The 54990-nt window shown below is 63.9% G+C and carries 57 protein-coding genes and 3 pseudogenes (1 of these 60 cut by a window edge); 31 read left to right on the top strand and 29 right to left on the bottom strand.

Annotated elements, in window-relative coordinates; translation table 11 throughout:
• Positions 1 to 8: 8 nt before the first annotated feature.
• The 3 genes from HU729_RS00575 to HU729_RS00565 all read right to left on the bottom strand — a co-directional run bounded on the left by HU729_RS00575 (position 9) and on the right by HU729_RS00565 (position 1766).
• Complete coding sequence (locus HU729_RS00575) at positions 9 to 650, bottom strand: DUF2589 domain-containing protein (protein ID WP_186663997.1); 642 nt, start codon at positions 648 to 650, stop codon at positions 9 to 11.
• Positions 651 to 692: 42 nt separating this feature from the next.
• Positions 693 to 1073, bottom strand: a complete 381-nt coding sequence (locus HU729_RS00570) for a Mor transcription activator family protein (protein WP_186707825.1) — start codon at positions 1071 to 1073, stop codon at positions 693 to 695.
• Between the two features lie 231 nt (positions 1074 to 1304).
• Entirely contained in the window at positions 1305 to 1766 is a 462-nt protein-coding gene (locus HU729_RS00565; RefSeq protein WP_186664001.1) for a hypothetical protein, read from the bottom strand.
• Positions 1767 to 1915: 149 nt separating this feature from the next.
• Between HU729_RS00565 and HU729_RS00560 the strand changes: the two genes are divergently transcribed.
• Positions 1916 to 2104, top strand: coding sequence for a hypothetical protein (locus HU729_RS00560; RefSeq protein ID WP_186665399.1), 189 nt, complete (start codon positions 1916 to 1918; stop codon positions 2102 to 2104).
• Between the two features lie 35 nt (positions 2105 to 2139).
• Here the strand turns inward: HU729_RS00560 and HU729_RS00555 are convergent, their stop codons facing one another.
• Complete coding sequence (locus HU729_RS00555) at positions 2140 to 2514, bottom strand: fe2+ zn2+ uptake regulation protein (protein ID WP_238348266.1); 375 nt, start codon at positions 2512 to 2514, stop codon at positions 2140 to 2142.
• A 198-nt stretch (positions 2515 to 2712) separates the two neighbouring features.
• Between HU729_RS00555 and HU729_RS00550 the strand changes: the two genes are divergently transcribed.
• Complete coding sequence (locus HU729_RS00550) at positions 2713 to 5028, top strand: acylase (protein ID WP_346655277.1); 2316 nt, start codon at positions 2713 to 2715, stop codon at positions 5026 to 5028.
• A 51-nt stretch (positions 5029 to 5079) separates the two neighbouring features.
• Here the strand turns inward: HU729_RS00550 and HU729_RS00545 are convergent, their stop codons facing one another.
• A complete protein-coding gene (locus HU729_RS00545; protein ID WP_186664007.1) occupies positions 5080 to 5802 on the bottom strand; it encodes a UDP-2,3-diacylglucosamine diphosphatase in 723 nt (240 codons plus the stop codon).
• Complete coding sequence (locus tag HU729_RS00540) at positions 5799 to 6299, bottom strand: peptidylprolyl isomerase (protein ID WP_186664009.1); 501 nt, start codon at positions 6297 to 6299, stop codon at positions 5799 to 5801. Before HU729_RS00540 ends, HU729_RS00545 begins: the two co-directional genes overlap by 4 nt.
• Before the next feature lie 246 nt (positions 6300 to 6545).
• Between HU729_RS00540 and HU729_RS00535 the strand changes: the two genes are divergently transcribed.
• Positions 6546 to 8246: a glutamine--tRNA ligase/YqeY domain fusion protein gene (locus tag HU729_RS00535; RefSeq protein WP_186707821.1), complete on the top strand. Its 1701-nt coding sequence runs from the start codon at positions 6546 to 6548 to the stop codon at positions 8244 to 8246.
• Positions 8247 to 8255: 9 nt separating this feature from the next.
• A complete protein-coding gene (gene cysS, locus HU729_RS00530) occupies positions 8256 to 9638 on the top strand; it encodes a cysteine--tRNA ligase (protein WP_186664012.1) in 1383 nt (460 codons plus the stop codon).
• Between the two features lie 84 nt (positions 9639 to 9722).
• Here the strand turns inward: cysS and HU729_RS00525 are convergent, their stop codons facing one another.
• The 8 genes from HU729_RS00525 to HU729_RS00490 form a co-directional block, all read right to left on the bottom strand.
• Positions 9723 to 11102 carry a HAMP domain-containing sensor histidine kinase gene (locus HU729_RS00525; RefSeq protein WP_186707819.1) on the bottom strand — a complete coding sequence of 460 codons (1380 nt, stop codon included), beginning with the start codon at positions 11100 to 11102 and terminating at the stop codon, positions 9723 to 9725.
• Entirely contained in the window at positions 11080 to 11760 is a 681-nt protein-coding gene (locus HU729_RS00520; protein ID WP_186707817.1) for a response regulator transcription factor, read from the bottom strand. Before HU729_RS00520 ends, HU729_RS00525 begins: the two co-directional genes overlap by 23 nt.
• A 189-nt stretch (positions 11761 to 11949) precedes the next feature.
• Positions 11950 to 12966 carry a branched-chain amino acid aminotransferase gene (locus tag HU729_RS00515; protein WP_054891515.1) on the bottom strand — a complete coding sequence of 339 codons (1017 nt, stop codon included), beginning with the start codon at positions 12964 to 12966 and terminating at the stop codon, positions 11950 to 11952.
• Positions 12967 to 13093: 127 nt separating this feature from the next.
• Positions 13094 to 14674, bottom strand: a complete 1581-nt coding sequence (locus HU729_RS00510; protein WP_186707815.1) for an ATP-binding cassette domain-containing protein — start codon at positions 14672 to 14674, stop codon at positions 13094 to 13096.
• Between the two features lie 234 nt (positions 14675 to 14908).
• Positions 14909 to 15157, bottom strand: a complete 249-nt coding sequence (locus tag HU729_RS00505) for a hypothetical protein (protein ID WP_186707813.1) — start codon at positions 15155 to 15157, stop codon at positions 14909 to 14911.
• Positions 15157 to 15549: a hypothetical protein gene (locus tag HU729_RS00500; protein ID WP_186707811.1), complete on the bottom strand. Its 393-nt coding sequence runs from the start codon at positions 15547 to 15549 to the stop codon at positions 15157 to 15159. The genes HU729_RS00505 and HU729_RS00500 overlap by 1 nt, the downstream gene beginning before the upstream one ends.
• A gap of 205 nt (positions 15550 to 15754) precedes the next feature.
• Complete coding sequence (locus HU729_RS00495; protein WP_186707809.1) at positions 15755 to 16123, bottom strand: glyoxalase superfamily protein; 369 nt, start codon at positions 16121 to 16123, stop codon at positions 15755 to 15757.
• A gap of 65 nt (positions 16124 to 16188) precedes the next feature.
• A complete protein-coding gene (locus HU729_RS00490) occupies positions 16189 to 17046 on the bottom strand; it encodes a LysR substrate-binding domain-containing protein (protein WP_186664022.1) in 858 nt (285 codons plus the stop codon).
• 274 nt (positions 17047 to 17320) lie between these two features.
• On the opposite strand from HU729_RS00490, the gene HU729_RS00485 reads away from it, so the two are divergent.
• The 6 genes from HU729_RS00485 (at position 17321) to metC (ending at position 23828) form a co-directional block, all read left to right on the top strand.
• Positions 17321 to 18160, top strand: a complete 840-nt coding sequence (locus HU729_RS00485) for a transporter substrate-binding domain-containing protein (protein WP_186707807.1) — start codon at positions 17321 to 17323, stop codon at positions 18158 to 18160.
• On the top strand, positions 18160 to 18894 hold the full coding sequence (locus tag HU729_RS00480) for an amino acid ABC transporter permease (RefSeq protein ID WP_186707805.1): 735 nt from the start codon (positions 18160 to 18162) through the stop codon (positions 18892 to 18894). Before HU729_RS00485 ends, HU729_RS00480 begins: the two co-directional genes overlap by 1 nt.
• Positions 18884 to 19564, top strand: a complete 681-nt coding sequence (locus HU729_RS00475) for an ABC transporter permease subunit (protein ID WP_186707804.1) — start codon at positions 18884 to 18886, stop codon at positions 19562 to 19564. The genes HU729_RS00480 and HU729_RS00475 overlap by 11 nt, the downstream gene beginning before the upstream one ends.
• Entirely contained in the window at positions 19554 to 20372 is an 819-nt protein-coding gene (locus HU729_RS00470) for an amino acid ABC transporter ATP-binding protein (RefSeq protein WP_186664030.1), read from the top strand. Before HU729_RS00475 ends, HU729_RS00470 begins: the two co-directional genes overlap by 11 nt.
• A 29-nt stretch (positions 20373 to 20401) precedes the next feature.
• The gene (locus tag HU729_RS00465) at positions 20402 to 20992 is read left to right on the top strand and encodes a cysteine dioxygenase family protein (protein ID WP_186707802.1); all 591 of its coding nucleotides are present in this window, start codon (positions 20402 to 20404) and stop codon (positions 20990 to 20992) included.
• A 136-nt stretch (positions 20993 to 21128) separates the two neighbouring features.
• Positions 21129 to 23828, top strand: a complete 2700-nt coding sequence (metC, locus tag HU729_RS00460; protein ID WP_186707800.1) for a cystathionine beta-lyase — start codon at positions 21129 to 21131, stop codon at positions 23826 to 23828.
• A gap of 1 nt (position 23829) precedes the next feature.
• Here metC and HU729_RS00455 read toward each other — a convergent pair whose 3' ends face one another.
• The 5 genes from HU729_RS00455 to argH form a co-directional block, all read right to left on the bottom strand.
• Positions 23830 to 25026 (bottom strand): MFS transporter, encoded by a 1197-nt coding sequence (locus tag HU729_RS00455; RefSeq protein WP_186707798.1) that lies wholly within the window; start codon positions 25024 to 25026, stop codon positions 23830 to 23832.
• An 88-nt stretch (positions 25027 to 25114) separates the two neighbouring features.
• Positions 25115 to 25939 (bottom strand): ABC transporter substrate-binding protein, encoded by an 825-nt coding sequence (locus tag HU729_RS00450; protein WP_186707796.1) that lies wholly within the window; start codon positions 25937 to 25939, stop codon positions 25115 to 25117.
• A 33-nt stretch (positions 25940 to 25972) separates the two neighbouring features.
• The gene (locus HU729_RS00445; protein ID WP_186665400.1) at positions 25973 to 26737 is read right to left on the bottom strand and encodes an amino acid ABC transporter ATP-binding protein; all 765 of its coding nucleotides are present in this window, start codon (positions 26735 to 26737) and stop codon (positions 25973 to 25975) included.
• Between the two features lie 23 nt (positions 26738 to 26760).
• Positions 26761 to 27639 carry an amino acid ABC transporter permease gene (locus tag HU729_RS00440; RefSeq protein ID WP_054891502.1) on the bottom strand — a complete coding sequence of 293 codons (879 nt, stop codon included), beginning with the start codon at positions 27637 to 27639 and terminating at the stop codon, positions 26761 to 26763.
• A gap of 88 nt (positions 27640 to 27727) precedes the next feature.
• Complete coding sequence (argH, locus tag HU729_RS00435) at positions 27728 to 29155, bottom strand: argininosuccinate lyase (RefSeq protein ID WP_186707794.1); 1428 nt, start codon at positions 29153 to 29155, stop codon at positions 27728 to 27730.
• Positions 29156 to 29401: 246 nt separating this feature from the next.
• Between argH and HU729_RS00430 the strand changes: the two genes are divergently transcribed.
• From HU729_RS00430 to HU729_RS00360, 15 genes and pseudogenes are all read left to right on the top strand, one after another.
• Entirely contained in the window at positions 29402 to 30370 is a 969-nt protein-coding gene (locus HU729_RS00430; RefSeq protein ID WP_186707792.1) for a LysR family transcriptional regulator, read from the top strand.
• 70 nt (positions 30371 to 30440) lie between these two features.
• Positions 30441 to 34766: an NEL-type E3 ubiquitin ligase domain-containing protein gene (locus HU729_RS26015; protein ID WP_186707790.1), complete on the top strand. Its 4326-nt coding sequence runs from the start codon at positions 30441 to 30443 to the stop codon at positions 34764 to 34766.
• Positions 34767 to 35179: 413 nt separating this feature from the next.
• Positions 35180 to 36679 (top strand): glycine betaine/L-proline transporter ProP, encoded by a 1500-nt coding sequence (proP, locus tag HU729_RS00420; protein WP_186664046.1) that lies wholly within the window; start codon positions 35180 to 35182, stop codon positions 36677 to 36679.
• A gap of 86 nt (positions 36680 to 36765) precedes the next feature.
• Positions 36766 to 37839 (top strand): helix-turn-helix domain-containing protein, encoded by a 1074-nt coding sequence (locus HU729_RS00415; RefSeq protein WP_186707788.1) that lies wholly within the window; start codon positions 36766 to 36768, stop codon positions 37837 to 37839.
• A gap of 177 nt (positions 37840 to 38016) precedes the next feature.
• On the top strand, positions 38017 to 38502 hold the full coding sequence (locus tag HU729_RS00410; protein ID WP_186707786.1) for a DUF2589 domain-containing protein: 486 nt from the start codon (positions 38017 to 38019) through the stop codon (positions 38500 to 38502).
• A 10-nt stretch (positions 38503 to 38512) separates the two neighbouring features.
• Entirely contained in the window at positions 38513 to 39112 is a 600-nt protein-coding gene (locus HU729_RS00405) for a DUF2589 domain-containing protein (RefSeq protein ID WP_063545193.1), read from the top strand.
• Positions 39113 to 39205: 93 nt separating this feature from the next.
• Entirely contained in the window at positions 39206 to 39478 is a 273-nt protein-coding gene (locus HU729_RS00400) for a hypothetical protein (RefSeq protein WP_063545192.1), read from the top strand.
• Complete coding sequence (locus tag HU729_RS00395; RefSeq protein WP_186707784.1) at positions 39478 to 39777, top strand: hypothetical protein; 300 nt, start codon at positions 39478 to 39480, stop codon at positions 39775 to 39777. Before HU729_RS00400 ends, HU729_RS00395 begins: the two co-directional genes overlap by 1 nt.
• Positions 39761 to 39994: a hypothetical protein gene (locus HU729_RS00390; RefSeq protein ID WP_186707782.1), complete on the top strand. Its 234-nt coding sequence runs from the start codon at positions 39761 to 39763 to the stop codon at positions 39992 to 39994. The genes HU729_RS00395 and HU729_RS00390 overlap by 17 nt, the downstream gene beginning before the upstream one ends.
• A gap of 32 nt (positions 39995 to 40026) precedes the next feature.
• Positions 40027 to 40407: a hypothetical protein gene (locus HU729_RS00385; RefSeq protein WP_186707780.1), complete on the top strand. Its 381-nt coding sequence runs from the start codon at positions 40027 to 40029 to the stop codon at positions 40405 to 40407.
• A gap of 103 nt (positions 40408 to 40510) precedes the next feature.
• Positions 40511 to 41293, top strand: coding sequence for a glycoside hydrolase family 19 protein (locus HU729_RS00380; RefSeq protein WP_186664058.1), 783 nt, complete (start codon positions 40511 to 40513; stop codon positions 41291 to 41293).
• A 66-nt stretch (positions 41294 to 41359) separates the two neighbouring features.
• Positions 41360 to 41887, top strand: coding sequence for an EndoU domain-containing protein (locus HU729_RS00375; RefSeq protein WP_186707778.1), 528 nt, complete (start codon positions 41360 to 41362; stop codon positions 41885 to 41887).
• A 72-nt stretch (positions 41888 to 41959) separates the two neighbouring features.
• Positions 41960 to 42208, top strand: coding sequence for a hypothetical protein (locus HU729_RS00370; protein WP_186664062.1), 249 nt, complete (start codon positions 41960 to 41962; stop codon positions 42206 to 42208).
• Positions 42209 to 42307: 99 nt separating this feature from the next.
• Positions 42308 to 43132: a hypothetical protein gene (locus HU729_RS00365; RefSeq protein ID WP_186707776.1), complete on the top strand. Its 825-nt coding sequence runs from the start codon at positions 42308 to 42310 to the stop codon at positions 43130 to 43132.
• Between the two features lie 165 nt (positions 43133 to 43297).
• A pseudogene (locus HU729_RS00360) lies at positions 43298 to 43486 on the top strand (aliphatic sulfonates ABC transporter substrate-binding protein); the annotation flags it as partial.
• A gap of 151 nt (positions 43487 to 43637) precedes the next feature.
• On the opposite strand, the gene HU729_RS00355 reads toward HU729_RS00360, so the two are convergent.
• A complete protein-coding gene (locus HU729_RS00355; RefSeq protein ID WP_186664066.1) occupies positions 43638 to 44342 on the bottom strand; it encodes an SDR family oxidoreductase in 705 nt (234 codons plus the stop codon).
• 109 nt (positions 44343 to 44451) lie between these two features.
• A complete protein-coding gene (locus HU729_RS00350; RefSeq protein WP_186707774.1) occupies positions 44452 to 45345 on the bottom strand; it encodes a LysR substrate-binding domain-containing protein in 894 nt (297 codons plus the stop codon).
• A 113-nt stretch (positions 45346 to 45458) separates the two neighbouring features.
• Between HU729_RS00350 and HU729_RS00345 the strand changes: the two genes are divergently transcribed.
• A complete protein-coding gene (locus HU729_RS00345) occupies positions 45459 to 45782 on the top strand; it encodes a c-type cytochrome (RefSeq protein ID WP_202883539.1) in 324 nt (107 codons plus the stop codon).
• A 134-nt stretch (positions 45783 to 45916) separates the two neighbouring features.
• Here the strand turns inward: HU729_RS00345 and HU729_RS00340 are convergent, their stop codons facing one another.
• Positions 45917 to 46831: a LysR family transcriptional regulator gene (locus HU729_RS00340; RefSeq protein WP_186707772.1), complete on the bottom strand. Its 915-nt coding sequence runs from the start codon at positions 46829 to 46831 to the stop codon at positions 45917 to 45919.
• A 68-nt stretch (positions 46832 to 46899) separates the two neighbouring features.
• Here HU729_RS00340 and HU729_RS00335 point away from each other — a divergent pair, with 68 nt between their 5' ends.
• A complete protein-coding gene (locus tag HU729_RS00335) occupies positions 46900 to 47682 on the top strand; it encodes an SDR family oxidoreductase (protein WP_186707770.1) in 783 nt (260 codons plus the stop codon).
• 6 nt (positions 47683 to 47688) lie between these two features.
• Here the strand turns inward: HU729_RS00335 and HU729_RS00330 are convergent, their stop codons facing one another.
• Positions 47689 to 48042, bottom strand: coding sequence for a VOC family protein (locus HU729_RS00330; RefSeq protein WP_186707768.1), 354 nt, complete (start codon positions 48040 to 48042; stop codon positions 47689 to 47691).
• A gap of 183 nt (positions 48043 to 48225) precedes the next feature.
• Between HU729_RS00330 and HU729_RS00325 the strand changes: the two genes are divergently transcribed.
• Positions 48226 to 48705, top strand: coding sequence for an isochorismatase family protein (locus tag HU729_RS00325; RefSeq protein ID WP_186707766.1), 480 nt, complete (start codon positions 48226 to 48228; stop codon positions 48703 to 48705).
• A 26-nt stretch (positions 48706 to 48731) separates the two neighbouring features.
• Here the strand turns inward: HU729_RS00325 and HU729_RS00320 are convergent, their stop codons facing one another.
• Together HU729_RS00320 and HU729_RS00315 are read right to left on the bottom strand one after the other, a co-directional pair.
• The gene (locus HU729_RS00320) at positions 48732 to 49199 is read right to left on the bottom strand and encodes a RidA family protein (protein WP_186707765.1); all 468 of its coding nucleotides are present in this window, start codon (positions 49197 to 49199) and stop codon (positions 48732 to 48734) included.
• A 70-nt stretch (positions 49200 to 49269) separates the two neighbouring features.
• Positions 49270 to 50022: pseudogene (locus HU729_RS00315) on the bottom strand (beta-ketoacyl synthase N-terminal-like domain-containing protein); the annotation flags it as partial.
• 186 nt (positions 50023 to 50208) lie between these two features.
• Here HU729_RS00315 and HU729_RS00310 point away from each other — a divergent pair.
• Positions 50209 to 50575: pseudogene (locus HU729_RS00310) on the top strand (helix-turn-helix domain-containing protein); the annotation flags it as partial.
• Here HU729_RS00310 and HU729_RS00305 read toward each other — a convergent pair.
• The 4 genes from HU729_RS00305 to HU729_RS00290 form a co-directional block, all read right to left on the bottom strand.
• Positions 50576 to 50827 (bottom strand): hypothetical protein, encoded by a 252-nt coding sequence (locus HU729_RS00305; RefSeq protein WP_151924876.1) that lies wholly within the window; start codon positions 50825 to 50827, stop codon positions 50576 to 50578.
• 289 nt (positions 50828 to 51116) lie between these two features.
• Positions 51117 to 51530: a GFA family protein gene (locus HU729_RS00300; RefSeq protein WP_186664082.1), complete on the bottom strand. Its 414-nt coding sequence runs from the start codon at positions 51528 to 51530 to the stop codon at positions 51117 to 51119.
• The gene (locus HU729_RS00295; protein ID WP_202883538.1) at positions 51481 to 52104 is read right to left on the bottom strand and encodes a carbon-nitrogen hydrolase family protein; all 624 of its coding nucleotides are present in this window, start codon (positions 52102 to 52104) and stop codon (positions 51481 to 51483) included. Before HU729_RS00295 ends, HU729_RS00300 begins: the two co-directional genes overlap by 50 nt.
• Positions 52105 to 52133: 29 nt before the next feature.
• The gene (locus HU729_RS00290) at positions 52134 to 52997 is read right to left on the bottom strand and encodes a sensor domain-containing diguanylate cyclase (protein ID WP_186707883.1); all 864 of its coding nucleotides are present in this window, start codon (positions 52995 to 52997) and stop codon (positions 52134 to 52136) included.
• 314 nt (positions 52998 to 53311) lie between these two features.
• Here HU729_RS00290 and HU729_RS00285 point away from each other — a divergent pair, with 314 nt between their 5' ends.
• A complete protein-coding gene (locus tag HU729_RS00285) occupies positions 53312 to 54130 on the top strand; it encodes a transporter substrate-binding domain-containing protein (RefSeq protein ID WP_186707762.1) in 819 nt (272 codons plus the stop codon).
• An 85-nt stretch (positions 54131 to 54215) separates the two neighbouring features.
• A protein-coding gene (locus HU729_RS00280) for an OsmC domain/YcaO domain-containing protein (RefSeq protein ID WP_186707760.1) crosses the window boundary here: on the top strand, positions 54216 to 54990 show its 5' portion. The gene runs 1415 nt beyond the window's last position; the window shows 775 of its 2190 coding nt (coding positions 1-775); it begins with the start codon at positions 54216 to 54218; its stop codon lies off the right edge, out of view.

Raw genomic sequence — 54990 nt, 5'->3', positions numbered from 1 at the left:
GCTGGGCATCATGGCGTTGCGGAGGGTTTCTCTGCGCCGGGCAGGGTATCTTCGCTGGAGATGTTGTCGGTACTGCGCAGTTCTGCGCTGGCGAGCACGGTAGGTTTGGTTGCGGCATCGGTGAGGAATTCCATCACGCGCATGAGGGCTTCCGGTGGTTCCTGGCGGCGCACGGTGGTGTTGAAGGCATAGCGCGCTCGGGTATCGGTCTTGCGGGTTTGTTCCGACTTGTGGCTTACACTGCCTTTCACATTCAGCTTGAAAGGTCCCCAACCGAGCGAGGCCTCCATGCTGCCTTCCATATCCTTGGCGGATCGATCCTCGGCCATCTGGTTGATGGTCATCTCGAACTCGATCTTGCCCTCGTCGATGGCAATGTTCGGGTGGGTGATGGCCGCCAGCAGCGGCACCTTCATGCTCTTGGCAACGACGCCTTTGTACTCGCCATCCTCACCGACGACGGTTTCGTCGTAGTCGAACTGGATGGCGACTGCCTTGCCGTCCTGGATGCAGACATTCATGAGGAAGTCGGCGTATGACTTGCTCGCGGTGACCTGCGCCTGGACCATGGCCTGCAAGGGGCCGGCGATCATTCGGTCCATGGGCAGAGAGTTGATGACGGAGCCGATCAGGCTGCTGTCAATGGACATAGGCATTACTCCTTGGTGGGTGGTGACCGTTCAGGTCTGTTTTCAGTGGGGGTGATTGTCTTGGCGCCGGATGTTGCCAATCTGACGCAGGCTCAGTCCGTACTTGTCTGCGAGCAGGCTGCGCGACAGCCCGCTGGCGCTTTCTTTCTGAATTTGCAGATTGCGCAACTGGCGCTGGAAGTGATCGGCCTTGGGGATCTCCAGTGCGACACCAGCGTAGCGCTTGATCAGTGCGTCCAGTGCTTCTGCCGGCAACAGCTCGGCCAGCCGTGTACGGTCCCGATGTTTGGGGATGTACTTGGGGCGGCCACCGTAGGCGCACGTCAGCCGGTAAGCATTTTCAAGGCCGACGCACTCGATCAGTGATTGCCGCGAATGGGGTAATAGAGTGACATCGATTGCAGTCAGATCTGGCAGTTCCATATGCGATTTCCTTTTGTCTTTGAAGCCTGCACGGTTGGTGTGCAGAGATTCTCAGCCACCCCTCCCAGTCATTCCTAGGCGCCAAGTGGCCCATGCTTTGTAGTTTCAGTAGCGCGTCTCTTGCAGGCAGAGGCGAGCTTTTACGTAGGAAGTTGATCCATGATTTCGCTGTAGGTCTTGATCTATCGCGATCGAGTTTTTGGTTGTGCTCCAAGGGTGTGCCCACCCATTTCATTCACAGGGATAGGCTTTACGCAGGCTTACCACGCCCAGATAGTGCTGAGGGTTGTCTACCGCGCCGGCGGGGAGTGCGCGCCAGTCCACGTCCACGCACAGCGCTTCGAGCGCCTGGCCGCCGCGATAGCCTATGACTTGCGGGCTGAATACCCGGCGGTAGCGCGCATGGGTGCTGGCGAACGCCTCCACCTGCTGCGCCTGTGCCAGGGTCAACCTGGCCAGGACCGGCAGTTCCGAGGGTTGGAGGACGAAGTGCAACTGGCCTGGCTGCGCCTGCAGCAAGCCGCTGCCACGCACTTGCTGCCACAGTTGCTGCCACTGGTTGTTACTGCTGGTGGCTTCGAGGCGTGCGCCGAGTTCGAGCAGCTGTTCGCGGGGCAGGGTGCTGGTGTCAATGGCGTGGGCGAAGGTGAGCGGGACAACTATCAGGGTGCAAAGCAGGAAGGGTCTTGTCATGGGTGCTCCAGGGCATGAGCCGGGCGTCCATGTTTTCAATCTTGAGCGGTGAAGCTCAGCAGGAAATGCATCGCACCTGGATTTGGCCATGTATCATGTGGCCGGCTCGTGACGAGCTTTTTTGTCCCCGATGTTCCAAGGAATTGCCGATGACACACATGCAGCGCTTCAAATATTCGATTCTCATCATCGCGGTGATGATGGGGGTGATGTTCGGCCTGAGCTATCTGCAGAAACAGGGCACGATCAGCGAGCAGACCTTCCAGTATTTGGCCATTGGTATCGCCGTGGTCGTCGTGGTGATCAACGGCATCATGCGGCGCAAGGTCAAGTCCTGAGACAGGCGAGCCGGCCGTCCTGGCCGGCCCGGGATTCAGCGCAAGGCGTTCTGTTCCAGCACGGCGCGGGCTGCGGGCTGGAGGCTGTAGCACTTGTCATCGCCCAGGCTGATGACGCCCTCGGTGCAGAGTCGCTTGAGCACTTCGCGCACACTGAGGAATGACAGCGGGATATCCAGTTGCTCCAACTGCGCATGTACCCCGCGCACGCCGATGCTGCGCCCGCTGCGATCGGCCGAATGCAGCGCATCGATGACCTTCAGGCGGATCAGGCTGGTGCGCAGACCGTAGGCGCGCAGCAGCTCGCGGATCTGTTCGTTGCCGATCCGTTCCTGTGCGCCAGCGCTGTCTTGCGGCGTTGCACGGTCAGCGGTGTGCTGGCGCTGCGGCTGCAGTTGCGGGTTGTACATGTGAATGCTCCTTTTCGTGGACTGTCCCGAAATCATGAGTACCTAACTACTAGGACGAATGAGCGCGGGAAAACTGCAGTTCTTGCTGAAAAAAAACTGCCACGTCCTTTTCAAGACGTTCTCGCGCAGCGCAATACGTAAAATTTTCATCCGGCCGCTCGTCTGATCGGGATGACCTCTCATTCCCCAGGAGTGCCCGTGATCACACTATCGCGTCCCTTGTCCTGCCTTGGCCTGGCCATCGTGCTCGCCACCGCTGCCGCCGGCGTGCAGGCGCGGGAAGTTGCCGGCGATGCTTCGGCGCAGATCCGTCGCACCAGCTTCGGTGTGCCGCACATCCTGGCCAGCGACGAGCGTGGCCTGGGTTATGGCATCGGCTACGCCTACGCCCAGGACAACCTGTGCCTGCTGGCTGGCGAAGTGCTTACGGTCAATGGTGAGCGGTCGAAGTATTTCGGTGCCGAAGGCAAGACGGTCGAGCAGCGCGACAACCTCGACAGCGACCTGTTCTTCACCTGGCTGAACGACAATGTGGCGGTCAACGGATTCCTCCAGGCGCAGTCGGCGTCAATTCGCGATCGTCTGGAGGGCTACGCTGCCGGCTACAACCGAGCGCTTGCCGAGCGCAAGGCCCAGGGGCTGCCGGTGGAATGCGGGGCGGGCGACTGGGTCAGGCCAATCACCAGCCTGGACCTGGTGAAGCTGACCCGCCGACTGCTGGCTGAAGGGGGCATCGGCCAGTTCGCCGAAGCGGTGGTCGCGGCGACGCCGCCGAGCCTTGCCATGCACAGGCCCAAGGCCGACTACAGCGTGGCCCTGGCGCGTCAGCAGGCGTTCGCCAGCGAGCGCGGCAGCAACGCCGTGGCCGTCGGTGCACAGCGTTCGGCCAATGGGCGCGGCTTGTTGCTTGCCAACCCGCACTTCCCTTGGGTGGGAGGCCTGCGGTTCTACCAGATGCAGTTGACCATTCCTGGGCAACTCGATGTCATGGGGGCGGCGCTGCCGGGGTTGCCCGTGATCAATATCGGCTTCAACCGCGACCTGGCCTGGACCCACACGGTCGACACCTCCAAGCACTTCACCCTCTACCGCCTGCAGCTCGATCCGAAGGATCCCACCCGCTACCTGCTTGATGGCCAGTCGCTGCCGCTCGAACAGCAGACCATCACTGTTGCGGTGAGGGGGGTAGATGGAACGCTCAGTCAGGTGCAGCGCCAGGTCCATGTCTCGAAGTTCGGACCTGTGGTGCAGTGGCCGGGGCGCCTGGACTGGGATAGCCACTATGCCTACAGCCTGCGCGATGCCAATCTCGATAACACGCGAGTGCTCGAGCAGTGGTACGGGATCAACCGCGCCAAGGACATCGATGGCCTCAAGGCCTCGGTGGCCAAGCTGCAGGGTATTCCCTGGGTCAATACCCTGGCAGTGGATGCCGGTGGCCGTGCGCTGTACCTGAATCAGTCTGTGGTGCCGTATGTCGACAAGGCCCTGCTTGCCCAGTGCAGCGACCCGTCGCTGGCGGGGCCGTTGGTGGTCCTGGATGGTTCGCGCAGCGCATGCCAGTGGAAGATCGACGCCGATGCCGCACAACCTGGAATCTTTCCGGCGCGCCTGCAACCAAGCCTTGAACGCGGGGACTTCGTGCAGAACTCCAACGACTCGGCCTGGCAGGTCAACCCGGCCCAGCCACTGACCGGCTTCTCGCCGCTGGTCAGCCGTGAAGACCAGCCCTTGGGCATGCGCACCCGCTTTGCCTTGCAGCGCCTGCAAGGCCGCGACAAGCTCGGTGTGCCGGAGCTGCAGCGAATGGTGATGGACGACGAGGTGTATCTGGCCAGTCAGGTGCTGCCAGCGCTGCTGGACTGGTGCAAAGGTGCCGAAAGCGAGCTGCAGACGCTGTGCGCGAGCCTCAAGGCCTGGAACGGCAAGGCCGGCACTGATAGCGGCATGGGGCTTGTGCATTTTGCCAACATCATGGAGACGCTGGGCGACCAGCCACACATCTGGCGTGTGGCGTTCGATCCGGCCGATCCGCAGCACACGCCGCGCGGTCTTGCGGTAGAGCAAGCGGCAGTGCGCAAGCTGCTCCGCGAGGCGGCGCTGGCTTCGTTGGCGCAGGTTCAGGAAGGCGGCATGGTGCAAGAACAGCAGTGGGGGCAGGTCCAGCAGGCGCTGGACGGCACGCCGGTGCCTGGTGGCCCGCAGGAGCTGGGGATCTATAACGCCATGGTCAGTGTGCCCCATGGGGCAGGGAAGCGTCTGGTGGTCAGCGGTACCAGCTACCTGCAACTGGTCAGCTTCACCGAACAGGGGCCTCAGGCTCAGGGGCTGCTGGCGTTTTCACTGTCGAGCGAGTCGGCCTCGGTGCATGCCTTCGACCAGACGCGTGCCTTTGCTGCCGGGCAATTGGCGCCGATTCCGTTTACCGAGGCGCAGATCACGTCCGATCCTCAGTATCGCCAGTATGTCGTGCGCGAACGGGATGAGCAGGCGTTGGTCAGCACGGGAAAATAGGCGGAATCAGTGGCCCTGCGGTGGCGCAAACCACCTCAGGGTCGCTGCACATCAGGAAAATTCGAATGGCGCCAGGTGCATGCCCTGGTCGTCCACCTGCAGCGCCCAGCCTCGGCGATCCCAGTCTCCCAGTACGATGCGTCGCGCCGGCTGGCCTTCGACCACCAGCTTGTGCAGGGCAGGGCGGTGGGTATGGCCGTGGATCAGCGTACGCACATTGTGCTCGCTCATCACCTTGGGCACTTCGTCGGGGGTGACATCGACGATTTCGGTGTTCTTCATCCGCGTCTGCGCCTGGCTTTCACTGCGCAGCTTGCGTGCCAGCTTCTGGCGCGTGGACAGCGGCAAGTGACGCAGGATCCAGAGGCTCAGCGGGTTGCGCAGGTAGCGGCGCAGCTTCATGTAGGCGACGTCGCGGGTGCACAAGGTGTCGCCATGCATCAGCAGTACCGGCTCACCGCCCAGCTCAACCACGCTGGGGTCGGCCAGCAGGGTGCAGCCAGCGGCCTTGCAGAAGTCCTGCCCGATGAGAAAGTCGCGGTTGCCGTGCATCAGGTAGATGGCTGTGCCGCTGTCGGACAGCGTGCGCAGTGCCTGACAGATCGATTGCTGGAAGGGCGTCATGGCATCGTCGCCGATCCAGGCTTCGAAGAAGTCGCCAAGGATGTACAGCGCCTTGGCGTGCCGCGCCCGCCCATCGAGCAGATCTAGAAACGCCCGGGTAATGTCCGGGCGTTCTTCTTGCAGGTGCAGATCGGAGATCAGCAGGATCACTCAATGATCTCGGCTTTCTCGATGATCACGTCGTCCTTCGGCACGTCCTGGTGGCCAGCCTTGGAACCGGTGGCGACTTTCTCGATGGCATCGACCACTTCACGGCCTTCGGTCACTTCGCCGAATACCGCGTAGCCCCAGCCCTGCACGTTCTTGCCGCTGTGGTTGAGGAAGTCGTTGTCGGAAGCGTTGATGAAGAACTGCGCCGAGGCCGAGTGCGGCTCCATGGTGCGGGCCATGGCGATGCTGTACTTGGTGTTCTTCAAGCCGTTGTCGGCTTCGTTTTCGATGCTGGCGCGGGTTTTCTTCTGGTTCATGCCAGGCTCGAAGCCGCCGCCCTGGATCATGAAACCCTTGATCACACGGTGGAACACGGTGCCGTCGAAGTGGCCGTCCTTGACGTACTGAACGAAGTTCTCGACGGTTTTCGGGGCTTTTTCGGCGTTCAGTTGCAGAACGATGTCGCCGTGGTTGGTGCTCAGTTTGACTTTGGACATGCTGAAATTCGCTCTTTCAAGGCATTCGAGAATAGGGTGCACAGGTCGCGTACTGTACCTGACGCAGGATCTGGCGGCGGCGACACAAGGCGCGCGGCGGCCATTTTGCCAGCTGGCGACAAAACGCTGCGAGAAATCGCGCCAGTTTGTCGGTGCCCGGCTGTCAGCAGCTTGACTGCTTCGGCTATGATAGGCCCTTTGATTCAATCGGCCTACCCGGACCGGACATCTGCATTCAAGGATCCTATGAGCAAGCCCACCGACAACGCGACCAACGCCGCTGCCAAAGGCGCCCCCGCCGTCCCTGCGAACTTCCTGCGACCGATCGTCCAGGCTGACCTGGACTCGGGCAAGCACAGCAGTATCGTCACCCGCTTCCCGCCGGAACCGAACGGTTATCTGCACATCGGCCACGCCAAGTCGATCTGCGTCAACTTCGGTCTGGCCCAGGAGTTCGGTGGCGTCTGCCACTTGCGTTTCGACGACACCAACCCGGCCAAGGAGGACCAGGAGTACATCGACGCCATCCAGCGTGATGTCAAGTGGCTGGGCTTCGAGTGGACAGGTCCGGTGCGCTTCGCTTCCGACTATTTCGACCAGTTGCACGACTGGGCGGTCGAGCTGATCAAGCGCGGCAAGGCCTACGTGTGCGACCTCACCCCCGAGCAGGCCAAGGAGTATCGCGGCACCCTGACCCAGCCCGGAAAGAACAGCCCGTTCCGCGAGCGCAGCGTCGAGGAGAACCTCGACCTGTTCGCACGCATGAAGGCCGGCGAGTTCAAGGACGGCGAGCGTGTGCTGCGTGCCAAAATCGACATGGCCTCGCCGAACATGAACCTGCGCGACCCGATTCTTTACCGCATCCGCCATGCCCACCACCACCAGACCGGTGACAAGTGGTGCATCTACCCCAACTACGACTTCACCCACGGCCAGTCGGACGCCATCGAGGGCATCACCCACTCGATCTGCACCCTGGAGTTCGAAGGCCATCGTCCGCTGTACGACTGGTTCCTCGACAACCTGCCGGTACCGGCGCATCCACGCCAGTACGAGTTCAGCCGCCTGAACCTGAACTACACCATCACCTCCAAGCGCAAGCTCAAGCAACTGGTGGACGAGCAGCACGTCGAGGGCTGGGACGATCCGCGCATGTCCACGCTCTCGGGCTACCGCCGTCGTGGCTACACCCCGGCCTCGATCCGCAACTTCTGCGACATGGTCGGCACCAACCGCTCCGATGGCGTGGTCGACATGTCGATGCTCGAGTTCAGCATCCGTGACGACCTCGACCGCACCGCGCCGCGCGCCATGTGCGTACTGCGTCCGCTGAAGGTGGTGATCACCAACTATCCAGAAGGCCAGGTCGAGCAACTCGAATTGCCGCGCCACCCGAAGGAAGACATGGGCGTGCGCGTCCTGCCGTTCGCCCGTGAGCTGTACATCGACCGTGATGACTTCATGGAAGAGCCGCCCAAGGGGTACAAGCGCCTGGAGCCAGCCGGCGAGGTGCGCCTGCGCGGCAGCTACGTGATTCGTGCCGACGAGGCGATCAAGGATGCCGAGGGCAATATCGTCGAGTTGCGCTGCTCGTACGATCCGGACACCCTGGGCAAGAACCCCGAGGGCCGCAAGGTCAAGGGCGTGATCCACTGGGTGCCGGCCGCCGCCAGCGTCGAGTGCGAGGTGCGCCTGTACGACCGCCTGTTCCGCTCGCCCAACCCGGAGAAAACCGATGAGGGCGGCAGCTTCCTTGAAAACATCAATCCGCAATCGCTGCAGGTGCTGACGGGTTGTCGTGCCGAGCCTTCGCTGGGCCAGGCCCAGCCAGAAGATCGCTTCCAGTTCGAGCGCGAAGGCTACTTCTGCGCCGACCTGAAAGACAGCCAGCCGGGTCGCCCGGTGTTCAACCGCACCGTGACCCTGCGCGATTCGTGGGGCAGCTAAGGAATCCTCGTGCTTAACATCTACAACACCCTGAGCAAGACCAAGGAAGTTTTCAAACCCCTGGATGGCAACAAGGTGCGCATGTACGTCTGCGGCATGACCGTGTACGACTACTGCCACCTGGGCCATGGTCGCAGCATGGTGGCGTTCGACCTGATTACCCGTTGGCTGCGCAAGAGCGGCTATGAGCTCACGTACGTACGCAACATCACCGACATCGACGACAAGATCATCAACCGCGCCAACGAAAACGGCGAGCGCTTCGATGAGCTGACTGCGCGCATGATCGATGCCATGCACGAGGATGAGCGGCGCCTGAACATCCTCAAGCCGGACCTGGAGCCGCGTGCCACCGATCACATTCCTGGCATGCACGCGATGATCCAGACCCTGATCGACAAGGGCTATGCCTACGCACCGGGCAATGGCGACGTGTACTACCGCGTCGGCAAGTTCGTCGGCTACGGCAAGCTGTCGCGACGCAAGATCGAAGACTTGCGTATCGGCGCGCGCATCGAGGTCGACGAGGCCAAGCAGGATCCGCTGGACTTCGTCCTGTGGAAGGGCGCCAAGCCGGGCGAGCCGAGCTGGGATTCGCCCTGGGGCCCGGGCCGTCCGGGCTGGCACATCGAGTGCTCGGTGATGTCCACCTGCTGCCTGGGCGAGAGCTTCGACATCCACGGTGGTGGCAGCGATCTCGAGTTCCCGCACCACGAGAACGAGATCGCCCAGAGCGAGGCGGCCACCGGCAAGCCTTATGCGGCGGCCTGGATGCACTGCGGCATGATTCGTATCAATGGCGAGAAGATGTCGAAGTCGCTGAACAACTTCTTCACCATTCGTGACGTGCTCGAGAAGTACCACCCGGAGGTGGTGCGTTACCTGCTGGTGGCCAGCCACTACCGCAGCGCCATCAACTACTCAGAAGACAGCTTGCGCGATGCCAAGGGCGCCCTGGAGCGTTTCTATCACGCACTGCGTGGCCTGCCGCGCGTAGCCGCCAAGGGTGGCGAGGCGTTCGTCGAGCGGTTCAGCGTGGCGATGAACGATGACTTCGGCACCCCTGAAGCCTGCGCCGTGCTGTTCGACCTGGTGCGAGAGATCAACCGCCTGCGCGACAGCGACGCTGATGCAGCGGCAGGCCTTGCCGGTCGCCTGCGTGAGCTGGGTGATGTGCTGGGTGTGCTGCAACTGGATGCCGACGACTTTTTGCGTGCCGGTGCCGAAGGCCGTGTCGATGCTGCCGAGGTCGAAGCCTTGATCCAGGCGCGTCTGCAGGCGCGTACGGACAAGAACTGGGCGGAGTCCGATCGCATTCGCGATCAACTGACTGCCATGGGTGTGGTGCTGGAAGACAGCAAAGGCACCACCACCTGGCGTCTGGCTGACTGATACAGCTCGAGGGCTGCCCTGCAGCCCTATCGCGGGACATGTCGTGGCGCCGAACCGCCGCTCCGACTTGTCCCGCGATGCTTTTCAGGTAGTCGAGCAGTGCAGTACCAACTTCGCCCCGCCTAGCTCGCTACTGCCCACTTCCAGTCCGAACCCGTGCAGGTCGACGATCGCTGCGACGATCGACAACCCCAGCCCGAACCCTGGGTGACGATGGCCTTCCTCGCTGCGATAGAAGCGCTTGAGCACCGCCGCCCGCTCCTGTTCCGGAATCCCTGGCCCGCTGTCCTCGATGGCGATATGCACGCCATCGTCGTCCTGCCGTGCCTGGATCCGTACCTGCCCACCCTCTGGGGTGAACTTGATGGCATTGCCGACCAGGTTGGCCAAGGCCTCGAACAGCAGCTCCCGGTCGCCGTGCAGCGCGGGCAGTTGCACAGGCTGCTCCAATTGCAGTCGAATGCTGCCATCCTCTGCAAGCGGCAGGTAGAAGTCGTGCAGCTCCACCAGCAAATTGTGCGGATCAAGCTCGACGAACCCTGCGCGGCGCTGGCGGTCTTCCAGCTCGCTGATGCGCAGCAGGCCGCGGAAGCGTGCCATCAGGGTGTCGGTCTCGCTGATGGCCTGATCCAGCGCTTCGGCTTCCGGCGAGTTCGCTCCACTCTGCTGGCGAATGCGGTAGAGCTGGGCCCGCAGGCGGGTCAGCGGCGTGCGCAGGTCGTGGGCAATGTTGTCGCAGACACCCTTGACCTCGTGCATCAGCCGTTCGATGCGGTCGAGCATGGCGTTGACGATCGCGGCCAGCATGTCCAGCTCGTCACGCCGTGCCGACAGCGGCAAGCGGTGGGTGAGGTCGCCGGCGACGATCAGCTCGGCGCTGGCCTGTACCGCGCGGATACGCTTGAGCGGGCGCCTGCGTAGCAGGTACCAGCCGGCGAAACCGGGAATCAGCGTCAGTGAAATCCCCCAGAGCAGTGCGTGCAGAATGATCCGAGTCACCACGAACAACGAGCCGTTGTCGCGCACCAGCACCAGCCAGCGGCCATCGGGGATATGGATCGCCACGGCATCGCAGCTGTCGCGCGGCAAGTGCGGATCGTCGGCATCCAGGCAACGCTTGAGTTCGTGAACCTTGCCATCCAGGCCCAACTCCGCCGGGATCGAGCGGATACGACCGCCGATGGGGTTGAGTTGCGGGTCGAACAGGCCGTAGGCGTCGAAGCTGCGTTCTTCGAAGGCCTGGCTGGCGATCAGTGCATCGTCCAGCTGCTTGCCGGTCATGTGCGCGAAGAGGTGCTGGCGTTGCAGCATGGAGTGGCGGGTCAGCTTGTTCAGATAGCTGGTGACCTCGAAGTACAGCACCCCCATGAGGATGCTGCTCCAGGCCACGAACAGGAAGCTGTACAGCGCCAGCAGGCGGCTGGTCGAGGAGCTCCAGCCTTTAGACGGGTTCAGCAATGGCATAACCGGAGCCCCGTACGGTTCGGATCAGCGGTGTCTGGCCGGGTGGATCGATCTTCTTGCGCAGACGACCGATGTGGACGTCGATCAGGTTGGTGCCTGGATCGAAGTGATAGCCCCAGACTTCCTCGAAGATCATCATGCGAGTGATGACCTGCCCGGAGTGGCGCATCAGGAATTCGAGCAGTTTGTATTCGGTTGGCAGCAGGTTCAGGCTGCTCTGGCCGCGTCGGGCTTCATGGCTGATCAGGTCCAGCTCCAGGTCGGCGACCTGCAGGCGGGTCTGGGTCATGGGTACGCTGTTGCGCCGCAGCAGCACTTCGACACGGGCCGCCATTTCGTCAGAGGCGAAAGGTTTGGTCAGGTAGTCGTCGCCGCCGGCACGCAGGCCGCGCACGCGTTCGTCGACATCGGACAGGGCGCTGATCATCAGGATTGGCGTGGCGATCTTCAGGCTGCGCAGGGTGGTGACAATGGTCAGGCCGTCGACTTCCGGGAGCATCCGGTCCACGGTGATCAGGTCATAGCCGCCGGCAATAGCCTTGGCCAGGCCTTCGCGGCCATTGTCTGCCCAGTCGACTTCCAGCCCGTGGCTGGAAAGTTCGGCGACGATTTCCTGGGCGGTGACGGCGTCGTCTTCGATGGTCAGTACGCGGGGCATGCTAGTACCTGGGCGGCGATTGGATGACTGATTGTGCCAAAGAATAGACAAACGGCGATTTAAGAAAAATTCATCTATCGGGGGCATGGTGCCAGTATCGGCTTTTCCCGCACAGAGACTGGCCCTGACAGCAATGAAAACGGGGCGTGCCATCGCTGACACGCCCCGTTTTCATTGCAAGGCGACGCCTCAGGCGACCTTGATGATCCAGCCCGCCGGCGCTTCGACGTCACCGCTCTGGATGCCGGTCAGCTCGTTGTAGAGCTTCTGGGTGACCGGGCCGACCTTTTCCAGGTCGTGGAACACGTGCAGTTTGCCGTTGTACTCGATACCACCGATCGGGGTGATCACTGCGGCCGTACCGCAAGCGCCCGCTTCGATGAAGCGATCGAGCTTGCTGATTTCGACATCGCCTTCGATCACGGTCAGGCCCAGGCGCGATTGCGCCAGTTCCATCAGCGACAGGCGAGTGATACCTGGCAGTACCGAGGCCGATTTTGGCGTGACGAACTCGTTGTTGGCGGTAATGCCGAAGAAGTTGGCCGAACCGACCTCCTCGATCTTGGTGTGGGTCAGCGGATCCAGGTAGATGGCGTCGGCGAAGTTGGCTTTCTTCGCTTCGGAACCCGGTTGCAGGCTGGCGGCGTAGTTGCCCCCGACCTTGGCTGCGCCGGTGCCCTGTGGGGCGGCACGGTCGAAGCTGGAGATCTGGAAGTTGTGCGGCTTCATGCCGCCTTTGAAGTACGAGCCTACCGGGATGGCGAACACCGAGAAAATGAACTCCGGCGCGGTACGCACGCCAATGTTGTCACCGGTGCCGATCACGAACGGACGCAGGTACAGGGCACCCTTGCCGTGCGGCGGAACGAACTTCTCGTTGGCCTTGACCACCTGCTTGCACGCCTCGATGAACACATCGGTCGGCACGTGCGGCATGAGCAGGCGGGCACAGCTGCGCTGCATGCGGGCGGCGTTCTGGTCCGGGCGGAACAGGTTGATCGAGCCATCCTTGCAGCGGTAGGCCTTCAGGCCCTCGAAGCATTGCTGGCCGTAGTGCAGGGCAGTCGAGCCTTCGCTGATGTGCAGCACGTTGTCGTCGGTCAGGGTGCCTTTGTCCCACTCGCCGTTGCGCCACACGGACAGGTAGCGCTTGTCGGTCTTGATGTAGTCGAAGCCCAGCTTGTCCCAGTTGATCTCGTTGCTCATGACACCCTCTATTGTCTTGCAGAGGCCCGATCGCTCGGGCTGCTTTTAAATGCGCACCTCGCCACGATAATACATCCGCAGAGGATGGGGAACGGCCAGTCATGAATTGCCCTGGACGCTTCGTCGTTCAGCCCAGGTCGAGGCATCCATCAAGGTGCAGGCATTCAAGGAATAGGCTGTCGTGGGAGGCGACCAGCAGGGCGCCAGAGAACTGCTCCAGCATGGTTTCCAGTGCCTGCAGCGAAGGCAGGTCCAGGTGGTTGTTGGGTTCGTCGAGCAGCAACAGGTCCACCGGTTGCTCGCGGTACAGCACTGCAGCCATCGCACCCTTGATGCGCTCCCCGCCACTGAGCAGTGTGCTGGGCAGCTCTATTCGGGCGGCGTCCAGGCCCAGTTGGGCAAGACGGGTTCGCATCTGTGCCTGTGAAAGGGCAGCGTTGCCCTGGCGCAGGTGCTCGAGCAGCGACAGCCCAGGCGTCAACTGACTGCAATGCTGGTCGAGCAGGGCAACGTCGCCGCTGATTTGCAGGGTGCCTGCTGTGGCCTGTAGCTCTCCGGCCAGCAGCCGCAATAACGTGGACTTTCCGCTGCCATTGGCCCCAAGCAGCCCCAGGCGCTCACCAAGTGACAGGCTCAGGCTCAGCGGGGTAGCTGTGCCCCGTGGCAGGCACAGCGCGTCTAGTCGCAGTACTCCGCGCCCGCGATGACGTGCGGGTGTCGGCGCGTGCAGGGTGATCGCCGTGTGTCGCTCGACCTGTCGCGCAGCCTCCCGGACCTGTTCGTGCAGCGCTTGATGTGTAGCCTGCTGGTCGCGCCGTTGCTTGCCGGCGCTCACCTGGCTACGTTGCTGCTGGCGATCAATGAGGATCTTCGCCTGGTTGGCATGCTTGGCTTGATGCCCTACTTGCGCCTGATGCCGCACGAGATTCTCGTGCTGGCGTTGCAGTTCGCGGGCCTGGCGTTGCTGTTGCTGTTTGGCACGCGCAAGCGCCTGCTCGGCCCGGGCTTGGGCGTGCATTTTCTGCTCGGCGTAGAACGCGTAGTTGCCGCCGAATGCCTGCAGCCCGAGCGATGAAAGCTCCACGATACGTTCCATGGAGGCCAATAGTGTGCGGTCATGGCTGATCACCAGCAGGCCTTTGTCCCAAGCTTGGATCATTTCCAGGAGATTGGCGCGAGCGCAGCGGTCCAGGTGGTTGCTGGGCTCGTCAAGGATCAGGAAGTCGGCATCACTGGCCCACGCACCGAGCAGGGCGATGCCCATCGCCTGGCCGCCGCTGAGCGTGGCTGGGGCTTGCTGTAGGTCGACGCTGGCAAAGCCTTGTCGGTCGAGCAATGCCCGAAAGCGCTCGCGAACATCCCAGCGATCCGCGACCAGGTCGAAGTCGTTGGGGGCGGTGCTGCCTGCTTCAATGCGCTCGAGGGCCTGGACTACCGGGGCGACCTGGGCCAACTCGGCAACCGTCGCGCTGCGGTGGATGCTCTGCTGGTCCAGATGGTGGACGCGGCCGATGCGTCGACAGCGCCCTGAAGTGGGCGCGCGCAGGCCGGCAAGGATATGCCCCAGCAGGCTCTTGCCCACGCCATTGCGTCCGACCAACCCGGTACGCCGCTGGTCGAAGGATTCATTGAGTTCGGAAAACAGCAACCTGCCATCGGGCAAGGTCAGGGAGACGCTCTCGAGCGTCAGGATCGACGTATTCGTCATGGGTAACTCCACGCATGCCACAACATCCCCACCTGTAAGCAGGGGCTGAAGATTGGCCGTCGAAGGGGACGGCGGCATTAGTGGCGCATTGGACGAACACCTCGTGAATGAGTAGCGGTGCCAAGGGTAATGGTCAGGAGGGCCCAGGTAAAGGGCTCAACCCGGATCGCCGCTCTGCGTGCTGTTCAGTGGTCCCCAATCTGCTGACAAAACCGCAGCAAATTGCCGAACGGATCACGGATCTACATCGGAACAATATTTCGTCTGATGGGTAAGCAAGTGGATTCCTGTGGCGGCCAGAAATATAGGCCATAGAAATCCTGGGATGCCCAGCAATGTCACATGTCCGAGAAAGAAAAGGCTTGCAATGGCGCATGACATTAGAACGATGCCCGTCCACTTGCGCCTGTTTGGACGACGAAGGGTTCTGTCTGTGAGGAACGCAATCAGTGACAAGAAGGCGATGCTGATCAGATCGTTCATCATGCTGCTCGGCTGTTGATGATCAGGCTCTTGATGGTGCGCTGGGGTCCTATGCCGCCTTGGACTTGGGCTTGAATACTGACGATTCTGTCGCCGGAATGGAATGTAGGGATGCGGCTGGTGACATAGGAGCCGACCAAGCCCCCTACTACAAAGCCGCCTATTGGCGTAATGGTTCCGATGGGGGTGCTGACCGCGCTTCCGAACAAAGCGCCGGCGCTGTTGCGCAGCTCGTTCAGCAGGTCAGCCTGGCTTCGAGAAACGGGGGAGGAGATAGCTACGCGCAGCCAGCATGGTCTGTCATTTGCCTGCATGCGATCGTAGACCTCGAGGATGAGGTCGATAACGCGATAGTTGTCTTGACGGGCTGCAGTTAAGCAAAGCTGGTTCAAGCGACTTCGATCTGAGGGTTGGACGGTCACTTCATTGATTTGGAACGTGATCCCGTGGTGACCGACGACGTGATATGTACTTGTAGCCTGCAAGCGAAGTCCCTTACTGGTGCCGAATCTGTTTCAGATGCGCGCACAATGCAGAACTTTCGCTGCTGAGCCTATTCAGGGGTGTCTAAACAGTGTGTGGGAGATTTCAGGAATGTTATTCATCCCCAATCTGCTGACAAAACCGCAGCAAATTGCCGAACGGATCACGGATCTGCATTTGCAGCCCCCAGTCCACCCGCTCGGCTTCGGGGCGTGAATAACCGTACTTTTTGGCCAGCAGTTCGCTTTCGAGCGCCTTCAGATCCTCGACCCGGGCAAACACGGTAGAGCCCGGCGTGGCGTCGCCATAGTGCTCGGACAGGTGCAGGATCAGCCCGTCGCGGTGTATTTGCGCGTACAGCGGCAGGTCGGGGGCGAAGCGGTGTTCCCAGTCGAGGCTGAAGCCCAGGAAATCGAGGTAGAACTCCTTGGCCTTGTCGACCGAGAAGATGCGCAGCACGGGAATGGCGGGGGCGAATTGCATGGGGGCATCCTTACCGGGTGAGAGATCGCCACTCTAGCGCATCGCGGTCGGCCGTGGCGATTGGCTCACAGCCCCACGCTGGCGCGTACCATGGCATAGGCCTGGCGTACCAGGGGGTTGACCGTGTTGGCCCGCACCCACAGGTGATAGGTGACGTCAGGCAACGGCGGCAGGCCATCACTCTGGCCGAGCACACGCATGTCCGGGCCGACCATTTCCTGGCTGCGCGCGGTGATGCCCAAGCCTGCGCGCACCGCAGCCTTGATGCCGATCAGGTTGGACGCCAGGTAGGCCTGGCGCCACGGGATGCCGGCCTGTTCCAGGGCGTCCAGGGCCAGTCGGCGATACAGGCTCGGTTCGTCCACCAGCACTAGCGGCAGCGGTTCGCCGGGGATGTGCTGGTACTGCGCTGCACAGATCCACCACACCGGCGAGGTACGCAAGGCGAAACCCTCGACGCCGGGGGCGTTGACGGTGGAAATGACCATGTCGACCTTGCCACGCTGCAGGTCGTCCATCAGGAACGGGCTACGGCCGACGTCTATCTCCAGGCGCAGGTTCGGCGCCGAACGGGCGATATGGCCGAGCAGCGGTGGCAGGATGGTGTCGGCGATGTCGTGCGGCGAACCGATCCGCAGCACGCCGCTCAGGCCATCCTGGCGCAGGCCGGCGAGGGCCTCGTCGTTGAGTGCGAGCATCTGCCGGGCATGGCGCAGCAGCTGCCGGCCGGCGTCGGTGAGGGCTTTGTGCCGGCCCTGCTTGCGCAGCAGCGCCACGCCCACCTGCTGTTCCAGGCGTTGCATGTGTTGAGTGACCGAGGCCTGGGTGCGGGCCAGGTGACGACCCGCTTCGGCGAAGCTTGTGTGATCGACGATGGCGACGAAGGTGCGCAGCAAATCGAGGTCCAGGGCGGGTGTGGTCATGGGTGGGCCTGCGGTTGGAATGGGGGGCGGATCGGCTGTTTTTACATTACTGTCGATCAATAAACGATAAAGAAACATTATGTTTTGTTGGCCTGGATCTGCAATGTCTGGGTGCAATCCCCTTTGTTTTCGCTGCTTATGCCAAATAAAGCTGCTGGTCACGCGATCAAAGTTATAACGATAGGCAATATTTGCATTTCCCCTGATCCTGCCAAGTTTCTAGGATGCGCCCTCATTGGCCGGGTGTTCCGGCTGCCGGGATCAGGAGCCCACCATGTCGCTGTCCACCGTTGCCCGTCGCGGCCTGTTTGCCGCGTTGCTCGCCACCACCGGCCTGGCCGCCAGCGGCCTTGCCCAGGCCGATGCCACCCTGGACAAGATCCAGCAGCGCCACAAGCTGGCGGTGGGTGTGGTGCTTTCCGGTGGCCCCTTCGGTGCCATCGACCCGAATACCCGCGAGCCAATCGGTTTCAGCGTCGACCTGGCTCGCGACCTGGCACGCCAGTTGGGCGTCGAGGTCGATCTGGTCGCCGTACAGCCGGCCAACCGCGTGCAGTTCCTGCAACAGGGCAAGGTCGATCTGCTGATTGCCAACATGGAATGGACACCTGAGCGCGACAAGCTGCTGGGCCACGTGCCCACGCCGTTCTACCGGGTCGGCGGCACCGCCGCGCTGGCCAAGGACAGCCCGGTCAAGACCTGGGCCGACCTCAAGGGCCAGCCGGTGTGCACCTCCCAGGGCAGCAGCTACACCCAGGCGCTGATCGACCTGGGCGCCGACCTCAAGGCCTTCAAGACCTCCGCCGAATCCCTGCTGGCCCTGCGCGGCAACAACTGCGTGGCCGCGGTGCATGACGCCACGCTGATCAATCCGCTGTTGGCCAAGGGGGGAGAGTGGAGCGGCTATCGTGCCCTGGCCCCGGAGCTGAACCCCGCGCCCTCGGTGATCTGGACCCGCCTGGGCGAAACCGATACCCAGCAGCGCCTGGACCCCTTCGTCAAGCAGTGGCACCGCAGTGGCTGGCTGATCGAGCGTGAGCAGGCCAACCACATCACCCCGGCCTCGCCGGCGCTGGTGGAGTTGCGTGCCAAGCTGCAGGGCGAAGGCGCCTGATGAGCGACAGCCTGCACTGGCTGGTGGGGCAGCTTGCCCATCTCGGCCTGAACTATGCGTTTCTGCTCGACGCCTATGCCAGCGGCAAGCTGCTCGACGGTGCGTTGACCACCCTCGGTCTGTGCCTGTTCAGCATCGTCGGCAGCCTGCTGGTCGGGGTGTTGTTGGCTGCTGCGGTCACGTCCGGGCAGCGCTGGCTGGCCTGGCCGGCGCGGGCCTTCATCGAGGTGACGCGTAACACGCCGACCCTGGTGCAGCTGTATTGCGCTTTCCTGGTGCTGAACATGCTGATCAACCAGAGCCTGGGCAGTGCCAACCCCATGACCCCGTTCGCCTGGGTGGTGCTGGTGATCTCCCTGCACAAGGGCGCCTTTCACGCCGAAGCCCTGCGCGCCGGGATCGAAGCCGTGCCGGCGGTGACGCTCGAAGCGGCCAGCTCGCTGGCCTTCAGCCGTCGCCAGCAACTGCTGCAGGTGCAACTGCCGCTGGCCGTGCGTTTCGCCTTGCCGGCGCTGGTCAACAACCTGATCGACCTGGTGAAGATGACCGCGGTGGCCTCGGCCATCGCCGTCAACGACATTACCTATGCGTCGATCATGATCTGGACCCAGGGCGACAACGTCATCGAGTTGATGCTGCTGATCCTGGCCTTTTTCGGACTGCTCAGCTTTGCAGTCAACTGTATCGGTCGCGCCCTGGAAGCGCGCTTGAGGATGCCGGGTTATGGCCATTGAGCATTTCGCCACGCTCTGGCAGTGGTCGCCCACCCTGGGGGCAGGCCTGCTGCAGAATATCCAGATCAGCGTCGGCGCCATTGGCCTGGGCACGCTGCTGGGGCTGCTGGTGGGGATCCTGCTGCTGTCGCCGCTGCGCCCCCTGCGCGGCGTGGCGCGGTTGTGGGTGCAGGTGTTTCGCAATGCACCCTGGTTGGTGCTGATCTACTTTACCTCCTATGTATTCCCGTTCGATGTGCAGATCGCCGGTACCTGGGTGGCCTTTCCCGACTGGCTCAAGGTCACCGTGGGCCTTGCGCTGCCAGCCAGCGCCAACGTAGCCGAGATCTTCCGGGGCGCGGTCGCCTCGATTCCGGCCACTCAGTGGGAGGCCGCGCGCTCGTTGGCCTTCAGCCGTGGCCAGATTTTCACCTCGATCATTCTGCCGCAGTGCCTGCGGTGCATGTTGCCGCCGTGGATGAACCTGTACGCGGTGGTGACCATGGGCACCGCGCTGGCTTCGCTGGTGGGCGTGCACGACCTGATCGACAGTGCGCAGATCGCTGCCAACACCGTCAACCGCAGCGGTTTCACGGTGCTGGTGTATTTCAGTGTGCTGGCGCTGTTCTTCTTCTACTGCTACCCGATTGCCCGCCTGACCCAACGCCTGGAGCGTCGCTATGCCTTCTGAACCTTTGATCCAGCTTCGCGATGTGCACCTGGCCTTTGGCGACAATCCGGTGCTGCGCGGTATCGACCTGGACGTGCAGGCCGGGCAGGCGGTGTCGATCATCGGCCCGTCCGGCTCAGGCAAATCGACCATCCTGCGCTGCATGACCGGGCTGTTGCGCCCGCAGCGCGGCAACATCCGCATAGGGGATACCGCGGTGGAGCAGTTGCAGGGCGAAGCCGGGCTGATTGCCCTGCGCAAGCAGGTCGGTTTCGTCTTTCAGCAGTACAACCTGTTTCCCCACCTGAGTGTGCTCGACAACCTGCTGATCGCCCCGACCAAGGTGCTCGGCCGCCCGCGCCAGGCTGTGCGCGACGAGGCCCTGGCGCTGCTCGACAAGGTGCGCCTGGGGCACAAGGCCACGGCGTTCCCCGGCGAGCTCTCCGGTGGCCAGCAGCAGCGCGTGGCGATTGCCCGCGCCCTGGCCATGCGGCCCAAGCTGATCCTGTTCGATGAGGTGACCTCGGCGCTCGACCCAGAGATGGTCGGTGAGGTGCTGGCGGTGATCCGCGAGTTGACCGAGGAGGGCATGACCTGCGTGCTGGTCACCCACGAGATGCGCTTTGCCGAAGAGATCAGCGACCAGGTGTATTTCACCGAGCATGGGCGCATCGTCGAGCACGGCAGTGCCGAGCAGGTGTTCCGTGCCCCGACCCATGCACGTACCCAGGCCTTCCTCCAGCACGCGCTGGGCGAGGGCAGCCAGCGTCCGAGCCGTCCGGCGCCCGATGTATTGACCAACCTGGGGCGCTACAGCCTCAGCGTGTGATTTCAGCCTCCAGCCAAGAGAGACCGACAATGTCCCGTGAATCCGTGATCCAGCCGTTCCTTGCGCAAGTGCGCGCCATCCATGCGCGCGGCGTCGACCGTGCAGCCCTGCAGCAGATCGTCAAGCTGCTCGAGGGCCTGGCCGAGCGCCGCGAATTGTTCAACTTCGAGCGCTTTCCGGCCCCGGATGCCGCGACCGGCGAAACCCAGTTTCGCTATCGCCTGAACGATGACGGCGAGTCGCCGACCCTGTACGTCAATTCGCTGTTGCCAGGCAAGGCGACCCTGCCGCACAACCACGAGACTTGGGCGATCATCGTCGCCGTCGAGGGCCAGGAGCTCAACCGCGTGTACCGCCGCGAGGACGACGGCAGCGATCCGGCCCGTGCCACCCTGGCGCTGGAGCGCGAGATCGTGGTGCAGCCGGGAACCTCGGTGGCCTTCCTGGGCGAGGACCTGCATGGCATCCGCGTCGAGGGCGACAGCCCGACGCTGCACTTCCACCTCTATGGCCGCCCGCTGGAGTCTCTGGAGCACCGCTACGGCGTCAAGGATGACGGTAGCGTGGTGAACTACAACAAATCACAGATGGCGCCTTCGATCGAGGCTTACGGGCTTTGAGATGGGTGTCGCGCTTTTCGCGGGCAAGCCCGCTCCTACATCTTGACTAAGGCACCTGTAGGAGCGGGCTTGCCCGCGAAAGGGACGACACGATCTCCCAGCACTGCCCCCCACCAACGACCACGGACTGCGTCCCATGATCCCCAGCATCACCCCCGAGCTTCTGCACACCTGGCTGTTCGACGGCCAGGAAATTGCCCTGTTCGACCTGCGCGAGCACGGTCAGTACGGCGAGGCCCACCTGTTCTACGCCGTCAATCTGCCCTACAGCCGCCTTGAGCTCGAAGCGCCGCGCCTGGCGCCCAATCCTGCGGTGCGTGTGGTGGTCTACGATGAGACCGGCGGTGCGTTGGCCCAACGCGGAGCCGAGCGTCTGCAAGCGTTGGGCTACACCGCCGTGCACTGCCTGGAGGGCGGCAGCCTGGGCTGGCAGCGCGCCGGTTTCGAGCTGTTCGCCGGTGTGCACCTGCCTTCGAAGGCCTTCGGCGAGCTGGTCGAGCATGCCTGCCACACCCCGCGCATCAGCGCCCAGGAGCTGGCTGAGTGGCAGCGCCAGGGCAAGCCGCTGGTGCTGCTCGATGGTCGCCCGCTGGAGGAGTTCGCCAAGATGAGCATCCCCGGTGCCACTTGCTGCCCGAATGGCGAGCTGGGCTATCGCCTGGAAGACCTGGTGAGCGACCCGCACACCCCGGTGGTGATCAACTGCGCCGGCCGCACCCGCAGCATCATCGGTGCGCAGACGCTGATCAACCTGGGCATAGACAACCCGGTCTATGCCTTGGAGAACGGCACCCAAGGCTGGTACCTGGTGGACCTGCCGCTGGATCACGGTAGCCAGCGTAGGTACCCCGAACACAGCGGCGCCGCGCTGACCAGGCAACGTGCGCGGGCGCGGCAACTGGCCCAGCAGGCGGGGGTCGCCTGGGTGGATGCAGAGCAGGTCCGACAGTGGGCCGCCGACGCCGGGCGCAGCCTGTTTCTCTGCGACGTGCGCACCCCCGAAGAGTTCGCCGCCGGCAGCCTGCCGGGCGCACAGCATTGCCCAGGTGGCCAGCTGATCCAGGGCACCGACTTGTATATCGGTGTGCGCAAGGCCCGTGTGGTGCTGTTCGACACGGATGGCGTGCGCGCGCCAGTGGTCGCCAGTTGGCTGCGCCAGATGGGCCACGAGGCCCATGTACTCGAGGGGGGCCTGGACAGCGGCCTGGCTCTGGACGTGGCTGCACCATTGCCGGTGACCCTCGCCGAAGCCCGCGTCGATGAGCTTGCAGACGCGTTGCTGATCGACCTGCGCTCCAGCACCGCCTACCGCAAGCGCCACCTGCAAGGCGCCCGGTGGTCGATCCGTCCGCAGCTGGCGCAGCAGGTGGGCGGGGCTGGGCAGCGCCTGGTGTTCATCGCCGACGATCCGCGCGTGGCGCAGTTGGCGCTCGCCGAGCTGACACCTGCTCAGCAACAGGCCGCACGCCTGTTCCCCAGTGCATCGCTGAACGACTGGCCGCAGGTGGAGAATGACCTGTCGTTGCCGGATGCAGCCTGTATCGACTTCCTGTTCTTCGTCCATGACCGGCACAGCGGCAACAAGGACGCGGCTCGACAGTACCTGGCCTGGGAAACCGGCCTGATCGCCCAGATGAACGAGGCCGAAACCGCAAGCTTCAGTCCGTTGACCCCTGTCGACCCGGTGGCCACGCGCCTGGTGCACGGTGGTCGGGGCGAGCCGGGTACAGGTGCGCATGGGGTCAATCCGCCTGTGAGCCGCCTGAGCACGGTGCTGTTCGACAGCGTCGCCGACATGCGCCAGGCCCGCAGCCGCCGCGACCAGGAGCGTGTGCTCAGCTACGGAGCCCGTGGCAACCCCACGGCCTTTGCCCTGGAAGACCTGGTCAGCGAGCTGGAAGGGGGGTATCGCACGCGCCTGTACGCCACCGGCCTGCAGGCAATCGCCCAGACGTTCCTGGCCTACTTGCGTCCGGGAGATCATCTGCTGATCAGCGATGGTGTCTACGATCCGGTGCGGCGCCTGGCGCGTGAGCTGCTCGAACCCTTCGGCGTGCAGGTGCAGTACTTCGCTGCCGACGGCCGTGACCTGGAGCAGTTGCTGCGCGCCGAAACACGCATGGTCTACAGCGAAAGCCCCAGCTCGTTGCTCTATGAGCTCAACGACCTGCCGGCCATGGCTGCCCTGTGCAAGGCCCGCGGCGTGCTGTTGGCCGTCGATAACACCTGGGGCTCGGGCTACCTGCACCGGCCGCTGACCTTGGGCGCTGACATTTCGGTCATGGCCCTGACCAAGTACCTGGGCGGACACAGCGACGTGATGATGGGCAGTGTCTGTACTACCCGCGAAGCCTTTGCCGCGCTCTCGCGCATGAGCGACAACTGCGGCTGCACCGTAAGCCCCGACGATGCCTGGCTAGTGTTGCGTGGTGCGCGTAGCCTGGCCAGCCGCATGGCCGTGCACGAGCGTCAGGGGTTGGACATCGCGCGCTGGTTGCAGCAGCGCGAGGAGGTGGCACAGGTGTTCCATCCAGCCTTGCCGGAGCACCCTGGGCACGCCTTGTGGCAGCGCGATTTCAGCGGTAGCAATGGCTTGCTCAGTTTCACCCTGGCGAACCCATCGCTGGCGAGCGCCGAGTCCTTTGTCAATGGCCTGCGCCTGTTCGGGATCGGTGCATCCTGGGGCGGCTACGAAAGCCTGGTGACCTTGGCCGGGACCCGCGAGCGCCAGTGTGCGCCAACCCTGGTCGGGCCCCTGGTGCGCCTGCACGTGGGGCTGGAGGACGTGCGTTCGTTGCAACGTGATCTGGACCAGGCCCTGCGCCGGGCGCGTTGAGTCAGAGCATCGGCGGTCCCTCACGCCGGCGCTGCGCCCACAGGCATGCCGCAGCACACAATCCGCCGCCGCACGCGGCGGTGACCATCAGCGCGATGAACATGCTGCCGGGCATGCCTGTCCCCAGCAGGTAGCCGCACAGTACCGGGCTCAGTGCGCCGCCGACTGCCGCCAGGTTCTGGAATCCGTAGTAGCTGCCCTTGAGGTGTTCAGGGGCAATGCTGTCGATGAACAGGAACTCGCTGGGCAACAGGATCATTTCGCCGAGGGTGAAGACGAACATTGCCAGACACCAACTGATCAGATTGTCGGCATACAAGAACCCCGCCAGCCCGCCGATGAACAGCGCCGCACCGATGCTCATCCAGCGCCCCAGGTTGTCGCGGCTGAGCAGCCGGCCGAACTGAAATTGCAGGACGATCACCACCAGGGCGTTGCAGGCCAGCAGCGCCGAGAGGGTGGTCATGGCCTGCGCCGGTGGGTACTTCACCAGCAGGTACTGCGACAGGTAGATGGTGAAGCGTCCGTGCACCAGGGCGTTGAGCAAGCTGCCCGCGGTGAACAGCAGCAGGATGCGGTCGCTGCGCACCGCCGCCAGTACGGCCATGAAGCGCGTTGGCGGCTGCGCGGTAAGGGTGGTGTTGGCCGTGCTGGCGGGCACCGCGCTCATCACCCACAGGCTTAGCAGGGCCACCGCGCTGGCGGTCCAGAAGGGCGCCAGCGGGTGCAGCCCGACCAGCACCACGCCGAGCATGGGGCCGGTGGCGTAGCCGATGTTGGTGAGGGTGTAGCGCAAGGAGAAGGCCTTGGCGCGCTGCTCGATCGCCAGGTATTCGCCGAGCATGGCCTTGGAACCAATGACGAACAGTGCCGAGGCCGACTCGGTCAGCACCAGGGTCAGCGCGGCCTGCCAGGCGTCCTGGGCGAAGGTCAGCAGCAGGAAGCCGATCGCGGTCGAAAGCATTGCCAGGCCCAGCAGGCGACGCTTGTCGAAGCGGTCGATCACGTAGCCGCCGTAGAGGCCGAACACGGTGCCCGACAGTGCGGCGACACTGATCAGCAGCCCCACGTCATGCTGGGCCATGCCCAGTTGTGTGGTGAGGAACAACGCCAACAGGGGGCTGGTGAGCGAGCGGCTGATCACCAGGGTCAGCGAACTCAGCATCAGGCGGCGGATGACGGGGGAGTAGGTGGCCACAGTCCATTCTCGGGCATTGGGAAATGTCGGTATGGGCCTTTTCGCGGGTTCACCCGCGAAAAGTACGCCGCAATTTCAACCTGTCGAATCACTTCCCGCCGTTGATGGTGATCGGGTTCAGCTCGCCATCGGCTGCGCCCCATTTCTCCAGAATCTTGCGGTAGCTGCCATCGTCGACCATCGCCTGCAGTTCGCTGCGGATCGCAGCCGACAGCGCAGCGTTATCCTTGGCCACGCCCAGCCCGGTGAGCTGGGTGGTCAGCGGGGTACCCAGAATCTTGAAGGTGCCTTTCTCCAGGTCCTGGATATAAGGCAGCGTTTCGCTGCCTTGCACGGCGGCATCAAGGCGCCCTTGGCGCAGTTGCGCGCGCGCATCGGCACTGCCCTCGGAACCGAGCACGATCACTGCCGGCTTGCCATTGGCTTCGCAGTTGGCCTTGCTCCAGGTGGCGACATCGTTGGGCCAGGTAGTGCGGCGGCTGGTGCCGACTTTCTTGCCGCACAGGTCGGTCATCTCGTTGATCTCGCCGCGGCTTTGCAGGGTGTAGAACTGCGGGCCGCTGGTGAAGTAGTCGACGAAGGTCACCACCTGCTGGCGTTCCTTGGTGTCGGTCATGCCCGAAAGGATGATGTCGACGCGCTTGGTGACCAGGGCGCTGATCATCTGCTCGAAGGCGGTCTCCTGCCACTTGATCTTCACCCCCAGGCGTGCGGCAAGGGCGTTGCCCAGGTCGACATCGACGCCGGTCAGCTGGTTGGTGGCCGGGTCCTTGAAGTCCATCGGTGGGTAGTTGGGGACGATCGCAGCGACGATTTCGCCCTTGGCCTTGATCGAGGCCGGAAGTTCCACGGCGGCCTGGGCGTTGAAGGCCAGGGCGGTCAGTACGCTGCACGCAAGAAGGGTTTTTTTCATGCCTAGGGTTCTCTTTATGGTTGTGGGCGGCAGTCAGGTACGAACCGCGGAAATGAAGTTCTGGGTCCGCGGGTTCTGGGGGGCCAGGAGCACCTCTTCGGGGCTTCCTGCTTCTACGATCTGTCCGGCGTCCATGAACACCACTCGGTTGGACACCTCGCGGGCAAAGCCCAGCTCGTGGGTGACCACGACCATGGTCATGCCGGACTTGGCCAGGTCACGCATGACCGACAGCACCTCGCCGACCAGCTCGGGGTCCAGTGCGGAGGTGGGTTCGTCGAACAGCATCAGTTTCGGGCGCATGGCCAGGGCGCGGGCGATGGCGACACGCTGCTGCTGACCACCGGAAAGCTGGATGGGGTAGTGGTCGCGCTTGTCGCTCAGGCCGACCCGGGCCAGCAGTTCGAGGGCATCCTCGGTGGCTTCCTTGGGCGAGCGGCGCAGCACCTGGCAGGGCCCTTCGATGATGTTCTGCAGCACGGTCAGGTGGGGGAACAGGTTGAAACGCTGGAACACCATGCCGGTGGCCAGGCGCTGGCGGGCGATCTGCGATTCGGTCAGTTCGTGCAGCTTGTGGCCGGCCATGCGGTAGCCGACCAGCTCGCCGTCGACCCACAGACCGCCGCCATCGACCTTTTCCAGCTGGTTGATGCAGCGCAGGAAGGTGCTCTTGCCGGAGCCCGAGGGGCCGATCACGCAGAGCACTTCGCCTTGCTCGATCTCCAGGTTGATGTCGTTCAGCGCGTGGTAGTCGCCGTAGTATTTCTGCAGGCCAACGGCCTTGACGATGCTTCTCATGGGCATGTTCTCTCTAGGACCGATCAGGAGCGCTTGCCGGCGCCCTTGGCGAAGTGACGTTCCAGTCGGCTCTGGCCGAACGACAGCAGGGTCACCACTGCCAGGTACCAGATGCCGGCAACGATCAGCAGCTCCATCACCCGCGCGTTGGCGTAGTAGATGTTCTGCGCGTTGTGCAGCAGCTCCGAATACTGGATGACGCTGGCCAGGCTGGTCATCTTGACCATGCCGATGAACTCGTTGCCCACCGGCGGGATGATGATGCGCATGGCCTGGGGCAGGATGATCCGGCGCAGCGCCTGCAGGCGCGGCATGCCGATCGACTTGGCCGCTTCGTACTGGCCCGTGTCCACCGACAGCAAGCCGGCACGCACCACCTCGGCGGTGTAGGCGCCCTGGTTGATGCTCAGGCCCAGCAGCGCGGCGACGAAGGGGGTCATCAGCGTCACGGTGTCGAACTGGAACAGGCCAGGAATGCCGATGGTGGGGAAGATCAGCGCCAGGTTGAACCACAGCAGCAGTTGCAGGATCAGCGGCGTACCCCGGAACAGCCAGGTGTAGGCCAGCGCCACGTACTGCAGGATCGGGTTCTGCGACATGCGCATCACTGCGGTGATGACGCCGAAGACGATGCCCAAGGCCATGGCGATCACCGACATGACGATGGTATTGCCCAGGCCCCAGAGGATCGCCTCGGAGGTCAGGAACTGGCCGACGAAGGCCCATTCGATCTTGCCGTTGGCAAAGGCATTGGCCAGCCCCAGCAACAGCACGACGATCAGCGTGGCGAAGAACATGCGTCCGTAGTAACGGCGCGGGACATGTTCGTAGCGGCTGATGTCGAACTCGTTTTCCTGTTGCCTGCGCTCATCGGCGAGGCGTTTGGCGTGTATCTGACTCATGGTGTGGCTCCGCAGTCGGCGCAGGGCGCCTGGGCGTGTCGATCGGTGGCGGGCAGCGGGTCCTTGCGAAACCGCTGCCCACAGGTCTTCAGGTGCGCGGCCCTTGGTAATGGGCAGCCCAGGCCTGTTGTGCTTCAAGGGCGACTTTCAGGCGCACGATCTGCTCGCGCACGCGTTGTGGCGCAGTACCGCCGTGGCCGCTGCGCATGGCGATGGCCGCTTCCAGGGTGAGGCTCTCGCGCACCTCGGGTGTCAGGCGCGGGTCGATGTCGGCGAGCATCGCAGGGCTCGCCTGCCACAGCTCGATGTCCTGCGCCTCACAGGCGCGCACCAAGGCTCCGGTGATCTCGTGGGCCTCCTTGAACGGTACGCCGCGCATGGCCAGCCAGTCGGCGACCTCGGTGGCCAGGGTGAAGCCCAGCGGCGCCTGGCGGCGCAGTTCGTCCACGCGCACCTGCATGGTCCGCACCATGCCGGCCATGGCGGGGAGCACCAGGCCTAGTGTGTCGAGCGTGTCCATCACCTCGCTCTTGTCCTCGGCCAGGTCGCGGTTGTACGACAGCGGCAGGGCCTTGAGGGTGGACAGCAGGCCGGTCAGGTTGCCGATCAGGCGCCCGGCCTTGCCACGGGTGAGCTCGGCGATGTCCGGGTTCTTCTTCTGCGGCATGATCGAACTGCCGGTGGCATAGGCATCGTCCAGCTCGACCCAGCGGAACTGGCGCGACGACCACAGGCAGAATTCCTCGGACAGGCGCGACAGGTTGATGCCGAGCATGCTGGCGATGAACAGGAACTCGGCGACATGGTCGCGGCTGGCCACGGCGTCGATGGAGTTCTCGCATGGGCCGCTGTAGCCCATTTCCAGCGCTGACTGTTGTGGTTGGCGGGCGATGGCCGAACCGGCCATCGCCGCAGCGCCCAGGGGGGACAGGGCCGTGCGCGTATCCCAGTCGACCAGGCGTTGCACGTCGCGCAGCATCGCTTGCGCATGGGCCAGCAACTGATGGGCGAAGCTGATCGGTTGCGCCTGTTGCAGGTGGGTGAAGCCTGGGCACAGTGTGTCGACGTGCTGTTCGGCCTGGCTCACCAGGGCGTCCTGCAGGGCCAGCACCTGTTCGGCGAGCTTGCGTGCGTGATCGCGCAGGAACAGACGCAGGTCGTTGGCCGCCTGGTCATTGCGCGAGCGCCCGGCGCGCAGTTTGCCGCCCAGCGCGCCGAGACGCTCGGTCAGCACGCGCTCGAGGAACGTATGCACGTCCTCGTCGTCCTCGATCGGCTGCACGCGGCCGGCACGAAAGTCGGCATCGAGGGTGTCGATGGCGGCCAGCATGCGCGTGGTCTCGTCGCTGTCCAGCAGGCCTGCGCGCTGCAGCTCACGGGCATGGGCACGGGAGCCTGCGAGGTCGTAGGGCGCCATCTGGAAGTAGCGTTGTGGCGAGCGCGACAGGGCGGCGAGGGCGGCTGCCGGGCCTGAGGCGAAGCGGGCGCCCCAGAGGCGGTCGGTGGGCTGAGTCATTGTTGTCGTTCCTCGAAGGAGAATCTTGTGTCAGCAGGTTCGGGCCGTCATGACGCCTGCTAAGGCAGGTTTCACATAGGCTGGGGTAGGGTATAAAAATGAATTAAATCAATCGCTTGCGACTGAAATAGAAAGTTTGGAGAGTCTTGCAATATGCCGTTGCATAGGGTCATGATGGCGAGATCGGCTGATTTCTTGTTGTGCTATCCAGCCTGTTGAAAGCCGAGCGCGAGGTAAATACTTACAATGGAAACCTCACTTTCCACTGCGGGAAACCTGCCGGAAAAAACCCGGATTCGTGCGCCACTGGCCTTGAGTGGCCAGGACTTCAAATTGCTCAAGGTGTTCAAGGCAGTGGTCGAGGCAGGAGGCTTCAGCGCCGCGCAGAACGAATTGAACGTGGGCCTGGCAGCCATCAGCAAGCAGATTTCCGATCTGGAAATCCGTATCGGCATGCGTTTGTGCAGCCGCGGGCGGGAAGGCTTCAGCCTGACCGAAGAGGGGCAGGTGGTGTACCAGGCCTCGATCGAGCTGTTCAACTCGGTCGACAACTTTCGCGACCGCATCAGCAGTGCCCAGAACGAGCTGATCGGCGAACTGGGCGTGGGCGCCATCGACAACACCTTGTCCGACCGAAGCTCGCCCCTGATCGCCGCGATCCGGCAAATTTCCAGCGATCATCCGAAGGTGCGTGTACGCCTGAACGTGGCGCAACTGGACGAGGTGGAGCGCGGCGTCATCGAGGGTCGGTTCATTGCCGGCATTGTCCCGCTGTACCAGCGCCGGGAAGAGTTCGACTATTTCGAGATGTACCAGGAAGCCTCGGCGCTGTATTGCGGCGAAGGCCATCCATTGTTCGCCCGAAGCGATGCCGACATCCCCCTCGACAGCCTGCGCGAACACAACTTCGTCCACCACCGCTATGCCATGCACACGGCCAAATGGCAGTTCTTCGAGCAGGAGAACAACCAGACGTCGGCCACCCAGGTCGAGGCGGTGGCGATGCTGCTGCTCACCGGCAACTTCATCGGTTTTCTGCCGTGCCACTACGCACAATCGCTGGTCAGCCAGGGCCGCCTGCGTGTGATCCATGCCGAGGTGGTGCGTTTACACACACCGTTCTGCCTGATCCTGCGCCACAACACCCCACGCAGCCCACTGGTGAAAACCTTCGCCCAGGCCATGGGGGTAAACCTGCGTTTGTCCGGGACTTGAGAAATAGCTACCACGTGCGTCCCTGCACTCGCTGGCTTCATGCGCGTTTTCAATGCCATGGAGCAGCATCATGCCGACCCGATCCCTTCCCGATGAAACGATCGAGACACTGATCGCCAGCCGTCTACCCAATTGGTTGAGTGCAGCCACGCCCGAACAACTGGACGCACTGCACCGGGCGTTGCGCGCCCAGCAACAGACGCAACATGCGGTGCGTGCCTTGCTTGGGCAGATCCAGCCACTGGAGGAATTTGCCGCGCCCCTGCTGAGCGAGGCGCTGGACAAACAGGTTCAACCCTCGCTGGATGTGCGCAGCAGCATGCTGCGGCGCGAGGTCCAGATCCGCTTCCCGTCGAGCGTCGGCTGGGCCCCGGATGGCATCGTCATGCGCAGTTTCGAACACAGCCTGCTGGCCTCGGCGCTGCATAATTTCGAGCGCGCCGAAACATCGAAGGTCGCTTGGCGGGCAGCGTCGGCAGTACTCGATGCCGAAGGCAACACGCTTGCCCTCCAGCCCCGGGCCTTCGCGGGCCTGTGTCGCACCCTGGATCTGGGGGGGCTCTACCAGCAGCATCTCAAGCACGTGCTGTTCGGCAACGATGCCATACGCCGACACAACGAAGCCCTGCTCGAACAGGGCTGGCGAGAGGGGCTGGAGGCCACAGCGTGGCTGGCGTGGCTTAAGGGTGATATCGACGAGCACATGCTGGCGGCGCTACAAAAGGTCTGCGCTTCGCCATCCCAGCCAGCCTCCCTGACGGCACTGGACATACGCCTGTTGGGCCGCAGGATCCAGGGGGTGGTGGTGTTCCAGATGCCCGGGCAAGAGGGAGCAGAAGGTCAACCTGAGCAGTTGATCGCCTGGATACCAGACGATCCGCAGGGCGCCTTGAGTGTCCACAGCTCCTGGTCCGAGCTGTTCAAGGCGCTGGGCCGGCGTTTTCGCCAGGCGGGTTACTGGTCGTTCTTCCAGCGTTTCGTCAGCGTAAAGGACCGCGTGCATTTCGCCCAGGTGCTGGAGCGCTTGCTGGCCCAAGGCGGCCCGCAGGATGCCATCGAGCTGGATGGTCGGTGGCAGCCTGTCGCAGGCCCGTTGTTCGCCCACCTGCGCCAGGTGCAGGTCGATACCCTGCTGGACGATGCAAAGGTGCTGGCTGTGCCGACCAGCCTGGTCGACAGCGTCGAGCGTGATCGTCGACTGCACTGGCTCAAGGGGCTGGGGCTCGACGTTCTGGGAATCGCCAGCTTCTTCGTTCCAGAACTCGGCTTGCCACTGCTGGCGATCACGGCCGAGCAACTGACCGAAGAGGTGTATGAGGGGTACCGTGACTGGGAACTCGGCGATCGGGAGGCAGCGCTTGGCCATCTTGTGGCGGTGGCGCAGAACCTTGCCCTGCTCGGCGTCACAGCCGGCGCCAGCAAGGTGCTTGAGCGGGTAGCGCAGGTCGACGAACTGGCCCCCCTACGGGGCGCCGATGGTCAATTGCGCCTGGCGCGTGCCGATCTTCCTGGTTATGCCACGCAAGAAGTGGCGCTGGCGCACGGTGAGCGGGCAACCCTCGACGGGCAGACGTATCAGGGGATCGAGGGTACGACCTATCGCTTGGGCGATGACCCGGATGTAGCGGCAGCGGCGCACCCGAACCGACCCGAGGCATCGACCATTGCGCTTGAGGACAACGGTGCCGGTGGCCTGCGCCATGCCCTGGAGCCTGCCCAGCAATGGCAGGGGGAAGGCATGCTGATACGCCGTCTGGGCAGAGGGTTGCGCCAGGTGAGTGACGATATGGCCGGTCCGCTGCTGCGCAGTATCGGGATGGACGAGGCGCAGATACGGCGCCTGCACCTTGAAAATGCACCTGCGCCAGCGCGTCTCTACGATGCGGCGCAGCGTTATCAATTGCACGACAGCTTTCCCAAACTGCGTGGCGCCGCGTTCGAAGCTCACGTCCAGGAGCTGCAGGCCACACCCGTCCCGGCAGCGCAGCCCTTGCACCGTGATTTTCCCTCCCTCACGACGCGTGCCGGCCAGGAACTGCTCGACCAGGCCAATGCTGACCAGCTCCAGCAACTGCTGGAGCACGGACGGGTGCCGCTGGCGTTGGCCGAGCGTGCGCGCTGGCAGTTGCGTGACGCCCGTCTTGATCGGGCCTGTGCAGGTTTCGAGCAGGCCGCCGCAGTGATTCAGGATACCGAACAACTGGCGTTGGGACTGTTGCAGGCCTGGTCGCCCTGGGACAGCTCTGTACGTATCGAGGTGCGTGACGGACAGTTCGATGGCCAGGTGCTGGCACAGGTAGGCGATTCGCTTGCCAGCCAGACGCGTCGAATGATCAAGACCGCGAAAGGCTATCTGGCAGTCGATGCTCAAGGGACGCCCATGCCGGGTGCCTACGCCACGGACGATCTGTTCCAGGCCCTGCTATGGCATCTGGATGCACCACAACGGTTGCAGTTGGGCGAGGCGGCCCGTTCTGCCCGGCACCTGGCCGATGCCCTGGCCGCGCGCGCCTTTGCCCAGCGCGAGCAGGCTGCCCGCCTCATTGGCATGGCGCCCATCGGTACAGGGCTGCGCCCTGCGCAACGGTTGGGCGACGGACGCATCGGTTACCTGTTGAGCGGCCGCCCCGAAGGGTCACGTCGTGCCTTGCTGCGGGGTTATCAGCAAGTCTTTCCGACCCTGTCGGATGTAGAGGTCGAAGCGTATCTGGAGACTGTGCGCCAGCGCGGCGAGGGCCTGTGGGATCACCTGCGCAACCTGCAACAGCAAATGATTAGCCTCAACCAAAGCCTGGGCAGCTGGCGTCGTGAGGCAACCCGCGCGCCCATGATCGAGCGGCGTCGCCTGATTGCCCAGCGCATCCGCCATTGCTGGCGGCGCAAGCGTGTCGAACACGATGGCACGTACCGACTGATCATCGACAGCGAACGGCTTGATAGCCTGCCCACACTTCCTGAGGGCGTGACGTTCGAGCATGTCACCCAACTGACATTGCGCCGCCTGAACCTGCAGGCGATCGACGCAGATTTCCTCTCGCGCTTTGCCAACCTGCGCAGCCTCGATCTGCGTGACAACCTGATCGACAGCATCCCTGAAGGGCTGCAACTACTGACGCGGCTCACCGAACTGCACCTGGCCGGCAACCAGATCGTCATCGACGAAGCCGGCATGGCCAGGCTGAGCGTGCTGACGCAACTGCGTACCCTGGACCTTGCGCACAACCCCATCGGCCGACTGCCGCCGCTTGGTCCCCTGGAGAACCTGCAGCGTCTGTCATTGCGCGGTACGGGGTTGGTCGAGCTGCCAGTCGAGGTGTACATGCATCCGCAGCTCGAGGATATCGACCTGCGCGACAACAACATCAGCGACATGAGCCCGACTCTTGCGCGTTCGCGTCGTCGCCTGGCCGGCCTGAGCCTGCATGACAATCCGCTGCCTGAAACAGCACAGGCCACACTGCGTACCGCAATGGGAGAGGATGCTGCGGTGATCGTGCCCCTGCGCCGACATGCCCCGGGAGGGCAGGAGTCGCTCGAACTCTGGCTGGCAGGTTCCACCGATGCGCAGCGGACGGTGCGCGAGGCCCAATGGAATGGTCTGTTGCACGAGCCAGGTAGCAGTGACCTGATGCGCTTCCTGCATGATCTTGGCCGCTCCCGTGATTACGCAATGCAGGGGCTGGATCTGCGACGCAGGGTCTGGCAGGTGATCGACGCCTGCGTACAGAACAGCGAGGTTCGCGAGGCGATCTTCCAGCAGGCTGCCGGGCCACGTACCTGCTCCGACCAGATGCTGCTGATTCTCAGCCTGCTGGAAGTTCGCGCCCTGGTCGCCACACGTACCATCGGGCTGGCCCCCGCTGCGGTTGGCCCCGCATTGACGCAATTGGGCCGCGAGCTGTATCGGCTGGACGAGGTCGACAGCATCGCCGCCCGGCACATTCAGCAGGCACGTATCGCCAATCCCTATGGTTTGCACGACGAGGTAGAGGTGCATCTGGCTTACCGGGCCGGGCTGGTCAAGCCGCTCGGGTTGCCGGCCCAGTCACGTTACATGTACCACCGGATGTTCTCCGATGTCGGGGAGGCAGAACTGCGTCGGGCGAGCACGGCGATCCTGCAGGCGGAAACCAATGCCCGCATTGCCGCATCGTTGGTACAGCGCAGTTTCTGGCAGGACTACCTGCGCAACACGCAGGCCGAAGCCTTCGAAACGCTGAACCAGCCCTACCATGAGCGCCTCGAAGCACTGATGGCCGAGGTCGAGTCCTCGCCTGAGCAGGGCGTGCTCGACGACATCCAGACGTTGGCCGAGGAGCGCAGTACTGCCGAGCGCGAGTTGGTCCTGGCGTTCACCTTGAGCATGCTGGATGCGCATCCGTGGGTTGGAAGCTAGCTGCTTGAGCGGGCGCTGTTTCAAGACCTGCAGGGCAGGATGGGGGCGCTCGCGAGGATGTGCCAGGTCGATAGGCAGGTCTTCGCGAATGCGCCCCGGGTGGGCATCCATCACGATCACTCGGTCACCCAGGTACAGCGCTTCTTTGATGTCATGGATGACCTATACCCAGACATTGCTCGCTCATTCGCCGCGTTGCACCTGTGTCCTGCAGGTGCGGCGGCGTACCTCTGTAGCAGCGGACACCAGGAAAAAATCATCAAGCGCGGAATTATTTAGTGTCCATTTGTATCTGACCCCATAGGGCCCGTTGCCACTATTGCTTTGGCTGCGTGGCCAAAAACCGTTCGCCCGCCCGATCTGCCCCGGGGACAGCGGATTGTCACGACAGGTCAGCTACAGAGTAAGCACTTATGAAATCACGCAAGAGAGTCAAGCCGATCGGCTTGAAAGACATCACCATCGTCGACGACGCCAAGATGCGCAAGGCGATCACCGCCGCGGCGCTCGGCAACGCCATGGAGTGGTTCGACTTCGGCGTCTACGGCTTCGTCGCCTACGCCCTGGGCAAGGTGTTCTTCCCCAACGCCTCGCCCAGCGTGCAGATGATCGCGGCTCTGGCTACCTTCTCGGTGCCTTTCCTGATCCGGCCGCTGGGCGGTCTGTTCTTTGGCGCCCTGGGTGACCGCTACGGTCGCCAGAAAGTCCTGGCGGCGACCATCGTCATCATGTCGCTGAGCACCTTCGCCATTGGCCTGATACCGTCCTATGCCTCGATCGGCATCTGGGCGCCGATCCTGCTGTTGCTGGCCAAGATGGCCCAGGGCTTCTCGGTCGGCGGCGAGTACACCGGCGCCTCGATCTTCGTCGCCGAGTACGCCCCGGACCGCAAGCGCGGCTTCCTCGGCAGCTGGCTGGACTTCGGCTCGATCGCAGGCTTCGTGCTGGGTGCCGGTATGGTGGTGATGATCTCGGCCATCGTCGGCGAGGAGAAATTCCTCGACTGGGGCTGGCGCCTGCCGTTCCTGGTCGCGCTGCCGCTGGGCATCATCGGCCTCTACCTGCGCCACGCCCTGGAGGAGACGCCAGCCTTCCAGCAGCACGTCGACAAGCTCGAGCAGGGTGATCGCGAAGGCCTGGCCTCGGGGCCCAAGGTGTCGTTCAAGGAGGTGGCCACCAAGCACTGGCGCAGCCTGCTGACCTGCATCGGTGTGGTGATCGCGACCAACGTCACCTACTACATGCTGCTCACCTACATGCCCAGCTACCTGTCGCACAACCTGCACTACAGCGAAGACCACGGCGTGCTGATCATCATCGCGATCATGGTCGGGATGCTGTTCGTGCAGCCGGTGATCGGCTTCCTCAGCGACAAGGTCGGCCGACGTCCCTTCATCGTGGTAGGCAGCGTCGGCTTGTTCGTGCTGTCGATTCCGGCGTTCATGCTGATCAACAGCGGCAGCCTCGGGGTGATCTTCGCCGGTTTGCTGATCCTGGCGGTGCTGCTGAACTTCTTCATCGGTGTGATGGCCTCGACCTTGCCGGCGATGTTCCCCACCCACATCCGCTACAGCGCCCTGGCGAGCGCCTTCAACATCTCGGTGCTGATCGCCGGCCTCACCCCGACCATCGCCGCCTGGTTGGTGGAAAGCACCGACAACCTGTACATGCCGGCCTACTACCTGATGGTCATCGCCGTGATCGGCCTGCTCACCGGGCTGACCATGAAAGAGACCGCCAACAAGCCGCTGCGCGGCGCGGCGCCTGCGGCCTCGGACCTGGAGGAAGCCAAGGAACTGCTGCAGGAGCACCACGACACCATCGAGCAGAAGATCGAGGACATCGACGAGCAGATCGCCGAACTCGAGGCCAAGCGCAAGGTGCTGGTGCAACAGCATCCGCGGATCGAATGAGTCAGGAAGTGATGATGGCAAAATGATGCAGCCCCCTCGGGAGTGAACCAACTTTCCGGCTCCACTATGGACAGTGAGTCGGAACCATGGAATCAACCCTTACCCCGCAATCGCAAACCCCAGCAGCGCAGGACACTGCGCTGCTGCCCACCTTCAGCAGCTCTGCTACGCACACCTCGGTCCAGGATCTGGCCCACTGGCAGTTGCTCGCCAGCGTGCTGTTCGATGTCGGTGCTCGCAGAGCCACGCCTTTTCGCACTTCCCTGACGTTCTACCACTTCAGTCGTTTTCTGTTTTGCAGCGGCCATCTGGACGCAGCCCGTTATCGGCGCGACAGCACCCGCCTGGGGTGGTGCGACCTCGATCACTACCTGTTGCACTTGCCACTGCAGCGTGGCCTGGCCTGCGCCAATGGCCTGCGGGTGCGCCCGTGGGACGTGGTGTTGCTTGATCTGGCGCAACCGGCCACGTTCAGCATGGCGGCCAGTGAGGGGATCAGCCTGCTCATACCGCGCACAGCGCTATCGCTGCTGTTGTTCGACGCCGGCCAGTTGCATGGCCTGGTGCTGCGTCGGGAGACGGCCGCCGGTATGTTGCTGGCGCGTCTGTTGTCGTCGCTGGAGGCCACCGCGCCGCAGCTGGGCATGGATGAAGCGCTACGTCTGGCCTTGCCGCTACTGGGGATGGTCGCGGCCTGCCTGGCCAAGGCCATGGCTGGCCAGGCGCAGGTCCAGGTCGCAGGCCAGGCTGACCTGGGGCGTCGTGTACGCCTGCACATCGAACGCAACCTGCACCGTGAAGACCTCACCCCGGCGGTGCTGGCCAAGGAAGTCGGCACTTCGCGCAGCCAGCTGTACCGCTCGTTCGAGCGCTTCGGCGGGGTGCGCCACTACCTGCTGCAACGCCGCCTGCGTCGCTGCCTGTTCGCCCTGTGCGACAGCACCAACGCCGGTCGGCGCATCGGCGACCTGGCCTACGACCACGGCTTTGTCGACGAAACCCATTTCAGTCGCCTGTTCCGCAAGGCGTTCGGTCTCTCGCCGCGGGCTGCGCGTACGGCGCTGAACAATGGCGGCGTCTCGGGATTCTGCTGCCTGGTGCCGGCCAATGGCGAGCGGCCTGTGCTCGATCACTGGATCAGGGAACTGATCCATGGCTGAGTGCACGGCCAGATGAACCTGGGACGCACATCCAGGTTTTCGGGACGCCCATGCCGGGACGGCGCCTGTCACTGGCCATAACCTGAGCTCACCCACCCACAACAGGTGTCAGCCGCAGATGGCCCGTTCCCGTGACGGCCCGCGCCCGGCACCGACAATCGACAAGGAGCGTCTGTCGTGGCGAACCACTCCCTTCATCACTTGATCCAGAGCATTGCCGGTGCCGTGGCCGAGGCCCAGGACAAGATCCAGCGCTTCCAGATGGCGACCGTGCGCCAGTACTTCGATGACGACAACCGTCCGGTCAGTGTCGATGTGCGCCTGCCGCTGCAGTCGCCCGATGCCAAGGAGGGCGAGGAGCGCCTGGTACGGGTGCCCCTGCTGTCGCTGGTCGGCTCGCGTTTGCTGACCGTCAAGGACATGCAGATCGACTTCGAGGTCGGCCTGCATGCCGATCACCGTGAGCCGAGCGCTGCACAGGCCGGCGAGGTCGACCCCGACTCGCCGTGGCCGACCGATACACACACGCCTTTGAACGTCGATATGGGCGTTCGCCGAAATGGTGAAGGCGGGCCAGTGGCGCGCGTCACCCTCAGAGTCGAAACCCAGCCCTCGTCCGAGGGCATGGCGCGACTGATCCACAACCTCGATAAATTGATCTAGGAGAGACGTCATGTCTGACTTTGTTATGGGTAACCAATTCCGCGGCCTGCCGATGGCAGACCTGATCGGTGCCCCCCTGAGCGCCGCCTGCGACGCTCAGGTCCGCCTGGCCAATGCCACCGCGAACTTCATCAAGGTGATTGGCTTCCTGCCCCCGGCCGACCCGGCCAACGCCGGCCCCAACGATGTCGGCGACATCCGCAACGTGTCGTTCCGCTACGACCGTTCGGCACCGACCGAAGACGATCCGGCCGCCATCGAAAAAGTCGAGCTGCAGCTGCCGCTGCTGGCGGTGGTGAAGGTGCCCAACCTTGCGATCAACAAGGTGGACATCAGCTTCGACATGGAGGTGCGCAACTCCGAGCAGTCACGCGACACCGAAGACCGCTCCGGCAGCTTCTCCGCCGAGGCCAAGTTGGGCTGGGGGCCGTTCAGCGCCAAGGTCAACGTGTCCGGTTCGGTGGCCTCGCACAAGGAGAACACCCGTTCCACCGACCAGTCGGCGAAGTACCACGTCGAGGTCCATGCCGTGGACGATGGCATGCCTGAAGGCCTGGCGCGGGTGATGGACATCATCGCCCAGTCGGTCACGCCCAAGATCGCCGCGTGATGCGCGGATGTCCTGAGCGACACGCTGGCGAGGGATGGGCCTGATCCGCAGGCCGACGCTGGCAACCAGTTTTTCCGGAGAGGGAATGCCGTGATGTTTGATTTGACGGATGTTGGATATGTGAAGCGCATCGTGGTCGGCAGCCTCGATCCGGAAAAGCTGACCCCGGAGGAGGCGGTCGAGGCACAGGCCGCATTGCTCAACCGCTGCCTGAGCGGCACGCCGCGCGGGCGGGTGCTGGGCATCGAGAAGAGCTTCAAGCTGCTCAACATCGGCGAGCACCAGGTCGTGCTGCAGGCATTGACCTACCACGTCGGTTTCGCCCGCAGGCCCTACTGGCTGACGGACGAGGCGGAGCAATCGTGATGGGCAGCCTGGAACAGTTCGTGATGGCGCTGGGCGCCGAGATGCAGCGTGCGCAGCAGGCCTGCAATCGACTATGGCCGGGCACCCAGGTGGCTTCGTTGAGCCTGGTGCTGGACGCCACGGTGGAGCAGGTCGGGGACGGTCTGGCGTTGCGTGTCGGCGGTACGCCTGCACGCGGACGGGGCAGTCATGCGTTGAGCATCGAGGTGCCGGGCTATGGCAACGAGGCCATCGTCGTGCGCGTGGATGGCGAGCTGCTGGGGATCTACAGGAGGCCAGGCGATGAGCAGGCGCAATGACCGTTCGATGCTGTTGGTTCTATCCCCGGAGGAGGGCAGTGCCTTGAAATCGATCATCGATCTGAAGTCGGTTGGCAGCCGCAGGATGTCCGGCCCCAGGCGACTGGTGATCGGCATCGGTGCCGGCCTGCTGGTAGCGCTGATGGTACTGGGCCTGGTGCGTCCGGAGTTGGCGATCGCCATCGCCGAATGGGCGGGCTTGCTGTTGGCGTTCTGAACATGTGCATTCATTCAACAAGGAGAGTCGAGATGAAATCCACCCTTGCAACACTGGCTGGTGCACTGGCACTGGCGACACTGCTGCCGGCGTTTGCCGAGCAGAAATTCGTCGGGCAGTTCGAGACCGACGACGAGTTGCTCGACCTGATCCTGGTCATTCCCGACGAGGGACGTGAAGGGAAAGGCCGACTGCGCATCGATACCTGGTCGTGCAATCTGGAGTTGGGCTCGCCATCCCGGATCGCCGATGCCATTCGCTACCCCATCACCAAGGCCGATGCTGGCTACTGCGCCGCGCTGGACAAGGGCTACGTGCTCGGTTGGCCGGTCGGCAACGATCTTCAGGTCCAGGTGTTCAGCCGCAACAAGAAGGACAGGTTCGGCGCTCGCCTGACCCTCGTTCGCAAGTAGCGGCCAGACCCGCTCGACCCACCGCAATCCCTATCGAAACCAGCGCAAGGCAGGCAATCGCCGTCGCCGACGGGAAAGTCGTGCCCGCTGCAAGGAGGCAAGCATGTGCATCAAGCAATCGGTTGGTGAAGGTGGCAACAACGACAAGGGCGATGTCCGCACCCTGCAGTTGTTGCTCAACATGAACAGCGGGCGCGGCGAATTCGTCTGTGCCCTGGTTACCGACGGGCTCTGGGGGCCGGGCTCGCGCACGGCCCTGAAGCGCTACCAGGAACTCCAGGGCATTGCCCAGAGCAAGACGGTCAGCGCCAACGACAACACCTTGAACGCCCTGCGCGCAGGCCTGCCGTCGACGATCGGCACGGCGACCTTGTGGGCGGTGCTGATCCATGCGACCGGCGCCAAGGTCGAGGCGTTTCGACAGCCCATCCTCGATGTGTTCGCTCGCTACAAGATCGACACGCCACTGCGCCAGGCGCACTTCCTGGCGCAGATCGCTCATGAAAGCGGGTGCCTGCTCTACACCGAGGAAATCGCCAGCGGCAGCGCCTATGAAGGGCGCAAGGACCTGGGCAACACCCAGTCGGGCGACGGCAAGCGTTTCAAGGGACGAGGCCTGATCCAGCTGACCGGGCGGGCCAACTACCGCCAGTACGGCCAGGCCTGCGGGCGCGACTTCGAACTCAAGGATGCGCCCACCCTGGTCAGTACCGACCCGTTCCTGGCGGTGGATGTCGCGGGCTGGTTCTGGGACAGCCGCAAGCTCAACACCTACGCCGACAAAGACGACGTGAAGGAAGTCACCCGCCGCATCAACGGCGGCTTCAACGGCCTCGACGACCGCATCGCCTACCTGACCCGCGCCAAGTGGCTGCTGGGGCTGTGACCGCTTTGCCGGGCACTCGCCCGAGCAACGCATCAATGATTCAACCCAACGAAAAGGAGCTTCACGATGAACAAGCGTATTGTCAGAAACTGCACACGCCTGGCCCTGGTCAGCCTGGTGAGCCTGGCCGGCATCGGTGCCGCCCAGGCCGACCCGACCTGCAGCAAGGGAATCCTGGCCGGCACCCCGCGGATCAATGCCCAGCACATCTTCTGCGGTGAGGTCAGCGCACCTGACGTTGCCAAGGGCTTCCACAGCCGTCCGGGCGGGATCAACCCCGACAGCGTCAGCAATGCACCGGCCGGAACGCACGGCGCGGGTGATATCTACACCTTGAAGAACTTCACCATCGCCGAGGGTGCCAGAAGCGGGACGAAGAGCATTTCCACGATGTTCCCCGATCGCTGCACCGAGACCCAGGTGATCGCGGCGGTGCGCAATGCCTACGCCACCAAGGTCCAGGATGCCTCGAACAAGAGCAAGTATGTGGGCTCGTCGGGGACCGAGTGCCAGAAGGGCACACCGGCCGCTGCGTTCGATATCGTGTTCTATTTGAACGGCGATCTGATCAATACCGCCTATCCTAAACCCTGATTGCATCCACTCGTCGCCACGGGGCAGGTACCCGTGGCGACCGTTTTTTTACCGTGCGACAGGAGTACGCCCATGACCGTTTCCGATGGCTTGCAGGCATTCATCGCCGAAGAGTTGACTCGCGAAAGCATCGATACCCTGCTGGAAAAGGCAGAGGCCGTGCGCTACGGATCGGCCGATGTCACCTACAGTGGCAACGCCTTCCTGGTGACTTTCGAGGCGGACACCGCTGTGCTGCGCCATCACCACGTGGCTGACTGGCCGGTAGTGCGGGTTCCACTGGCCGAGTTCATTCAGCGCTTGCGCGAGTGGGCCGAGTAGGGTGATCCGAGAGCGTTTCATGCGATGATGGCCAGCCGCTTTTAGCCGGGACACCCCAAGCACAGGGCGGCTGCCTTCGACCAACCATGGATGATCATCGTGTTCAAACCGCTACTCCCTCTCGCCCTGAGCGCCCTGTTCCTGGGCGGCTGTGCCGGCCACTCGCCGAGCAAAGACCAGGTTTCCCTGCGCACCGACAAGGGTGCGATCGTCGGTATCTGGGCGATGATGCCGCTGAAGAACGGCATCGCCAACGTCGCCGAATACAAGGCTGACGGCAAGGTGCTGCTGCACCCGTTCAACTGCGCCGAGCCCAAGACCCAGGCCGTAGAAGTCTCCGACTACAAGGTCGCGGAGGACGGCAGTTCGATCCACGTTCAGTCCGAGGCGCGTGCGTTCGACCTGAAGGTCTTGGGTTTTGCCCCGAAGGTCATGATGTTGAGCATGCCGGTCGCCGATGCCCAGCTCACCTTCCTCTACCGCAAGGTCGAGCAGGTGGCGCCGCTGTGTGACCTGTACGTCGATACCAAGGGCGAGACTGCGCGGCGCACGCCGTTTCAGGCAAGTGACTTCACCCCGGCGCCGGCGGTGCCAGCCCATGCGGGGCTGGAGCGCTATATCGGCAAGTGGGCGAGCAAGGCCGGGGCGGTGCAGATCGAGGTCGTGCGTGACGCCAGCGGCGTCTACCTCTATCACCGCCCGGACGAGAACTGGCATTACCTGTACAACAACGTGCGCTGGACCGGCGATACCCTGGCCTTCAACAGCTACGCCTACACCGAGAAGCCGGCGCTGTTCCGCCATCCCTACCACAAGACCAATACGCCCATGACCCTGGAGCCGCTGGATAACGGCCAGGTGCGCATGACCTACCTGATCGACGGCAAGCGTTTCGACAGCCTGCTGCAACGGACCAAGGACTGAGCCGAAGCCTGTAGAGGTGGGCCTCCATCATGGCGGCCTGTCTCTACAGGGTTACGACTTATAAACTAATTTGCATATTAGTTTATTACTTAAATAAATTTAATTTATTTATTGCGACTCGGTACAGTCAGTGCTCCAGCGCACGTCCACCCCCCGAGGAGCGCCATGCCGATCCGTTCCCGCCTTCTGCTGATTGCCGCCAGCCTGCTGCTGGCAACCCAGGTCTTTGCCGCCGAGCGCCTGACCCTGCGCATCGGTGACCAGAAGGGCAACATGCGCGCCCAGCTCGAAGCTGCCGATGCACTGTGCGACCTGCCCTACGACATCCACTGGGCCGAGTTTCCGGCCGCCGCACTGGCAGGGGAGCGATGAGCACACCGTGGCCCAGCAGCAGGAGACCGCCGACTTCCACCACGCCCATGGCCTGATGACGCAACGGCTGGACGTTACCCCAACCTTCGCCAAGGGTTTCAGCGTACCTGCCGACTGAGGCACGCGGCGAGGTTCATACCCCTCGGGTCAGTCCGCCATCGACCTTGATGTTCTGCCCGGTGATGTAGGCCGCGCCTTCGCTGGCCAGGAAGGCAATGGTCGCGGCGATTTCCTCGCTCTTGCCGTAGCGCTTGAGCGGCACACTGTCGCGGCGCTGCTCGGTGGCCGGCAGGCTGTCGATCCAGCCGGGTAGGACGTTGTTGATCCGCACGTTATCCTTGGCATAGGTGTCGGCGAAGATCTTGCTGAAGGCTGCAAGGCCGGCACGGAACACGGCCGAGGTCGGGAACAGGTCGCTGGGTTCGAAGGCCCAGGCGGTGGAGATGTTGATGATCACGCCGCTTTGCTGTTTCTGCATGGTCGGGGTGACCAGGCGGGTCGGGCGAATGACATTGAGCAGATAGGTGTCCATGCCCTTGTGCCAGTCGTCGTCGCTGATTTCCAGGATCGGCGCGCGCGGGCCATGGCCTGCGCTGTTGACCAGCACGTCGATGCGCCCCCATTTCTCCAGCACGGTGCCGACCAAGCGTTGCAGGTCGTCGTTGGACTGGTTGCTGCCGGTCACGCCGATGCCACCCAGTTCGCTGGCCAGGGCCTCGCCCTTGCCCGATGAAGACAGGATTGCCACCTTGAATCCGTCTGCGGCCAGGCGCCGCGCCGCGGCTGCACCCATGCCGCTACCGCCGGCGGTGATGATCGCTACTTTTTCTACTGACATGTGACCTCCAATGGAATGCTTGGCTGATGTGATGGGATCAGCCTAGCACCCGTATGCCGCTGGCAGGGAGGCAGCAGGGGTTTGTCGATTCAGTAGAAAATCTATTGCCTCAGGGCCTTTCCACCTGCTCCAGCAGCCAGCCGCGAACCACGTCCAGAGCGGTAGGCGTGCCGCCCCTGCGGGGCCAGACCAGATAGAAGTGCTTGTCCATCTCCAGCGCCTGCTCGAACACCTGCACCAGCCGCCCGGTCTGCAGGTCTTCCTGCACGAACAGTTCGCTGGACAGCGCCAGCCCTTGCCCGGCCACGGCGGCTTCGATGGCCAGCGAGGTCTGGTTGAAACGCACGTTCTTCGGCATCGGCTGTGTCGGCTGGCCGAACAGCTGGGTGATGAATTCAGGCCAGAAATTATGCGCATCGTGCAGCAGCAGGAAATGCTGCAACTGCTCGAGGCTGTGCGGTGCACCCCATTGCGCCAGCAGTGCAGGGCTGGCCACCGCGACCACCCGCTGCCTGAGCAGCAGTTCAGTGTTGAGCCCGGCGCCGAAAGGCGGATGGCCGTAGCGCACGGCAAGGTCCACGCCGTCGGCCTGGAAGTGCGACAGGCGATCGGTGGCCAGCACCCGCAGGTCGATCTCGCCATGGGCCTCGGTGAACGAACTCAGCCGTGGGATCAGCCATTTCGAGGCGAAGGTCGGGGTGACGCTGACGGTGAGGTGAAGGTTGTCCGGGCGCAGTGCCGCAGTGGCTTCGCCGATCAGGGCCAAGGCGTTGCGAATACTGTGGCTGTAGCCCAAGCCCGCGTCGGTCAGGCGCAAACCACGTGGCAGACGTTCGAACAGCCTGATGCCCAGGCTCGCCTCCAGCCCCCGTACCTGCTGGGCCACGGCAGCCTGGGTGACACCCAGCTCCTCGGCCGCCAGGCGGAAATTCAGGTGGCGCGAGACAACTTCGAACACACGCAGGGCATTGAGTGGGGGGAGGGCGGTCGGGCCTTCGGTCATGGTCGTGTCTGCTGGTGGGGATCGAGGGAGGATAACAGTTTGCGCCGCCAGCCCTGTTGCAGGAACGGTGTAACCGGTACCCTCGACGGCCCACCGTTTTCAGGAGCATGCCCATGCCTATGCCTATGCCTCGAGGTGCCGTGATCGCAGCCGGGCTGCTGCTGTTCGCCAGTGCACAGGTGCTCGCCGAGCCCCCTGCCGTGATGCAGCGCTACGCCTGCAGCGCTTGCCACCAGTTGGATGTGCGGGCCGTGGGCCCGTCCTGGCGAGAGATTGCCGCGCGTTATCGCGATGGCAGCAAGGGCACCGGGCAGCTGGTGCAAAGCATTCGGCAGGGCAGCCGGGGGCAATGGGGCGTGGTGCCGATGCCGCCACAGGCGCAAGCCCGCGAGGAAGATTTGCAGGCCATTACCCAGTGGATTCTCGAACAGCGCTGAGTGCTGGGTTGACTATCCTGAAAATCGCAATTAAGCGTCCTGATTTATCCTTCTTATCGAGACGATCCTGAACGCATAACCTGTGCCTCACCGACATCCGGCGAGGCCGTCAGCCCATGCAGCAAGTCCCTGTCTCACGTGCCCTCGCGGCACGCCTGCTCTGCCACTTCCCGAGCCAGTGCGAGAAACGCGGTCATGCCTGCCGAGGGATTGCGCCGCCCCGCGTAGTACAGGCACAGCCCCGGCAGTGGTGGCGTCCAGTCGTCCAGCACGCGCACCAGGCGACCGGCCGCGATGTCCTCGCGCACATCCTGTTCCATGAAGTAGCCAAGGCCCACGCCAGCCATGACGGCAGTACGTGCCAGGCTGGCCTCATCCAGGGTGATTGGCCCTTGCACCTCGATCTGCTGTGCGCTGTTGCCGTTGGCGAAGCGCCAGCGGAACAGTGCGCCATCGGGCAGGCGCACGCGGATGCAACTGTGGCGCTGCAGGTCGGCTGGCAGCCTTGGCGTGCCCCGCGCGGCCAGGTAGGCAGCGGAGGCGACCACGGCATAGCGCTGCGGCCGGCCGAGGGACAGGCTGATCATGTCACTGGGCACCAGGTCGGCGACCCGCACGCCCAGGTCGAAACCGTCGGCGACGATATCCACCAGCCGCCCCTCGGTGACCAGGTCCACCTGCATCTGCGGATAGCGCCGCAGGAACTCCAGTACCAGCGGCCCGATGATCTCGCGTGCGGCGAAGGCCGCAGCGTTGATGCGCAGCATGCCGCTGGGCTGTTCGCGCTGGGCGCGTACCACCTCCAGGGCGCCTTGTACCTCGCCCAGCGCCGGGGCGACGTGCTCGACGAACAGGCGTCCTGCATCGGTCAGCGACACGCTGCGCGTGGTGCGGTTGAACAGGCGCACGCCAAGGTTCGCCTCGAGCTTGCCGATGGCGTTGCTCAAGGCAGTGGTGGACATCCCCAGGTCGATGGCCGCCGCGCGAAAACTGGCGCGTCGGGCGATGGCGAGGACGGCATCGAGGTCATTGAGGCTGACGCGCTCCATGGTTCGGCTCGTTCGGACAAAAACACGATTCTATCCGCAACCCAGGTTGCTACCACCGGAGAATATCCATGAGTGATCCATCAGAAACCCTGCGCGGCAAGCGCGTACTGGTCACCGCCGGCACCAAGGGCCTGGGCAAGGCCACGGTCGAGCTGTTCGTCGAACTGGGCGCCCGGGTGCTGACCTGCGCGCGCAGCGCGCCCGCCGATGCCCCTCAGGCGTCGTTCGTCAGCGCCGACCTCACCACCCTCGCGGGGTGCGAGCAGTTGGCGGGCGAGGTCGAGCGGCAACTGGGCGGGGTCGATGTCATCGTTCATGTGCTGGGCGGGTCCAGCGCACCGGCCGGGGGCTTTGCCGCACTGGGCGAGGCGCATTGGCAACAGGAACTGGACCTCAACCTGCTGCCTGCCGTGCGCCTGGATCGCGCCCTGTTGCCCGGCATGCTGGCGCAGGGCGGCGGGGTGATCGTTCACGTCACCTCGATCCAGCACCATCTGCCGCTGCCGGAGGCCACCACCGCCTACGCGGCGGCCAAGGCGGCGCTGTCGACCTACAGCAAGAGCCTGTCCAAGGAAGTCGCGCCCAAGGGCGTGCGCGTGGTGCGGGTCGCGCCCGGCTGGATCGAGACCGAGGCCTCGGTAGCCCTGGCCGAGCGCCTGGCCAGCGAGGCGGGCACCGATTACGAGGGTGGCAAGCGCATCATCATGCAGGCCTTGGGCGGCATCCCCCTGGGTCGGCCCGCCAGCCCTAAGGAGGTGGCCAACGTCATCGGCTTCGTGGCCTCGCCTGTCGCAGCAGCGGTGACCGGCACCGAATTCGTGGTGGATGGGGGGACCATTCCGACTGCCTGAGCCGCGTTACGAGGCGGTCCACACCGCCAGTTCGTAGCCGTCCGGGTCGATGAAGTGGAAGCGCCGACCGCCAGGGAAGGCGAAGGTGGCGCGGCTGATGCGAGCGCCGGCGGCTTCTACACGCTGTTGGGTGGCGTCGAGGTCGGCGGCGTAGAGGATGACCAGCGGCCCTCCGGGCCGTACCGCTTCGCCGGTGGTGAAACCGCCGCTCAGGCGGCCGTCGGAAAACTCGGTATAGGTAGGGCCGAAGTCGGTGAAGGTCCAACCGAACACGTTGCCGTAGAACGCCTTGCTGCGGCTGATGTCGGTGACGTTGAACTCGATGTTGTCGATCTGTCGATCCTGCCCGCGAATACCCATGTTGCCTCCTTGCGTAATGGAACGCGCAGTCTAGCGCATCAGCGCAAGCGCAGGGTCTTGGTCACGGTCTCCCCCTGCGTGCCGCTGGTCCACCTGCTCGTGGCTTACCCAAGCTCCAAGGCCTGCAACGATCGCCCACGGACGATATACTCCGCCGCCTCATGTCGTCCCCCGGAGAACCCCATGCGGCAGGCTTTGCTTATCGTCGATGTCCAGTCCACCTTCAGCCCTCCTGAGTGGCTGATCGACGGAATCCGCGCGTTGGCCGCGAAACTCCCCGCCATCGCGTCGGTCGAGTTGCACGACGAGCAGGTCACGCCTTTCCAGCAGCAACTCGGCTGGCACCCGGCGCGCGAGGACGAGAGCCTGATCGAGGCGGACGAAGTGTTCGTCAAGCATGGCTACGGGCAGACCCCCGAGGCCATCGACTACCTCAAGAAACTGGGCGTGGAGCGCGTGCTGGTCTGCGGCCTGCAGACCGAAACCTGCGTACTGGCCGCCGGCTTCGCGCTGTTCGATGCCGGGCTGAACCCGACCCTGGTCACTGACCTGACAGTGGGCTCTTCACTGGACCGCTCGGGCAAGCTGGGTATCGAGCTGTGGACCCACCATTTTCGCCAGGTGACCACGGTGGCGCAGGTGGTCGAAGGGCTTCAAGGCTGAAGGGGCTGCACGCGAGCCCCTTGCACCTACACCACCGCGATCAGGTCAATCTCCACCGCGGCATTCTTCGGCAACTGGTACACCCCCACCGAGGTGCGGGTATGCCTGCCGGCCTCGCCCAGCACCTCATGCAGGATCGCCGAAGCGCCGTTGGCCACTTCGCTCTGCTGGGTGAAATCCGCCGCCGACTGCACGAACACGCTGATCCGCGCGATTCCCTTGACCTTGTCCAGCGAGCCCAGGCTTTCGCTCAGCAGCTTCAGGCAGCGCAGGGCGCTGACCTTGGCGGCGATCTGCGCGTCGGCGAGGCTGACGTCCTCGCCCACCCGCCCCGGGTGCACCACCGTGTCGTTGACCCGCGGGATCTGCCCGCTGATGTACACCTGGTCGCCCAGGTGCAGCACTGGCACATAGTCGCCGCCGATCTTCAGCGGGCCATCGAACGAATAACCCAGCGCCTGCAGAGCGGCTTCATAGCGGTCGTGTCTGGACATCGGTAGTGCTCCCTGGTGTGCTCGATGCGATGGCCAAGACTAATCAAACGCCTGCGTGCCGACCAGTGGCTCAACCCTCCCAGCGCTTGAAAATCACGCTGGCATTGACGCCACCGAAACCGAAGCCTTTGGACAGCGCGTATTCGGTATCCAGCGGACGTGGTTGGCCTGCGGCAATGTCCAGCCCGGCAGCTGCCGGGTCAGGGTCGACCAGGTTGAGCGTGGCCGGTGCCCGTTGGTCGCGTAGGGCAAGCACGGTGAAGATCGCCTCGATACCGCCGGCGGCGCCCAGCAAGTGGCCGGTAGCAGACTTGGTGGCACTGATCACCGGCGAAGGTACGTCGGCGAACACCGCCTTGATCGCTGCCAGTTCGCCCTTGTCGCCCACTGGTGTCGAGGTGGCGTGGGCATTGAGATGGCCCACCTGTGCGCCCTGGATACCGGCCTGGCGCAGGGCCAGGGTCATGGCGCGTCGCGCGCCGTCGCCGTCTTCCGGCCCCGAGGTGATGTGATAGGCGTCGGCGCTGGTGCCGTAGCCCACCAGTTCGGCCAGCGGCGTGGCGCCGCGTGCCAGTGCGTGCTGCAGTTCTTCGATCACCAGCAGGCCGGCGCCTTCGCCCATGACGAAGCCGTCGCGGGCTGTGTCGAACGGGCGCGAGGCCTGTTCCGGGTGCTCGTTGAAATCACTCGACAAGGCTCTCGCTGCCGCAAAGCCGGCCAGGTTGCCGAGGAAGGAGAGAATGGTGAAGGGCGACAGCTTGCGCGGGCCCTTGCTGTCGGTGGTGCGCACGGCCTCGGCAATGGCCGGGAAGCCGCCCACGCCAGTACCGATGATGGTTGCCGTGCGTTCCTGCTGTTCGACGGTTTGCGGTTGCCAGCCGGCCTGTGCCAGGGCCTCCTGCGCTGCTCCTTGGCCGGCAGTACGCGGTCCGGATCGAAGCCGGCCTCGCTGTCCTGTTGCAGGTCCGGCACCTGGCCGCCGATGCGCACCGCCAGGTCGCCGATCAGCGATTTCGCCAAAAGCCTGGAGATCGCGCCGAGCATGTTGACCCGCAGGCTCAACGCGCTGGTGGAGGCCGGCCTGCTCGAGCGCCATGCCTACAGCACCCGTCCCCTGCGCCACGAATACCTGCCCAGTGCGCGGGGGCGCGACCTGCAGGCTGTGCTCTATGCGCTGATCGCCTGGGGCAATCGGCATTTCGCGCCTGAGGCCGTCAGTGTGCAGGTGGTGGAGAAGGGGACGGGCAAGGCCTTGGCCGATGATGGTCGAGGTCGAGTCCGGGCCTGTGGTGCCCTGGTCAGCGTGCGAGCTGGTGCAGGGGCCTGGCGCCAGCGAGGGGATGCGGGCGCGGCTGCAGCGCAGTCGCGAGGGCTGATCAGCCGCGCAGGGCAGGGGCCTGGCGCAGGCCGTCGCCGGCCACTTCCACCTGGTCGGCACGCAGGATCGCAGCGCGCTGGTGTTCGTATTCCTGTTGCGACAGGCCTCGGCGTTGCAGAGCCTCGAGCTGCAACTGGCGCGTTTCCTCGGCTGTGTAGGGGCGTTGTTCGGGATGGCTGGCACAGCCGGCAAGTGCGGCGATACCAAGGGCGGCCAGGGCAGCGAGCAGCAGGCGGGCGGTGGTGTTCATCGGCGGGTTTCCTGTTTCGAAGATTCGTCTGGCGAGTCGTTGAACACAGGTTATCGAGCACGGCCGCCGGGCAGAAATCGTCGTGCTCGATAGTCACTATCGATGAGCGCGCCCGGCTCAGATCACCCGGGCACTGTGCAAGGCTTCCAGCGCCTGGCCGCGCAGGCGGGCCACATGGCCACGGAGACAGCGAAGGCGCTGATCGGCCATGTTGAGCCCATGGCCTTTGCCTGCGCCACGTCTGCCGAGGTCCAAGTGCCGGGAAGCACGGCCCGCGGGGACTACGCGGTCAATCTGGGGTTGGGGTATCACTGGTGATGTCGGGGGCGCACCAATACCACAGCGGGTCGTCGCCAACATGCACATGCTTGTGCTTGCTGGCCTCGAACGGTGTGTCCAGTGTTGCCAGTGCCACCGAAACCCAATCACTGAACGCACCTTGTGAGCGCGACCAGAACAGTGTCGATCCGCATCGGCCACAGAACTCGCGCAGCACCGAGGCCGATGAGGCATAGGCGCTGATGTCCGTGACCCCGCTCGATATCCGCAAGGCCTCCCGCGGGACACTGCCGTAGGAGGCGAACATTGCCCCGTGCGCCTTGCGGCATTGACCGCAATGGCAGTGGCTCACGGCCTTGGGACGTACCAGCAGTTCATAGGTGATCGCTGAACACAGGCAGCTTCCCTTGTACACATCGGCCATACGCGCATCCACCATCCTTGAAAAGTCCTTTGCTTGACGGCATGTGGCCGTTATCAGGCCATTGTGTCATTTCTCGCCCAGCCGTGGCGGCGACGGCCAGTGGCTGGCCAGAGGTGGAGTACGCCATGCTGTGGCCGCCAAAGCGCTGACCCTGCGCAGTCTGCCCGCTGCGGTTGGCGCTGATCACGTAGGCGCCGGAAACGATGGCAGCCATCGCGGCGGCGCAGTCCCAGTAGCGACAGTCGGTGCCGGAGGCGCGGGGGACGGCGATCAGGTCGGCGCCGTCACGTCCGTAGTGGCGGGCGCGCTCGTTGAACATCAACTCGGTACACAGCAGCACACCGAGCTTGAGCGTGCCCACCTCGATCACGTCGAATCCCGGCTTGGCGGTGGTGAACCAGGTCTGTTCATGAAAGCCTGGCTCTTCGGGGAAGAAGTGTTTCTGGTGGACGAAGCGGTAGCCTGTAGCATCCAGCACGAAGGCTTCGTTGACCAGGCGCCCGTTCGCCAGCAGCGGCCTGCTCGATAGCACGGCAGGGACGTCGAGCCTGGCCTGGGCGTCGAGGGCGGGCACTTGCAGATTCTTGCGCTTGAATCGGTGTCTCAGCTCGCTTGCGAGCGCCGCCGCTTGATCCGGTACATCTCGCCATCGGCATGGCTCAAGAGGGCATCGGCGTCGCGCCCGTCTGCTGGGTAGCAGGCGACGCCAATGCTGCAGGTCGGCATGGCGAGGCCGCCGAAGTCGGCATCCAGCGGCTCGGCCATCACAGCGACGATCTGCGCGACCTTCTCGAACACGGCGCTGTGCGACGGCAGGTCGGTGAGCAACAGGGTGAACTCGTCGCCGCCGATTCGCGCCACGGTGGCATGCGCGCCGGCGCAGCGTTCCAGGCGCTGGGCCACCAGGCGCAGGACGCGGTCGCCAGCGCTGTGGCCGTGGGTGTCGTTGATCTCCTTGAAGTCGTCGATATCGACGAACAGCAGGGCCAGGCTGCCGCCGTGCTGCTGGGCTGCCTGCAGGGCGGCATCCAGGCGGCTGTTGAACAGGGCGCGATTGGCCAGCCGGGTCAGCGGGTCGTGGTGGGCGAGAAAGCGCAGCTCTTCTTCGGCCTGGGTGAGGGCGGTGACGTTGCGCGCCACGCCGATGCGTGCGCCCACTTCTTCGGACCAGAAGGCCGCCCAGAGGATATGGACGATGCCGCCGTCCTTGCGGATGTAGCGGTTGCGAAAGTCCAAATGCGCTTGGCCGGACATGACCCGGACGATCGAGGCGCGGGTGGCGGGCAGGTCGTCGGGGTGCATGTAATGCGTGATCGGCGTGCCGATGAGTTCCTCGGCGCGGTAGCCCAGCAGCGCTTCGCAGGCATCGCTGACGAATACGATCTGGTCGTCCTGGTCGACCACGAAGACGGTGTCGAGCATCAGGTGGATCAACTTGGGGTAGAGCGCTTGCAGGTCGACGGGCATGGGGCAGGTGTCCGGGTCGTGAGACTCGATCAGGGCCAGATCGCAGAAGGGCCGACGAGTCATCCTGCGCGCGCCCGGCACCCAGGCGGTACCGGCCGATCGTTCGCGGCCACTGCACAGCCTACAGGGTCTGGCCGTTATGGCCAGCAGGGGGGTGAAAAATAGTGGCAGGCGCAGCCGAACGTGGGCAGTGATGGCATCATGCGCCGACGAATGGCATCGTGCAGCGATCATTGCTGGCACCTGTCGGTTTCTGGTCCAGACTGTCTGAACCCTGTCGCCCTTCTTGCCGCCTACCGAGACGAGGGTCACCCATGATCGAGCCCCACTTCTGCCGGACCCTGCTGCTGTCGCTCACCTGGTGCTTGCTGTCCCAGGGCGCGCTGGCGGTGGAGACGTGCGCGGGCCTGACCGCCACGGGCAACCCCGAGTATCCGCCTTACCTCTGGCGCGACCCGCAAGACCCCCAGCGGCTGATCGGCGCCAACGCCGACCTGCTCAAGCACGTGGCAGGCGAGCTTGGACTGGACGTGGAGTTGAAGTATGTCGGGCCCTGGGGGCGGGCCCAGGAAGAGGTGCGCACCGGGCGCGTCGACCTGCTGGCCGGCTACTTCCTGACCCGGGCGCGGCAGAACGAGGTGGACTTCATCGAACCGCCGTTCCTGTACACCCCCAGTGTCGTCTGGGTGCGCAGCGACAGCGCCTTCCCCTATAAGGGCTGGGACGATCTGCGCGGGCTCAAGGGTGGGGTGCTGGTCAACAACAGCCATGGCGAGCAGTTCGACGAGTTCGCCCGCACCAATCTCAACCTGGAGGCAGTGCCAGGCGCCAAGCAAGCCTTCGAGAAGCTGCTGCACAAACGCAGTGACTACGTGATCTTCGAGCAGTTTCCAGGCATGGCCCTGGCGCGTGTGCTGAACGTGGACCAGCAGGTGCAGGTGCTCGAACCGCCAGTGTCCAGCGAGGGGCTGTACCTGGCAATGTCCCATGACTCGCCGTGCAACCGGCCGCAGTTGCGTGAGCGACTGGCCGCGAAGATGAAGCAGATCGTGTCCAGCGATCTACCGGAACGCCTGGTGGCACGAAACCTTGAGCTTTGGCGTCAGCAGCAGGAGGGCGCGGCGGCGCCTTGATCCGGGCCTTGCTGGCGCGGCAAGACTTCCCGGTGAAAAACCCGGATAATGGCGCCCATTTCGTTTTACGCGCTGGTGTGCCCGCATGGAAATCAAGGTCAATTTTCTCGACAATCTCCGACTTGAAGCCAAGTTCGACGACTTCACGGTGATCGCCGATCAGCCCATTCGCTACAAGGGTGATGGCTCGGCGCCAGGTCCTTTCGACTATTTCCTGGCCTCTTCGGCCCTGTGCGCGGCGTATTTCGTCAAGCTCTACTGCCAGACTCGCGACATTCCCACCGAAAACATCCGCCTGTCGCAGAACAACATCGTCGACCCGGAAAACCGCTACAACCAGATCTTCAAGATCCAGGTCGAGCTGCCTGAAGATATCAGCGAGAAGGACCGCCAGGGCATCCTGCGCTCCATCGACCGCTGCACCGTGAAGAAAGTGGTGCAGACCGGCCCCGAGTTCATCATCGAAGAGGTCGACAACCTCGACGCCGACGCCCAGGCGCTGCTGATGCCGGTGTCCGACACCACCACCTACATTCCTGGCAAGGACCTGCCGCTGGAGCAGACCATCGCCAACATGTCGGCGATCCTGGCCGATCTGGGGATGAAGATCGAGATCGCCTCCTGGCGCAACATCGTGCCCAACGTCTGGTCGCTGCACGTGCGCGACGCGCAGTCGCCGATGTGCTTCACCAACGGCAAGGGCGCAACCAAGGAAGCTGCGCTGGCCTCGGCACTGGGCGAGTTCATCGAGCGCCTGAACTGCAACTTCTTCTATAACGATCAGTACTGGGGCGAGGACATCGCCAACGCACCGTTCGTGCACTACCCGAACGAGCAGTGGTTCATGCCTGGCCCGAAGG

It is taken from the genome of Pseudomonas sp. RW10S2 (genome assembly GCF_014268985.1).
In the GTDB taxonomy this organism is placed as follows: domain Bacteria; phylum Pseudomonadota; class Gammaproteobacteria; order Pseudomonadales; family Pseudomonadaceae; genus Aquipseudomonas; species Aquipseudomonas wayambapalatensis.
This window is presented reverse-complemented; position numbering and strand designations above follow the sequence as displayed.

Excerpts from the sequence above, each read along its gene's own strand:
- HU729_RS00575 (WP_186663997.1), bottom strand. The coding sequence starts at position 650 with ATGTCCATTGACAGCAGCCTGATCGGCTCCGTCATCAACTCTCTGCCC.
- HU729_RS00570 (WP_186707825.1), bottom strand. The coding sequence starts at position 1,073 with ATGGAACTGCCAGATCTGACTGCAATCGATGTCACTCTATTACCCCAT.
- HU729_RS00565 (WP_186664001.1), bottom strand. The coding sequence starts at position 1,766 with ATGACAAGACCCTTCCTGCTTTGCACCCTGATAGTTGTCCCGCTCACC.
- HU729_RS00560 (WP_186665399.1), top strand. The coding sequence starts at position 1,916 with ATGACACACATGCAGCGCTTCAAATATTCGATTCTCATCATCGCGGTG.
- HU729_RS00555 (WP_238348266.1), bottom strand. The coding sequence starts at position 2,514 with ATGTACAACCCGCAACTGCAGCCGCAGCGCCAGCACACCGCTGACCGT.
- HU729_RS00540 (WP_186664009.1), bottom strand. The coding sequence starts at position 6,299 with ATGTCCAAAGTCAAACTGAGCACCAACCACGGCGACATCGTTCTGCAA.
- HU729_RS00535 (WP_186707821.1), top strand. The coding sequence starts at position 6,546 with ATGAGCAAGCCCACCGACAACGCGACCAACGCCGCTGCCAAAGGCGCC.
- HU729_RS00525 (WP_186707819.1), bottom strand. The coding sequence starts at position 11,102 with ATGCCATTGCTGAACCCGTCTAAAGGCTGGAGCTCCTCGACCAGCCGC.
- HU729_RS00520 (WP_186707817.1), bottom strand. The coding sequence starts at position 11,760 with ATGCCCCGCGTACTGACCATCGAAGACGACGCCGTCACCGCCCAGGAA.
- HU729_RS00515 (WP_054891515.1), bottom strand. The coding sequence starts at position 12,966 with ATGAGCAACGAGATCAACTGGGACAAGCTGGGCTTCGACTACATCAAG.
- HU729_RS00510 (WP_186707815.1), bottom strand. The coding sequence starts at position 14,674 with ATGACGAATACGTCGATCCTGACGCTCGAGAGCGTCTCCCTGACCTTG.
- HU729_RS00505 (WP_186707813.1), bottom strand. The coding sequence starts at position 15,157 with ATGAACGATCTGATCAGCATCGCCTTCTTGTCACTGATTGCGTTCCTC.
- HU729_RS00495 (WP_186707809.1), bottom strand. The coding sequence starts at position 16,123 with ATGCAATTCGCCCCCGCCATTCCCGTGCTGCGCATCTTCTCGGTCGAC.
- HU729_RS00490 (WP_186664022.1), bottom strand. The coding sequence starts at position 17,046 with ATGACCACACCCGCCCTGGACCTCGATTTGCTGCGCACCTTCGTCGCC.
- HU729_RS00485 (WP_186707807.1), top strand. The coding sequence starts at position 17,321 with ATGTCGCTGTCCACCGTTGCCCGTCGCGGCCTGTTTGCCGCGTTGCTC.
- HU729_RS00480 (WP_186707805.1), top strand. The coding sequence starts at position 18,160 with ATGAGCGACAGCCTGCACTGGCTGGTGGGGCAGCTTGCCCATCTCGGC.
- HU729_RS00475 (WP_186707804.1), top strand. The coding sequence starts at position 18,884 with ATGGCCATTGAGCATTTCGCCACGCTCTGGCAGTGGTCGCCCACCCTG.
- HU729_RS00470 (WP_186664030.1), top strand. The coding sequence starts at position 19,554 with ATGCCTTCTGAACCTTTGATCCAGCTTCGCGATGTGCACCTGGCCTTT.
- HU729_RS00465 (WP_186707802.1), top strand. The coding sequence starts at position 20,402 with ATGTCCCGTGAATCCGTGATCCAGCCGTTCCTTGCGCAAGTGCGCGCC.
- metC (WP_186707800.1), top strand. The coding sequence starts at position 21,129 with ATGATCCCCAGCATCACCCCCGAGCTTCTGCACACCTGGCTGTTCGAC.
- HU729_RS00450 (WP_186707796.1), bottom strand. The coding sequence starts at position 25,939 with ATGAAAAAAACCCTTCTTGCGTGCAGCGTACTGACCGCCCTGGCCTTC.
- HU729_RS00445 (WP_186665400.1), bottom strand. The coding sequence starts at position 26,737 with ATGAGAAGCATCGTCAAGGCCGTTGGCCTGCAGAAATACTACGGCGAC.
- HU729_RS00440 (WP_054891502.1), bottom strand. The coding sequence starts at position 27,639 with ATGAGTCAGATACACGCCAAACGCCTCGCCGATGAGCGCAGGCAACAG.
- argH (WP_186707794.1), bottom strand. The coding sequence starts at position 29,155 with ATGACTCAGCCCACCGACCGCCTCTGGGGCGCCCGCTTCGCCTCAGGC.
- HU729_RS00430 (WP_186707792.1), top strand. The coding sequence starts at position 29,402 with ATGGAAACCTCACTTTCCACTGCGGGAAACCTGCCGGAAAAAACCCGG.
- HU729_RS26015 (WP_186707790.1), top strand. The coding sequence starts at position 30,441 with ATGCCGACCCGATCCCTTCCCGATGAAACGATCGAGACACTGATCGCC.
- proP (WP_186664046.1), top strand. The coding sequence starts at position 35,180 with ATGAAATCACGCAAGAGAGTCAAGCCGATCGGCTTGAAAGACATCACC.
- HU729_RS00415 (WP_186707788.1), top strand. The coding sequence starts at position 36,766 with ATGGAATCAACCCTTACCCCGCAATCGCAAACCCCAGCAGCGCAGGAC.
- HU729_RS00405 (WP_063545193.1), top strand. The coding sequence starts at position 38,513 with ATGTCTGACTTTGTTATGGGTAACCAATTCCGCGGCCTGCCGATGGCA.
- HU729_RS00400 (WP_063545192.1), top strand. The coding sequence starts at position 39,206 with ATGTTTGATTTGACGGATGTTGGATATGTGAAGCGCATCGTGGTCGGC.
- HU729_RS00395 (WP_186707784.1), top strand. The coding sequence starts at position 39,478 with ATGGGCAGCCTGGAACAGTTCGTGATGGCGCTGGGCGCCGAGATGCAG.
- HU729_RS00390 (WP_186707782.1), top strand. The coding sequence starts at position 39,761 with ATGAGCAGGCGCAATGACCGTTCGATGCTGTTGGTTCTATCCCCGGAG.
- HU729_RS00385 (WP_186707780.1), top strand. The coding sequence starts at position 40,027 with ATGAAATCCACCCTTGCAACACTGGCTGGTGCACTGGCACTGGCGACA.
- HU729_RS00380 (WP_186664058.1), top strand. The coding sequence starts at position 40,511 with ATGTGCATCAAGCAATCGGTTGGTGAAGGTGGCAACAACGACAAGGGC.
- HU729_RS00375 (WP_186707778.1), top strand. The coding sequence starts at position 41,360 with ATGAACAAGCGTATTGTCAGAAACTGCACACGCCTGGCCCTGGTCAGC.
- HU729_RS00370 (WP_186664062.1), top strand. The coding sequence starts at position 41,960 with ATGACCGTTTCCGATGGCTTGCAGGCATTCATCGCCGAAGAGTTGACT.
- HU729_RS00355 (WP_186664066.1), bottom strand. The coding sequence starts at position 44,342 with ATGTCAGTAGAAAAAGTAGCGATCATCACCGCCGGCGGTAGCGGCATG.
- HU729_RS00350 (WP_186707774.1), bottom strand. The coding sequence starts at position 45,345 with ATGACCGAAGGCCCGACCGCCCTCCCCCCACTCAATGCCCTGCGTGTG.
- HU729_RS00345 (WP_202883539.1), top strand. The coding sequence starts at position 45,459 with ATGCCTATGCCTATGCCTCGAGGTGCCGTGATCGCAGCCGGGCTGCTG.
- HU729_RS00340 (WP_186707772.1), bottom strand. The coding sequence starts at position 46,831 with ATGGAGCGCGTCAGCCTCAATGACCTCGATGCCGTCCTCGCCATCGCC.
- HU729_RS00335 (WP_186707770.1), top strand. The coding sequence starts at position 46,900 with ATGAGTGATCCATCAGAAACCCTGCGCGGCAAGCGCGTACTGGTCACC.
- HU729_RS00330 (WP_186707768.1), bottom strand. The coding sequence starts at position 48,042 with ATGGGTATTCGCGGGCAGGATCGACAGATCGACAACATCGAGTTCAAC.
- HU729_RS00325 (WP_186707766.1), top strand. The coding sequence starts at position 48,226 with ATGCGGCAGGCTTTGCTTATCGTCGATGTCCAGTCCACCTTCAGCCCT.
- HU729_RS00320 (WP_186707765.1), bottom strand. The coding sequence starts at position 49,199 with ATGTCCAGACACGACCGCTATGAAGCCGCTCTGCAGGCGCTGGGTTAT.
- HU729_RS00305 (WP_151924876.1), bottom strand. The coding sequence starts at position 50,827 with ATGAACACCACCGCCCGCCTGCTGCTCGCTGCCCTGGCCGCCCTTGGT.
- HU729_RS00300 (WP_186664082.1), bottom strand. The coding sequence starts at position 51,530 with ATGGCCGATGTGTACAAGGGAAGCTGCCTGTGTTCAGCGATCACCTAT.
- HU729_RS00290 (WP_186707883.1), bottom strand. The coding sequence starts at position 52,997 with ATGCCCGTCGACCTGCAAGCGCTCTACCCCAAGTTGATCCACCTGATG.
- HU729_RS00285 (WP_186707762.1), top strand. The coding sequence starts at position 53,312 with ATGATCGAGCCCCACTTCTGCCGGACCCTGCTGCTGTCGCTCACCTGG.